This window comes from Ureibacillus xyleni, from assembly GCF_900217795.1.
GTDB lineage: Bacteria > Bacillota > Bacilli > Bacillales_A > Planococcaceae > Ureibacillus > Ureibacillus xyleni.
Window position 1 is genome coordinate 115,344 of record NZ_OBMQ01000001.1, and the last position, 57,671, is coordinate 173,014.

Here is a 57,671-nt window from a genome sequence, read left to right on the forward strand (position 1 = left end):
ATTCCTGGTCGTATTTTTGAAGAGTTAGTGAATAACGATCGAATTGTTGGTGGGATTAACAAAAAGTCTGCTGAATTAACAAAAGAGCTTTATGAAACATTTGTAAAAGGGAACATTCATTTAACGGATGCGACGACTGCTGAATTGGTTAAAGTCATGGAGAACACATATCGTGACGTAAATATTGCTTTTGCGAATGAGTTAGCGAAAATGGCAGAAGTGTTAGATGTGAACATTTGGGAAGCGATTAAATTTGCGAACTTCCACCCACGGGTAAATGTTCATTTCCCTGGACCTGGTGTTGGTGGGCACTGTATCGCGGTTGATCCATGGTTCTTAGTGGAGCTTGGGGCAGAGAAGGCGCAAATTATTCATATGTCTCGTAACACGAATGATAGTATGCCAGCATTTACTGCACAAAAAACGCAAAGTATCTTAAATCGTAACAAAATTGCAGGGGGCAAAGTGGCTGTACTTGGGCTTGCATTTAAAGGAAACGTAGATGATATGCGTGAAAGTCCGTCTATTGAAGTGGTTGAGCAACTGCAACATCTTGGTTTAGAAGTTGTTTCTTATGATCCACATATTAAAGAAAACAAGCATGAAACTCAGACACAAAGTTTAGAAGAAGCGACTAAGGAAGCTAATATTATTGTGGTGCTGACGGATCACAATGAATTTAAAACACTAAATCCGTTAACAATTAGCGCGGAAAATAAAATTGTGTTTGACACTAAAAACTGCTTAAACCGTGATGCATGGCAAGAGGCAGGATTCCAGTTCCATCTGTTAGGGGACGCGAAAAATAAATAAGATGAAGAAGCATGATTATTCATAATGAAATAATCGTGCTTTTTTTGTCTAGATTTATTAGAGGAGAAACAATGCATTAATAGGTGAAGAAGATACTATGAGAAATGAACGATATGAAGTGCATCCTAATAACATGGATATTGTTCAGAGGTTGATGGCAGAGAAGATGATTGGTCAATTTCCGTTAAAGGCTCTAGATCTTCAAACTGCCAGAGTTAAAAATGTGTTATCTACCGATTAACCAGATGTAAAAAAACAAAAGGATGATAAAGCTGATACCTTGTACTTATTGGAGGATGATACTCTTCTACATGTGGAGTATCAAACACGTGTGAAAAAGCATGATTCATTCCGTTTTGCTAGGTACGTACTGGATTTGTATAATAAATATAAGGATAATAAAGAAATCTCAAAGTTTTTATTTCAAAGTGTTGTTATCTATGCACCACATATAAAACGATCTGTAGTCAACGCTGTTTTTGATATCGGAGCGATCCGTTATAACTTTTTTCCACTATTTTTAAATGAGGTTAAGAAAGAAGATGACTATGAACAGATTGTTGATAAGATTCGCCAAAACCCAAACTTTGATTTAACTGAAGAAGAAAAGATGGTAATTTTGTATCGTCCTCTATTTAACAGTACAAAAGAGGAAATTGAAAATAAAGCGTTAAATGTTGTAAGAGATATTCAGGAGATGGCGGATTCGTCAGAAAATGCAAAGTTAACAGGGACACTTTTTGTACTTGTGAAAAAATATCTAAGCCTTGAAGGTCAAGAAAAAATATGGGAGGTGTTGGAAGGGATGGATATAGTACAAGAAAGATTTGAACAGAAACATCAAGAGTTGACAAAGGAATTATTTAAAGAGCTTCTTATTGAAGCTATTAAAGAGGGAGATTCTTCCCAATCAATTAATCGAATAATTAAAAAAGGTAAATTCAGTGAAGAGGAAGTAGAAACAATTTATCGCGAAATTGATGAGAATTAGTATATGAGGTACTGAATCAAAACTGATTTCGTACCTTTAACTTTTTACCAAGTAGACTTCGTCCCGGTTTGCACTTAATTAAAGTTAAGTCGAATGACAACTCAGGCTATTTTCTTATTTTCTAGTTGGGGCAAGCACTCCTTCATAATTTCTGATATGATGGAAGAAAAACATAACAAAATGGACGGTTGAATTAAATGAAAGAGACAGTATTAGGCATCAAAGTGAATACGGAGAATTACGATGAATTAATTAAAGAGATTTTCCAACGAATTGAGAAGAAAGAAAAGTCACTGATTGTTGCGATTAATCCTGAAAAGATTATTAAAGCGAAAGAAGACCCAGCTTTAAAAAAACTACTCAACGAAGCGGAATTTCAAATTCCGGATGGCATTGGGGTAATCCTAGCATCTAAAATACAAAAAGGGCAGATTACAGAACGGGTAACTGGTGTGGATATGATGATGCGACTATGCGCGGAATCAGCAAAACATCAAAAGCCCATTTTCCTATATGGTGGTAAGCCGGGAGTTGCAGATAAAGCTGCTGCAAAATTAAAAGAGCTATATCCAACTATTCAAATCGCTGGGACTCAGGATGGATACGAAAAGGATAACGAAAAAGTCCTAGCTAAGATTAATGAAGCAAAACCAGATATCCTTTTTGTGGCAATGGGTAGTCCTAAACAAGAAAACTGGATAAATGCAAACCGCGATAAACTTCACCCAACGATTTATCAAGGAGTGGGTGGGTCCTTTGATGTATTAGCAGGAAATGTGAAACGTGCACCAGAAGCATTCCAGAAAGTGGGGATGGAGTGGTTTTACCGTTTAATGAAGGAACCAAAACGGATTAAAAGACAAATTGCTTTACCATTATTCTTATTAGAAGTAGCTCGAGGATCAAAACGAAAATAGGCTTCAACACAGGCAAAGCTTACATACAGCTTTGCTTTATTACTTTTATTCAATAAATTATTCTGTAATGTTTGTAATATTAGATTGTTAAAATGTAATGAAGGTGTTACAATATAAAAAGTAGTAAAGATTTCCTCTACGATATAATTTTCCCTGCAAGGAAAACAAATGGTTGGTAGCCCGAAAAGAAGGCCTAAGCAGCATAATGCTTGGGTCTTCTTTTTTGGATGATAACGATCAATCACAATTTAGACAAATATTCTTTTCAACTCCTAGGAATATTTCTAACCCCCCCTCATATACTTATTCGGGTGATTAAATCTATCACAGTTTCAAAAGACGACTAGTTAAATTAGAAGATAAATAAATAGAATACGGACAAAAACTAATAATATTTCAAATTTCAACAATTGTAACAAGAATTTTAATTATTTTATAAAAATAATTAAAAAGTAATATAAGAGTTGCTAAATAGCAATATAGCAACATTTCTCAAGGGAATTAAGGGGAATTAGTAATAATAATGTCAAAAAGTAATATTTTTCAAAAATTACTTCCAAGTATTGTTAAAGAAAATGTTGGTACTACTAGTCGTTTTGTGTCATAATGAGAGAAATTTGAAGTTATCCCAATTGCAAATCTATGACTCAATTAAGAGCATGATATAGGCGAAATATGCCAGAAATGCTAAAAAATGATTGACATACCATTTGTATACTACTAAACTTTTATGTGTAGTTATTATTCTACTACTCTAGTAAGTTATGGATAACTAAAATTATTAATTGGACTATGAGGAGGAAATTTTTCTATGGCTAACCAACCAAAGAAATACAAAAAATTCGTAGCAACTGCTGCAACAGCTACTTTAGTAGCATCTGCAATCGTACCAGTAGCATCTGCTGCAGGATTTAAAGATGTAGCAAACAGTGATCACGCAACAGCAATCAACGCTTTAGCTGATAAAGGTGTTATCAACGGGTATCCAGATGGTACTTTCAAACCAAATAAAGAATTAACACGTTCTGACGTTGTTAAATTATTAGGTAAATATTTAGTATCTGAAGGATATGAAGTTCCTGCTGATTATTCAACAGTACAACGTTTCAACGATGTTCCTGTTGATTATAAAGACCAAGAATTAGTGAAATACGCTGCTTTAGTAAAAGAAACTGGCGTATTCAAAGGTTCTAACAACAACTTAAACGCTGCGAACAAAATTACTCGTGGTCAAATGGCTCTTGTAGTTGTTCGTGCATTAGATACATTAAACGATACAGATTTAGTTAGCTTTGTAGAAGGTCAAGATTTCGATAAAGAAGTTATTGATTTAAACTCTGCTTCTAAAGAACAACAAGCTGCAATTAACGTTCTAGATTACTTCGAAATTACTAAATCAGCTAAATTCAATCCAAACAATACAACTACTCGTGGTCAATTTGCATCATTCTTATACCGCGCGATTAACACTAACTTCTCTGATGTAACTGATGTTGCAGTTAAATCAGTAGTTGCATTAAACAATACAACTGTGGCAGTAACTTTCAATGAGAAAGTTGAAAACCTAAGTTCACTTGACTTCTCTATCGAAGGTTTAGAAGTTAAAAACGCTGCATTAAGCCAATCTGACAGTTCTGTAGTAATCTTAACAACTGCTGCACAAGAAGCTGGTAAAGAATACACAGTTAAATTAGGCGACAGCAAAATCGGCAAATTTAAAGGTATCTCTGCTGTAGTTCCAACTGCTGTTAAAGTAGTAGAATTCACTAACCCTGTTGTTGAAGGTAAAGATACAACTCAAGTAAACTCACACAACTCACAACAAGCACCACTTGGTACTCAAGTAACTTTAAGAGCACAAGTAACTGTTGCTGAAGGTCAATCTAAAGCAGGAATTCCTGTAACATTCAACATTATTGATGTATCAAATAAAGAAGGCGCATATGCTTCTTTAAATCAACCAATCATTTATGAAGCTGTTACTAATGAAGATGGTGTAGCTACTTATACTTACACTCGTTATGCTTCTACTCAATATCAACTAGTTACCCAAGATGAAGTTCAAGTATATGCTACTGGTAATCCAACAGCACGCGACTTCAGTAAAGTATACTGGGCAAATATTCAACCGTTAACTATTTCTGAAGTTACTCAAGGTAACGACCTAAACAATGGTGCTAAGAAAGTTTATAAAGTTAAACTTGCTAATGGTGCAGGTAAAACTCTTAACGTTGGTTTCTTAGACAATGTTAACGTTGATCCAAACAAAGCAAATAAAAATGTAACTATTACAGATGATACTGGTAGAGATTTAGGTTACCCAGGTCAATATACAACATCTACTGCTGGTGAATTAAACACTAAACGTGTATTCATCACTTTAGATTCTAAAGGTGAAGCAACATTTACTTTAACTGGAAGTAACGAAACTGTAACTCCATTTGTTTGGGTGGATCAAACAGCTATCAACAATACTGATCCAACAATTGGACGTTTCGACAAAACTGAATTAGTAGCATTTGCTGCACCTGTAACATTTGCTAAGAAACAAAACTTAGGTTTAACAAATGATGCACAAGGTGTTCAAAAATCTGCAGCATATAGCTCTCGTTCTAATGTTGTATTAACAAACTATAATACTCTATATGCAAACCGCGATGTATTATCAACAAAAGAATTTGAAGCTGCGTTAAAAAATGTAGGTGGACGTAACTATACTGCTGTATTAACAGACGATAAAGGTGCTAAAGCACCAGCTGGTACTGTAGTAAAAGTTAAAGTAGATATCGGTACTGCTTTAAGTAAAAATGATAACGATGCAGTTGTTTACTTAGCTGACAACAATGCTAAACGTGTTTACAAAGTATCTGATAAAGAAACAATCAACTTATACACTGATGGTAATGGTCAAGTATCATATCGCTTATTTGGTGCTAAAGACAGCTATGCAACACCAACTGTATTTGTTGAATCTGGTGATAAAGTAGATCTAGATGATAACGATTTACAAAAAGCTGGTGAAATGGTTCACTTCAGTGATGCAGTAATTAACACTGCAAAATTAACTGTTGTTGACTCTGAAACTGCTGCTGCAGTTGTTGCTGATTCAGCTACTGTAAAATACCAAACTGTAGATCAAAACGGATTCCAATACTTTGATGGTAATGAATTTGTTACTACATTCCAATTAACTACTACATTCTCTAGTGCAACAGTAAAATATACTGATTCTACTGGTAATAAAGTAGTAACTGTTAACCCAGGTTCTTCTTATTCAAATACAATTGCTGTTCCTTCAGTAGATGGCGTATCAACTATTACAGTTGAAGCGATTCGTGGAACTCGTGTGGATATTGTAGCTTCAGCTTCACGTGCTACATTACCAATCCTAACTGGTACTGCTACATTCTCTAAAGTGACAAACGAAGGTATTGGTGCAGGCCAATCTGTTACTGGTAAAGTTGTTGCAATTGATACAGTTGCTAACCGAATTTTATTAACTAATGCAGCTGGAACAAAAACTTATGAGTTAAACTATAAAAATGCTAATTTATTAACTCGTAATAGTCCTAACTCAATTGATACTTTTGAGAAGTATTTAACAGTTGGTGATGAGCTTAAATTTACTCAAGCTACTGATAACACAGTTGCTCAATTCCACAACTACGACTATGATGCATCAGCTATTAAAGTTGATGACAAATCAGTAACAGTTGTAATTGCTGATGATTTAGCTAAATATGATGATGTAACAGAAGAAGCAACAAAAGGTTATGACTTCAATAACATTACAATCGGTGCAGCATCTAAACCAGCTAAATTTGAAATCCTTGGTAACAACGTAATTCTTAAAAATGTTACAATCAATGGTGACATTTATGTAGATGAAAAAGTTGCTAACGACTTCACTCTTGATAACGTTACTGTAAACGGAAATGTTTACATTAATGGTGGAGACGGTAATACTCAAGTATTCAAAAACTCTACAATCAACGGTAAAGTATATGTAAATATTGGGGAACACGTAGAATTAACAAATACTACTATTGATGAATTAGTAGTAAAAGCAAACTATGTTTCTGTAACAGGTACAGGTACAATCAACAAAGTAACAGTAGCAAATGGTGTAAACATTTTACCAAATATCGACAAAACAATTGCTGATTTAACTGATACTACTGAAGAAGCAAAAGCAGCAGCAAAAGCAGCTTTAACAACTGCAGTAGCTAAAGCAAAAGCTGTTGATACAACTGGTAAAACTGAAGCTTCTAAGAAAGCATTGACAGATGCAATTACAGCTGCAGAAGCTGTATTAGCAAAAGCTGATGCGACAACTCTTGAGTACACTAACGCTAAAACTTCTGTAGAAGCAGCTGTAGCTGGTCTAAAAGACGAAACTACTACAAATCCTGCAGTAGTGATTACAAATGCTGAATCTAAAGCTAATAACCCATTATTACCATTCCTATTAGACTACACTATCACTGGTACTGTAGCTGAAGGAACTACTTTAGATAAATTAGAATTAACTCTAGTTAATACTGATGGTACAGAAGTTGCATACACAGCTACTAACGTTACAGTAACTGGAACTACTTTCACAGTTACATTTGGAGATCTTCAATTACCAGACAGCGTTGATGAAGTTAAAGCTGTTAAACTTGCTGGTCAAGCTGCAGTAAACGTAATTAAAAAATAATACAGTAAAATAATCAAATATAGACCTAGATTAATAGTCTAGGTCTATATTCTAAATATTAGTCTTCTAAAATATCAGGAGGTTTTAAAATGAAAAAAGGATTTAAGCTAACATCAGCAGCAGTTATCGCACTCTCAGCCGTAACTCCTGTAGCAGTATCTGCAAACACAGCAGCATCTGTACAAGATGGTTACTATATTGGAGATAAATTTTATACTGGTGAACAAATTAGTAAACTTTCAACAGCTGAAATTAAACAATTAATTAAAGCTGGTTTTAAAGCTGGTAAATTTGTTGTTGTAAGAGATGGTAAAGTTTATGACTTTGAAAGAGAAGAAGTTTATAGAGCTACAAAAGATACAGACTTAGATTCACTTGGTCAATCTTATGAGGATTTCACTAAAACTGGTAAAACTTTAAGTGAAAACGGTGTTGGAACTACAACTCCAGGTGAAACATTAAAAGTTGAATCGGTAAGTGCGATTACTGAAACTGGTAAAGATGCAACTATCTATACTAATGTTGATGATGATAAAACTGTAAAAGTTGTAGCATCTTCAGAAAATGCTGAAGGTAACGCTGTAGAAGGTGTAACATACAGCTTCGAATCAAGCAATACTAATGTAGCTACTGTTGCAGAAGATGGAACAGTTACTGCTGTTGCTGATGGTGTTGCTCGTATTACAGTAAAAACAACAAATGCTACTGAAGTAAAATCTGCATTTGTTGATGTAACTGTTGATACTGTATTAAAAGTTACTAAAGTAGAAGCAGTTGCAAATAATGTTCTTAAAGTAGATTTCAGTACTCCACTTGCAAACAATGCTGAATTAAATACAAACTATACTGTTTATAAACAAGATTTTAGTACTATTGGTATTTCTAAAGCTGAGTTTGTATCAGGATCAAATAAGAAAAGCGTTTATTTAACATTAGATAGTAATGTAGCGTTAAATACAGATTATACGCTTCGTCTTGCTAACGTACAAGATGCTGACAATCAAGTAATTGCTACAGCAAACCAAAATAATCCATTCAAAACTGGAGCTGCTTTTGATACTACTAAACCAGCTTTAACTGGCAATCCTGAAGCAACTAGCAGTCAAACAGTAGTATTAAATTTAACTAAACCTGTAAAAGATACTGGTGTTGCTAAAAACACAGCTGCATATACACTTAAAAAGAAATCTGATGGATCTGTTGTTAATGTAAGTAAAGTTGAATTCGTTAATAATCAACAAGTTAAACTTACTCTTGCAAGTAAGTTAGTTAATAATATTGACTATACATTAGACATTGCTGCTGATACTTTAGAAGATTATGTTGGAAATAAAAATGCTGCTACTGCTACTACATTTGTAGGATTCAGCGATACTGTAGCACCTTCATTATCTGCTGTTAAAGTTACTGGTACACAATCAGTAGAATTCGAATTTAATAAAGATGTTGATGAAGATGTTCGTAACTATACAACAGCTCCTAAAGTTGCAGTATTTGATGTAACTAATGGAGAAACATACTTAGGTACTGTTACTGATGGCGGTGGAGCAACGGTTGGTACTAATATTGCCCAATCTGATGAAACTGGTCATACAACGGATAAGAAATTCTTAGAAGCAGATTTATCAACTGCTTCACCTGCTGTAACACTTGCTGCTGGAAAATCTTATAAATTTGTTGTTTCTGGAATTCAAAATTTAGATGGTAAAGCTGCTGGTGAATTAACAAAGACAATTGAAATTCCTGCTGTTAACCTACAAGGTGCTGAAAAAGAAGCGGGTCAAAATAAAAAGGCAATACTTACATTTGATAAAGATGTAAATGTCAATACTGGTGATTATGTAGTAACAGTATACACTATTGAAAATGGTGAAATTAAATCTACTGAAGTGTTAACTAATACGGGCTTAGATGCTGCTGGATTAAACGCAAAACAGTTACGTGTAACATCTGCTAATAATTTTGATGCAGGTAAAACATATCGTGTAACTATTAATAAAGTTGAGAATGGTCAAAATTTAGATTATGTAAAACTACAATCAGCAGAGTTTACAGTTGCGGATACTTCAACTAAACCAGTTCTTGAAAGTGCAACGCAAGTTGTAAATTCTGGAAATAAACTTGAATTAGCTTTCAATACTGAAATTGCTGCAAGCCAAACATTTGACTATGATTTATTCAAAGCTGGTTCTTCTATCCCAGTTGATACTGGTAGAGGTGAAACAAGTGATTTAGTTAAGAGTGCAGTTGATGGTAAAAAAGCTACTTTAGAATTAAATGCAGGTGTGACTTTAGAAGATGGAGTAAACTATACACTTAAACTTAAAGGTATTGTTGCTCAAGGACAAGCTTCTTCTGTTGAAGGATTCCAAACAGTTACTTTCACTGGTAAAGACTATGTAGATCCTACTGTATCTGCTATTGAATTAGTTGATGCTAATACTGTAACATTAAAATTTGATGAAAAAGTTGATATCTCTGGAGTAACTTCATTTGAAGTTCTTGCTCCAAAAGATACTTGGGATGATGCATGGGTAGCTGCAACTCCAACTTTAGGTGTAGACGGTAAAACAGTAACACTAAAAACAGCTAAACCAATTGCAACTGGATTCGCAGCAAGTAATGCAAACGTAAGAATTTCAGGTGTAATCAAAGATAAATCAGCACAAGCAAACGAACTTACAGCTAGCGAATTTGCTACTGATTTAGGATCAGCAACTGCTACTGATAATGCTAAGCCTGTTGCTATTAAGTCTTATATCGACAACGGCGATAAAGATGTTATCAATGTTCTATTCTCTGAAGAGCTTAATGCAGCTCCAGCAAATGCAGGTTGGACATTGAATGGATTTACAGGTTATGCTTTTGATGCTGCTGCATCTCTAGCTTCTGATGAATCAATTGTACAATTAGATTTAGATGGAGATATCAATACAATTGCCCTTGATCAATCAGCGTTATCTTTACAATTCACTGGTACAGATGCAGTAGATAAAGCTCAAAATCTTGCAGCTGATGCTTTCTATAACTTAAAAGTAACTGAAAATGTTAAACCAGGTGCTGGTACTGTGACTGCTGTTGCAACTACTGGTAAAGCAGATGGAGATGTGCAAACTGGTGATACTATCACATTAACATTAGATGAGCAAATTTTAACATCTACATTAACTGCTAGTGATATCACAATTACTTTAGATGATGATAGTACTTCTAATGGAGATGCAACTGTATTAACAGGTAGTGATTTAACTCTAAGTTGGACAAATGATAACACAGTAGTAATTACTATTGCTAAAACTGGTGTAAATGTTGCTTTAGATGGTACAAATGATTCTGCAACTTTAGATATTGCTGCTGGTACTTTTGAAGATAAGAATAATAACACTAATGCTGGAATCACTGGTAAAGCTATAAGTGGTTTCCAAACTCCTGCTGGACCTTAATACGAAACGTTACTTTATAAACTAGTTTACTAGTGAAATAAGTGGAATTAGACCTCATGGACAATACTTTAATTAGTAACCCTCCATGAGGTCCTTTTCTAACTATCGTGGTTGGATTCATCAGGGAAGTTCTGATGTGTGAGTAACAGTTCCAAAAGCTCACAAGCCTAATCCTCCTGTATCCAGTGAGAGTCTATCTACTCTAAGGGGTGAAGTCAGGTGAAGTCGTACTTAGGTGAAATTCCTGAGGCGGGGCTCCTTAAAAAATGACTATGGCTAGGACGACGAATCCATGTAGGCTGTATGTGTCAATTACATGTGCGAATATGCTAGGAGTTCACATGTATTTCTATCATCTTTAATGGTGATACGAGCATCCGAACAATTAGGAACTGTTAAACGGATGATGTGCATACTGTATAGTGGGAGCCTAAGGTCATTAAAAGAAGGGAACAACACGATGGAACGTTTGAAGTCTAGTAGGTGGAGGTTGGATAGAACCAGTGATGCCTAGTAGATGGCAGCGGGTTCGTAGTAGTGTCGATCGCTAGCCGTTTGGACTTGCATGGTAACATGTAAGAAGGATAAAACTAGCAGGAGCGAAGGAACCCAGTCAGTAGTAGATTCTTTATATAAGCTTATTTCCCTATATAAGTTTAAAACAAAGGTAGGCGACTCAGACAAGACACTATGTTTTGTTAGGTTGTCTACCTTTTTTCTTTAGTTTCTACTGTTGACGGATCGCCGTGTGCGGTGAAAGCCGCCTGCACGGTGAAGGCTCGTTCGAAAGCCGTAAGGTATAAGACGGGAATAGCACACCAGCACCAATTATTGATACGCCACCCACTGCAACATCAGTAATTATTACAGGTACTCCTACTGTGGATACAATATTAACTGGAACTTATGTATATAGTGATATCAATGGTGATGTGGAAGGCACTTCAACATTCCGATGGTATGCTGATGGAGTAGCAATTTCTGGAGCAACAGCAAATACGTATACATTAACAGTTGCTGAAGTAGGAAAAACAATTGAATTTGGCGTAACTCCTGTAAACGCAAAGGCAAGTGGTATTGAAGTGAAGAGTGCAGCAACTGCTGTTGTAGTTGCACCACCAATTGTAATACCATCAATAATTAATCCTATGTTCCAAAATTTAACCTATAATGGAACTGTCGCTAAAACGTCTGGTGGTTTAGGTCCAGTAACATACCAAGTAACAACAGGAATACTTCCAAATGGATTAACTTTAAATCCATTTACAGGAGCGATTACTGGCAAACCAACTGTAACAGGAGCTTATAACTTCACAATAACAGCAACAGATTCTTCACCCGTACCTTTAACTAAAGTACAACAATACGTAGGTACAATTACAAACCCCTTGGTATTACATCTAACATTCGATGGTACGACAAATGATTCTTCAGGATATGGCAATCATGGAACAATTATTCATCAGGAGAATGTTGTTTATGATGGAGGTGTAATTGGAAATGCCATTAAATTTGGAGGCGTTCGAGCCACTGGAAGTGTGAAAGTGGAACAAAATAGTTCACTTGCATTGAATAATGAAGTTACTTTAGCTTATTGGCTGAGAATGGATAGTCATTATGGTGAGTATAACTCGGACGGAAACTATATTGCAAAAGGGAATCATGCTGTTTTTGTTAAAGGTAATGAAGGTCGATTAAGTAGTTATATTTATACTGGCGCACATAAAGCTGACCTATGGTATCAACGAAGTCCTGGTAACAAAACAATAATGGTAACTAATCCCTTTACAGTAGGTGACTGGGTTCATGTAGCGTTTACAATTTCACCAACCCAACAAAAAGGCTATATTAATGGAGTGGAGGTTTCGACTGGAAATCTTATAGTTCCAGCAGATTTAACCACATCCAATAATCCCGCTGAACCAATTTATATCGGATGGCTGAATGAACAATATTACGCACTAAATGGGGCAGTGGATGATTTAAGAATGTATAACAAAGCGTTATCAGCTAGTGATATTAGTGTACTTTATCAATTACGTAATTAAAAGTCAGAGGAATAGAATCTACTAGGTATTTTAGTTAAATTGCTAAACTTTTAGCATAAGGAAAATCGATGCTATTGTTAGATGTCCTGTGTGAAGGGAATAATTCCTGAAATATTTATTAAGTGTTCCATACTTCACCAGTAATACCTTGAAAAGTGTAAATCATTTGTATTTTACAGCAAATAGTATTACAAGATAGGATTATTATCTAACAAAAAACAGAAGGGAAAGTGAGAATGTCAGTTAAATGACTATTCTCGCTTTTTTGTTTAATATTTACTATTATCTGTGTTAATTTTAAAATGTTTTCCTTTTCTCTGTTCAATAGGATATTTAGCTAATGTCTCTGCTAACATCTTGGAATAGCTAATTATATGATAGGCTCGTTCTTGTTCTCGCTTTTCTTGGAATGCTATAATTTCAGGACCTGTATTACCCTCAAAAAACCAAATCATCTCGTTTTGGTCAATTCCAAAATCTATTGCTAGTTCATTTAAGGAATAAGGATAGAAACTATCAATATGTTTGGTTAGTTGGAAAGCTAAGTTTTCTAGCTTACTATATAATTTGGTAGCCGTATCTTTACCATAGTTTTCAATGAGAAATTTCTCTCCTTCTAACGTTACTACGCCTTTATAATTGCTGATATCAATACCATGCTCTGCAATATCTGCAATCATTTTTAGAATAATCCACTGTGCTTTGGCATTTCGAGCTAAATGTACCCGTATATGAAACGTTTTTCCATCGCTCGTATTTGAATAAATAAATGGTTGGATGATGTAATTTCCTTTTCGAATAACATTAAGAATAATTTTATTAGTTGCTTTTAAATCATGACGGGTAGTGATCGTTTGTTCTTGGAAAATATATTGGCTTTTTTGCTTTTGAGTGACAACAATAATACCATTACCTTTTGATTCATTAGCAGGTTTTAGAATTACCTTTTTATAGTTGTTTATCATCTCGTTAAAATCACTTAATCGTGTTAATTGTATTGTTGGAATAAGTAGGTATTCAAATTGATTAGCTTCCTGTATCTTTTTATAGATGGTTAACTTATCATCGATTAGATGGGAAGTAGTATGTATTTCTTGTTTTAATTTCATTTCTTTCTTGGGTTCTCTTAACTTATCTAAAGAACGATTAGATTCGTTAATCATTAAAAGAGGAAATGGTAACTTCTTCTTAATCCATCGCCCCTCTTCGTGTATATCCCCCATAATAGTTTTACTGTCAAAATCTACATCATCTATTCCAAAAAAACAAAGTTCTACATTCTGCTCTGCTGCTTCTTTGACATAAAAATTTATTCTATATTGATTTAACACCTTAAATGGATGCTCATGATTATAAACCCCGATTAACATTCTTTCACCTTTTCTGTCAGTATGTAATTTATTGTCTGTCTTTAATATTGTAACTATTTTTATTTAATGGGTGTACTAAAAGTTGATTTGTTGGAAAATTTATTATGTAAAAACCGAATCAACCAACAATTCAACCATATATTATATTCCTAGAATAGCTAATCTAGCTCATTAAGCCTTACTTCCAAATTACGGAGGTAAGGCTATTTCAATTTTAGGAGGAACTCATATGGAAAGAGAAAAGCAGCAAACAGCAAAACGTGTTGACATTGTGCAAGTGAAATTAGTAAGGGAGAAAACGATGTTTTACAAAAAATTCCGCATTCGTTCCCCACATGATGCTTATGAATTAATGAAGGAATTTTAATCCACGGTAACGGTTTTCGTGACTCAAAGAAAAAGTCAAGATTAAATCCAATTTATATTAAAGAGGATATTGTAAAATAGTAGTAGGTGAAAACGTAGAGATATCATATTAGGAGAAAAGAAAACGATGAAAAGGTGGAAAAATGGTGCCTGATACTACTTTAAAAGAAAATTATATAGTTTATAAAATTGAGGGGCTAAATAATTGCAAATTACAAAATGTGGTTAAATTGAATTTTGATGATAGTATTTTTGAGCAGGTGGAGATTAGTAGTAACCTTAAAGAAATAAAACTTTATTTTGATAGTGAAGAGGATACAAATAATATCATTGAAAAAGCGAACACAGTTCTGTTTGAAATTTTTAAGAGGTTGATATTAAACAAAGAAATTGATATTTCTATACCTGAATACAATGTAGATGTGGTTCGTATAGGAAATGAAGATATTACACAATTGCAAATTAATGAGAGAATTGCTATAAGAGACGAGTTTCGAATGCAAAGATCTTTTGATGCAAAGGTATTTTTAGAAGAAGTGCTAAGTGGTAATAACCTAGTAACAGACGCTAATAAGTTATTGTATCGTAAACTGTTAAGTATTATGAGAAACCCAGAAGAGTAGTGAAATTTATGGTGCTATATGATTTCCTAATGGAGATTGTTTCTAAAAATAAGCCACGAAAGGAGCAAAAAAATGTTTCTGACTTTATAAGGGAAAATGGGTTTAATGTTGGGATAAATCATGTTGTGTTTCGAACTACACGGAGAGAAAATAGTGATTTTTTAGAAGATGATTTTACATATTATCGAAATGAAATAGCACACGCAGAATTTCAAAATGACTTCGCTAAATATGAGACATTATCTTCAGCAGTCACAAATGTATTAATTAATAAATTGTTAGAAGTAATTCATTTCGGGATACAAAATTTAGAGTAAATAAACTGCACTGAACCACGGGAAGGGTTTTCATGACTAATTGGGGAATTTTCTTGATTGTTTGATGATATTTGAAACCCTTTGTATAGGGTATATTGAACTAGAAAATTCTGCTTGAGAGAAATCACTTGCAGGGTTTTTCTTTATCTAAAATGAGTTGGCATTGATGGTATATATTTGTAAATAGTTAATGAGTATAATAGAAGTATAAAAAACGTAAGGGGGATTTAAATGACAAAAATAATATCACTCTTTAATCACAAGGGAGGAGTAAGTAAGACCACAACAACATTTCATTTAGGTTGGATTTTAGCAGAACAGGGAAAGAAGGTTTTAATAGTCGACACAGACCCACAATGTAATCTTACTGGCGTTAGTTTAAGTTTATCAGGAAATAACAATTTTGAACAATTTTATACTGACTCTAATATTGATAATATTAGGGATGCCTTAAATCCAGTATTTGAGGGAAGACCTATACCACTAAAACCAGCAAGGTGTTATGAATTCCCAAATAGAAAAGGATTGTTTTTGTTACCAGGTCATATTGGATTTGCAGAATACGATGTTTCAATAGGAATCGCTCAAGAGTTGACTGGCAGCCTTAAAATGACTCAGAATATTCCGGGTGCTATTAGTCATTTATTTAGAATTACAGCAGAGGAATATATGTTTGATTACATACTAATTGATATGAGTCCTAGTGTAAGTGCTACGAATGCAAACTTATTAATGCAAAGTGACTATTTTATTGTTCCATGTAGCCCTGATTATTTTTGTAATATGGCGATTAATTCTCTAAGTAAAGTAATACCAAATTGGAATAAGACTTATGATAATTTGAAAAAACATCCGGTCTTTAGTGAGGCAATATATAAATTACCAAATACAAGACCTAAATTTATAGGTACAATCCAGCAAAGGTATAGACCGAGAAATGGTGGTCCAGCAAGGGCATTTAAGCAGTGGATTGATAGAATAAATGAAAATGTTAATACCAGTCTTGTCCCTATATTAAAGGAAAATGAAATGATTATTAAAGATAATTTGTTTAAGGAAGTTGGTACACCTGAAGAACCTTATAATATAATTAATTTGGCGGATTTTAATGGATTGATCGCTCAATCACAAAAGTATAATGTTCCTATATTTGCGTTAACACCTGAGCAAATAGAACAAGTTGGAAGAGTACTTGAGAATTCAGAGAACTCAAGGGATGAATTTCATAAGACTTTTACAAGGCTAGCTCAGATAGTAATAGGTTTAACTTCATAAAATGATGCCTGGCTAATTAATAATATTGAGGGACCATTGTGAATTACATTTATAAAATCAGTTATAAATAGAGGTGAAAGAACCATGCCGATTTTTGTAAATCCAAACAACCCAGAACAGCCGGCAAAAGGAGTATATAGATGGTATTTTCATAAAGAAGATGATAAACAAGAAACTGTAACTACACTGTATATAGGACAAGCTGGGAAAAATAAAACGAATTTATTACCACGTGGGACTCTCTATAGAGGGGTAGGTCAAGTACAAAGGAATCCCTTTTATTCTGGTAAAGGATATACGCTTGATACAAACTTTATTGTGGGGACTATAATTCATCTACTTGAGAATAAAGGATATAGGTGTTACTGGGAACATATAGATAATGACCCTTCGAAAGAACAAATGTTTGTGCAAAAGTATAAACCAATTATTCAAGACCAAAATGGAAGATTATTAACAGGATACAATATGAAATTACAAAATAAATGGAAGAAATCTATGGTACAAAGTGCAATCGAAAAAGTAGAAAATAAATTTACCGAAGATTTTGTTTGACTTTTTGTACCAGGTATAAAATAATTCTGGCAATTCAATAGAGTTTCAGAATAAATCAAATGCCTTGCGGAGAGAAATCTCCGAAGGGCTTTTCCTTTTTATTTCCCGATTGTCTCTCAGTGATAGTAGCAAACTTTTCCTCGTTACTTTCTCATGAAAATCCTTATGGAGAAATACTCCCAAGTGCATTCCCATTCTTTCAAAGTTTATTATCATTATTCATTTTTCAAAGTTACCCAGTTGATATTTCATGACTATAGACACTTCCTTAATATTTTTCTGATTTAATTTTTGCAATCAAGAGAATTCTATTTGGCTTCAAAATTAACTTTCTGTATTCTTTGCTATTAGTATGTAGAACCCCCCTTTTTCATCATTAAAGAAGTAGGTTTATAAAGGAAGGTAGTTTGCGGGTATGTATTGGAAAAGGGATCAAATTTATCATTTCATGCATATTTATTATTATTAGTTGGGTTTATTTATATGGCGGAAGAAATGGTCAATTTTTGTCTGAATTTGCTAAGCGATGATGTCATACTATATAGCCTGCTTGGTATGTCAATAAAACGAATGCAGACCTAAGGAGAATCATCAGCAAATAAAAAAAGAGAAGAAAAACGATTCTTCTCAGTGGTACTATCCTATTTAACTTTGTTATCCTCTTTTGTCATTTCCAATAATTTCGGAATAAGGAATTCATGGTTTTCACGAATATCACCCAACGTATCTAAAAGCTGATAAAGTTCATTTATTTTTTTTGAATCTCCTTTTCCTAGTGAAAGTATTTCTTCTGCAATAGAATTTAAAGATAAAGGTGGGGCAAAACGAACATTAAATCCTTCGTTATCTAGTTCCCATTCTTTGTTGTTGGAAGATATTATAGCCATCTCATATTTAATCTCATTATTTCCTAAATTAAATCTAAAGATTTTAACCCAAATATCTAAATTGCTATCGAAATAATCTTCTACGATTTCTGCGTAACTAATTTTTATTTCATTCATTTTCTAGTCCCCCTAATAGTTTGAATTGTCCGGCTCTATAAAAACGGAGATATCCTTTTTAAATTTTGTTTTATAAATCTACTTTACACCGTCTATTCTAATTTTTAGTTATTTAAGAAAAGTCCTTTTTGCAAAATGAAAAATTTAAATTGGTGTTCTAATTGCGATGTCTAATGCAAGGTGTGATATCTTCCAAGTTGGATGGTTCTGTGGAGTGGAGAAATCTCTAAACATCATCGTTCTGAACTTTACTAATCTAATGTATGTCACCGTATATTTCCAATGTATTTTGATATCTATTTCCCATTCACTGGATTAATCACTTTCTTCTCGTTTCGTAACTCGTTAAATGAATATATTTATGGCACTTTGTTTCCTTCTGGTAGTAGTGGCAAGGAGAAGTGTAAAAATCACTTCTCCAAGTTAACTTAATATGTATGTGTTCAAAATTTCGCATTATGTATCGTTGATTAATTAATGGTGCAAGATGTAGAACATGAAAAATTCCATGTGTTCTAACTAAAATGGAAGATACCCATCATCAAAAATTTCATCAATCCATTGATATTTCATGTTGATTTTATATTTGTTGCGATTTTCTTGACGGTAAGGAATGTAGAAAGAATTACAGCTCATATATTCCAATTCCTTTACTTCTTGTTCTTCTTTTGCGATTAATTCTGATAGTTCGCTTTGATACATTTCCCAATTACATTCATCGCAGCAGCCGGAAGCTACTATTTCCATTATTTCACCACAATAATTGCATTTTCTAATTGTTTGTTTAGTCATTGTTATTTCCTCCAAGTTATTATTTATATAAGTCCACTTTAATTTTCCGACATAGCCATTGAACCAATCAAGCTGAGGATCGTTCCCGGGAATTCATGGATGTACTCTAAGAATGATAGAATGGAGTTCCTAATTTCCTTACATGTGGCATGGAATCGATTCGCAATCACACTCTTTTTCAAATAACCCCATACGCGCTCTACCGCATTTAAATGAGGCGAATAGGGTGGTAAGAATACGAGTGCTAACTGGTCTTTATGTGCGTTTAAAAATGGCTGAATCCATTTCGCATGGTGAATTTTAGCGTTATCGAGGATCATCACCACTTTCTGGTGTTCATATTTCGCTAAGACATGATGAAGAAAAGCTAGAAACGTCTGTGCGTTACAGCGATCGGCTTCCATACACAGAAATTCACCGTTTCGACTATCGACGCAGCCAAATAAACTGACCGTCGCATGATGCCCATACGTAGGGATTTTTCTTTGTTTTCCTTTGACACTCCAAGTTGCTTGAAGTGCTTGGTAGTCACGAATATGGCTTTCATCTTCATAGAGAAAAACTACTTCGTCTGTGGCGTTTTTTTTAGCGTGTTGAGTTGTTGGATAAAGGCTTCTTGTTTCGCTTTGTTCGCACGTTTTAATGTATACGTTGGTCGTGTATAACTGAATCCCCAACGTTTGAGCATATGACCCACACCACCTCTCGACATGATGACAGAAAAACGGTCTTCAATAACATCTCTGAGAATGCGGGTATCCCAGCACGTTTGGCAGCCATACCCTTCTTCAGCGGGTGTACTTGATTCGAGCATACGACGGACTTCTTGTGCTTCTTCTGGTAATAAATACGGGCGTCTACCGGGTGCATACTTACGATGGAGTAGTTTCTCCATGCCACCCTCGTTAAACTTTTTCGCATACTCTGAAACCGTTTCACGATGTAGATGAAGAAGTTCCGCTACTTGGGTCGCATAGTACCCTTGCATGAGCAAACGAATTGTCATCACTCGTTTCGCCATTGATGCTTTTTCAATTGCTTTCTCTTGAGCCTGAAGAAATTCCACCGTCCACCCATGTATATTCGTAATTTGAAGTCCTTTTCCCATGATTCTCGCTCCTGTCCGAATTAGTTTGAGACTAGTATAGACAGGGAAAGACTGGAAATATACGACATGTCGGAAGTTTTATATCGATTTATATATATAATCATCCGAGATACGATCATAATTTGTCGTATGTCTTTTTCAGAGAGTTCCAGAGAAATGCTCCTTCTGAAACAATTGCGATGTCAGCAAATGCGGGTGTACATTTGGATGTACTACTTACCATTATTGCTTTTTTCATCAAATCCTTTACATCTCTAATGCTTGCAACCTTAAATCCATTTTCCCTTTCTTCCTTCAATGTAGGTCTTTCTGGAAAGCGATAAATCGTATTGTTAGCATCTGTGTATATAAAGTAGGTTTCTTTAACTTTATTGTTTCGGATAGGAATATACATTTCTTTCAGTTCATTCCACCAATATGCTCCTTCATTCGTAATAACCATTTCATAAGGAGGAACTAATTTGCCATTATTATTTGATCTTAAAGAGCGTTCTTCTAAATTAAGAAATATGAGAATACTATTAAAGTCTGCAAGTTCCGCATCCCTATAATCTTTATTTAATCGAATATCATAGGGACTAAAGATAATGCTATTCGTGTTTTCTGGGTTAAGAAAAACCCAGGATACATGCTGATTAAATGCCTTTGAATTCATTTTATTCATTGTGAAAACCCCCATAAGATTATGTAGTTGTTTGCTTCTGAAAGAATAATAGCAAAATAAAATTTGCTTATGTAAAAATTGGCGGAAAACTTTTATTTAAGACATAACAATTTTTGAAACAGACATTTTTCTTAACATTCACCCAAAGAGAGACACTCTTCTGTTAAAATAGACTGCTTGTTTAAGAAGGAAGAGAATTATTTTTTAAAGAAAGGAAATCCATACTCTTTCGCATTGTTAACCACGACCCATTCTTCATCATGTAGCCAGTCAACATTCTGAATGGATTCAAAATAATCATCAATACTGTCGTATATCACCAAGGCTTCAGAAGGATAGTTATCTTGAATATTTTCAAATAGGACTACTGAATTATCTTTCAATAACCAACTTATGTGAAAGTATCCTTCCTCGGGGCATTCCACCAAAATAAAGCAATTTTTTCTAGTATTTAATATTGGTAAGTTTATAGTTTTCATAGTATACATTTCTAATCGCTCCAAACATAATTTATTGAAATTTACTTAAGAGCTTTCTTGTTATTAGATAGAGCCCAGGAAGCTCTCGATGTCTGACATATCGTATTCTCTAGATTTTTTATCTGTAATATGAATAGTAGAAGCGGACGAATTTCCATTGTTTTCATCAGCGACATCATTGCCATCAGTATTGCCTTGGTCAATACCTTCATCAATAATTTCCCATTCAGCTTCACCAATATATTCTTGTAGAACTTTACTATTTTCGCATTCAACGTAACCTTGGAAGTTTCCATAGGGTTCTACAAATGATAAATAAAAGTTCACATCGTTATACATCTGGCACAACTGAAAAACAAATTGACGGCAAGGCGAATATATCGTATCAAAAACGATTCTGCCTTCGTTTTTAAAGATTTCAGTTTCATGTAGAATACCAAAATCGCAATCTACCTCATAATATTTTTCACACCATTCTGATTTAGAAAGCCCTAATTCTTCTAATTCTTTAGTAGAAGGAATTTCTATTACGTTGCTGAACCTTATGTATTTGTTATCCTCATTCAGCTTTGAAATGATTTCCTCTACAATCTCTTGATTACCTTTAATATAAAGTGTTTGGTGACAATTATTCGCCATTTTTAATGACCTCCTAGTAAGAATTGTCCTTATCTTATCAGAAGCAAAATCTCTTTTTAGCGATTTTTAAATTTTTTTAACCTAGAAAAAAATAAAGTTTTGAATGGGGAAAATAAATGGTTTTTTCCCGCATTGAGCCATCTTTTTTTGCTAAAATAGATAATTTATTTATTTTGATGTGGTCTACAAGGAGTTTACAATCCTGTAAAGATTACATATTTAGGGCGATGTAATGGTTCTTTCAAAATATTTGTTCAAGCGAAAAAGGAATTCTTAATTTCCCTTACAAACATTAGATACCTGCTTAGGCAGAGTCGAATTTGTAAGGGGGATAGACCTTGCTTTTATTTATGTGAGCAAGGGATCAACATGACAAAACAATCATTAGCAAAACCATTTATTAAGTGGGCTGGGGGAAAACAGAAAGTATTATCACAGTTGGAACAATACTTACCGAATGAATTAAAAGAGGGAAAATGTCATACATACATAGAACCATTTGTTGGAGGCGGCGCTATGCTATTTTATGTGCTACAACGCTATTCAATAGATAGAGCCATTATCAGCGATACAAACTCTGATTTGATTACTACCTTTTTGGCAGTAAAACAAAATGTAGATGAATTGATTAGCAGATTAAAAGAGCTTCAAGAACATTACTATTCTTTAGAAGAGGCGGAAAAAAGCATCTTTTATTATCAAATGAGAGCCAAGTTTAACCAGAAAAAAGACGCATCTATTGAACTTGCGGCTCAATTTATCTTTCTTAATAAAACTTGCTTTAATGGACTATATCGTGTGAATAAAAATGGGGAATTTAATGTTCCGATTGGTCGGTACACAAAGCCAGTTATTTGTGATGAAGAAAACCTACGATTGTGTTCAGTAGTGTTGCGAAATGTAGAGATTTACAATCAAAGCTATGAGAAAAATAGCGAATGGTTCGCATCGGATGTATTTTGCTTTTTTGACCCACCATATCGACCATTAAATGCATCAAAGAGTTTTACAAAGTATCAAGCATATGGATTTAGTGAAGATGACCAAATAGCGTTAGCTGCTTTTTATTCAGAAATGAATCGTCAGGGTTCAAAACTGATGTTATGTAATTCAGACCCAACTAGCATGCATCCAGAAGATGATTTCTTCGATAAGAATTATCAAGGATGTAATATTCATCGGATACAAGCTAATCGAAGTATTAATTCCAATCCATCGCGTAGAGGAAAGGTTAGCGAGTTAGTCATAACGAATTATTAATTAGCTTTGATATTGGTAAAGGCTGCTAGGAGTGTCCTGGCAGCCTTTTAATATCCACTGTTTTATATATTCCACTATTGCACAACGTATTGCAGACAGGTACTGAGGTATGTAAGAGGGTGTACAAATGTCAATTTACTCATGTACAAAAACGCTCGTTTAACCATGTACATTTTTGATCCCCAGTGTATATTACAACTTTACTTGGAGGGGCGAGCATGATAGCCTTGTTTGGTCAGCCAGCCCTTGTAATAGCTGGCTTTTGGCTGACGAATCATGCGAGTAGAGGTCTCCATGTCAAGTTGTAATTATTCATAGACATGTATAGAGAAACGCATTTTGAACGAAAGTGTACATGCTTAGACAATCAAAAATGTACACTTTGATGCGGACATTTATAAGGGTGTGAAATAGTTTATGCCATCATTGTGCCTTGGGTAGTCATGGATAATAAGATGAACATCTATAACTGTGTTGATGTCGACCGCCAAAACGCTTTGTTTTATGGCAAGATGTAAGCTACTGCTATACAGCATGTGACAGTAGCTGACGTTATTTACAAATGAAAATAGTGTAAATCTACATGATTGATTTATGATTACTTATCATGTTCAAACATAGGGAGTAATAGGATAGTTTTTAAATAATTAAAGTGACTCATTCTTTTGCTAGTTCATGTACGCAAATGAAAATCAATGTATTAAATACGAACAGAAATGGCGTATATTCGAACGATCCATTCCTATTTGTATAAATGTTTAATACTGAGTTCAACATGAAAGAAATCGGTAATTGCGGAGTCATTTGAAACAAAAAAAGCAGCCCCCTTAAGGAACTGCTTGAAACTATGGTTATTCTTCTTCAATATGACTAAATACAACTTTAAGCCCATAATAGTTGAGAATAATGTCGGTGTCCTCTTCATTCCTAGTAAATCCTAGTTCTTCAAGTATTGTTAATTGTTCTTCACTAAGTTCATCAAAGGTATCTGAGTGGACCCATAATTGAAATTCATAAGTGTATTCGTCGCATCCCTCTTGGAACATAATAAAGAAATCTGAATCTTCATCATTTGGGAAAAGAGGTAATTGTTCGATATATTCTCTTATTTCAATTGCCATCACATTTTCCATAATTAAATTATCCTCTTTCCAAACGGTATAACGTAAAACTTCCTCTGCATTAAGATAGTCAATTTTCATAGTGAATTCCTCCATATTTTGTTTTTAATAAATGCTTTGCTCGATTACTAAGCCTATATTATCAATTTGAAAAAAACTTTTGGGTGATTTTGCGAAAAACTTTTTTTGAGTTAAGGAATTTTTATTTGATTTAGAAATATAATCATTACCATGAAAAAAATTACCTTTCTCCTTAACATTTTCAAATTAAATGGTATAAAAGAAGAACGAGTTCGTGGCTCGTTTGATGGTGGGTTATAAATAAAGGATAGCGCGATTAATTTCAAATAAATAAAAGAAAATCCTTCAAAGGAAGAAATATAAAATAATCCATCCAATCTTTACACTTATGTATTCTTGGAGGGTTCAATGACAATACGAAATAAAAGTTCAAAAGATATAGAAATAACTACTATTTTGCAACCTGGGGATGCCATAACTAGAAAAAATTCTTCGGAAGCATTCAAGAACAAAATGATAAAAGAGCAGGGCAGAGGAGTAGATGAGAGAGGTCCATTTGTTATGGCTAAAAGTGAGAATTTGATGGAATTAGAAAAGTTAAGGGACAATCAAAAGCTAACCGTTACAGACAGGCGATATTTGATGATATTGCTGTTATTAGCTGATTTTAATCATTTCGATAAAGAAAAAACACCACTGATTAGTAAAGGAAAGAAACTGTCAAAAGAAATGGCAGCAGACATTTGGGGTGTAGCGGAGGAAACAGCCAAGAAGAAGTTAAATCGGTTAGTCAAAGCTGATATTCTTTTAACAGAAGTAGATGAAACTGATAAAAGACGGAAATTTTATTACTTGAATAAACAATACTTCATTAAAGGAATTCACAAAAATAGAGATGAAAAATTTGTAAAGGTGTTTCAAAATAAACTAAAAGAAATCATTCAAAATGTGTCAATGCTAAAACATAAGCGGTTAAAGAATAAAAGCATTAAAAAGCATATTAATTACGATGATGTCATCGGCTTGCTTCAAGCGGTTATTCCGTATTTTCATTTTGAAACGTATTACTTGGTGAAAAATCCAGACGAAAAAATTACATTAGAAGGAGAACCAGTTCTAGAAGCGCTGGAAAGGAATAAAAAAGCACTTAAACATTTGTCTTTAGCCCATTTGTGCAGAATTTCAGGATTAGGTGACAATGAAACAGTAAAAAGTTATTTTGAGTTTTTACAGGAAGTTGGAGCGGTCATGATAACGAAAACAAAAGGCAAAATTCGATACCGTATTCACCCTGATTTGCTATTCAGATTAGATGGCAATGGCATGGATGACTACACAAAACATGTACGGAGTGATTTTAGCCAACATGATGAATAAGGTGCTACGGCATCTTATTTTTTTGCAAATTGGATAATTGCTTTATGTATTATTGAGTGGAGTAGGTTTTAAAAAATGATGTCAAAATAAAGCCCTTTTCTAATAGTTGGATTATAATGTTTTCAACTAAATGAGTAGAATGGATGGGGATTTTTAGTGAACGGCTTATCATTTAAATTAAAACATATTAAAGAGAATGAACCAAAACTGTGGGAAAAACATAAACTGGTTCTTGCCTTTGTGGAAGAATATGATGAAATCCATATTGAAGAATTGATGAAAATAGTCGGTCATGAACCAGCGATGAAGTTTGCAAGTGATGTTATCAAAAATGAAGGGAGAGAATATATATTTGTGATGGAACATTAAGAGAAGAAAAAAATAAACTAAAATAATGATGAAAATGAATTAGTTAAGTCCCTGCTATCGTGGGGATTTTTTCATTCCTAAGTATCGTTCCAAAATAGTTGGTGATAGATTTAAGTATTATAAAATTTGAAACCTCCGAATAGTGTACCCGTTTCTGTATTAAAAACCTCCGAATAGCATACCCATAACTCACTAAAACCTCTGATTGACATACCCTTATTTTTCATCATGCAAGAATCTCTTGGTATTCATAGCCCGAAGTGTAATTTTAAAATAAATTTAGGTGCTCTGAACCCGCATTCTTACGTTTACTTTCTCCTCTTATATCTTCATTTCTATTTCTTCAATTAATTCAAAAGATTACTATGAAGAAATAGAAACATGCTTGGAAGGTGCATATGCTTAATGCCAAGTAATTGTCCTATTGGCTAAGAATTATTAGGATGCAAAAAGCGAATTAATGGGCTTTTTTTCGCTTAAGCTTGAAGTTCCTAAAGAATGTCTTAGTTTTTAATAAAAGTAGTAAATACCAAGCATTTTGGATAAATAGGGTTCATTATTTATTTTTATAAAAACAAAAACTGTGTGTCCTTTGGCGGCGCTCCGCTTGCTCTTTAGCCTAAGTCACATTGCAGTATGTGAAGGGGTGGCTAATCCACTTGTTAATACTTAAAAAAGGGCTACTTCGGTTATCGTTTTAATTAACGGAATTAAAAAAATACTACCAACTTCAGCTGGTAGCATTCATAGGCAATCATGGTTGCAAGCATTAAATTGCATCTAATAAAGAAAAGAGCTCTTCCATTGTTTGAACATTACTGGACAGATTTTTTATGTATCGATAGTCATGCAACCGCTCATTACGCAATATATATTTGGTCCAGAGTTTTTGTTGCTCGGATTGTTTCATATTCAATGAGGATTTTAAATCTTTCTTTAAATCGTCATATGTATATTTATTTACTCTAGAAGCCGTTATTTTTTGTTGTAATTCTAATTTTTCCATTTCTTCTTTAGCTTTTCTTTTTAATATTTTCTCAAGTGCTTCCTGTTGTAGTTGTTTCTCTAAATTTTGTTTGCGCTGTTGTTTTACAGCTAAAGTTCGAACGTCCTCTATAAAATTATTTCTTGCCACTTCTTCTTGAGTTGGATCGCATAGCTGCAACTTATTGTCTTTGATAGTAAAGAAACTTGCTAACGATGCTGAATAATTTGTTGGCAGTGCAAATGATTGATAAGGGGAGGTTGTTTTATCAACAACAAACCGTTGAACAGAACACATAACACCTTCGTCAGTTTGTTGAATATAATATAGACTCTTCACTGGCTTATTTTTTAACTCAGGAAACATATCGCGACATAGTTTGTAGTCATACAATTTTGTTACTTTGTATGTTGATGATAATTGCTGAAATAAGTGCTCCCATTTTTTATCTTGAGAAGTAGGTAAAGCTGTTATTGCTTCTGCTTCCCATAGATACAATGAGTGGGTGCGTTCATCTATTGAGCGTTCATTGTTTTCATAAAACCAAATATCTGTTATCCCTTGATATGCAAAATAATTTTGGCGTTTTTTAATTTTATTTGCCATTTCACTGTCTTTTGTATTTGTAATATTAGAAATAATAGAAATCCCGATTTCTCGGTTTCCTAACGTTACTAATAAGTCAGGATAATAACGCCAATTTTCGTGTCCTTTAGCCTCAAATCCCCATTGGACATTTAATCCAGGTACTAATTTACTTTGTAATTGAAGCTCGTTAAAAATTATTTCTTTAGAAATGGTATGTATTTTAGTTTCTCTTTGGATTTGTCGTTCGTATGTATCGGCTGCTTTTGAGAGTTGACATGTTTCTCCATGTAGATGGTAGAAATGTGGTTTTCTACTACCGATTTTAATTCGAAGACTTTTGCCACAATAAGGGCAAGAAAAACCGCCTTTTTCTGCAATTTTCATATAGCTTTTCAGTTCAGATAAAGTAAATCCTTGATTAATTAGAAATGGTTGATGTTGATAAATAGAGTGGTACATTTTATTTTCCTCCAGTATCTTTTTAGGTATATAAATAATATGACTACTCCTATATTTTATTAGAAATTGAATTTGATTTGGGTGTTTTGACGTATTTTTTATTTTTTGGGCTTATTTTTTCCTACTTTTTTGTTTTTTTGAACCATCCTAAAAGCCATTAAAAAAGCAGCACCATCATCTAGCGCTGCTTACTTTTCCTTATTCATCAATCTTCTAGCTTTGGCAATAGGTGTTCATTTTCCTTAAAGTGCTTTTCGATTTCATTTATCATTTCATCAGGATAATCATCAACAAATTCATAGTCATCCTGATCCTCATCATAAAGTTCCACTTCGTCTTCTAAAACATGGAATTCCGCTTCGTCCTCATCCCATTCATCCCTACGTACTTTAATGCAATATTGTGCGCCTTCAAAAACTAGTGTACACGTGTAATCTCCTTCATCATCAATACTAATGCCTAGCTAACCCATCAACTATTTTAATCATGTTAAAATCCTCCTTGTTTGTCGGGTGAAACAAATAAATATAACACTATTTTGCTCATTTTTTTCAAGAAATTTAGAAAAGTTATGGTCATGGTAATTAAACTTAAAATTTGCCCATTTATTTTTTGATATTTAGTAACATAACTATACATTTTCTAAAGGAATTTAGGAGAAGGTTCGCAATTGTTAACTGTTGTGAAAATGAAAGGTAGGATATATATGATGCAAAATAGAGTAACCATAAAGACCATCAAAAATAATAGTTATGTGTATGAGTGGGAATACATACCGAAGGATGAGCGCCTTCATGAAAATAAAAAGTATCAATGGACTTATAAAGGACCAGTGAGCGGGAAAGGCGGCGATTATATAAAAATCTTGACCGCACAAGATGAAAAAGAAGCTGCGGAGTATGTATATGGAAAAGCTTATTTGACACTATTAAGAATGAGAATGAAGGAACTGGAAAAAGAAAAGCCATTTTTCGATAGATTGAAAGAAATTGATGCGATGAGCAAAGCTGAAAAGAAGTTTGCTCAAAAAGAATTAAGAGATGACATGGAAATCGAAGCGGATAAATTTGTAAATGAAGTTTTGATTGCATTTTCTCCAGAGAGTCTTTGGGATTATTTAAGAGATGGTGGCACATTAGAAGAATTAATCAAGAAAATAAAAAGAAGCCAGCGCTAAGCTGACTCAGGGGCATTTATTATTCCAAGAGCGATTAATAATGCCTCTTTTAATTTATTATCGGTTTTTTCTGAAATGGTACCAATCCTTCTAATCACCATCTCTCTGTCAATAACAGTAAGTTGTTCACACATTATAGTACTTTCTTTTAATAGAGTTCCTTCTTGTAATGATTGGTTGGTAATAGAAATATGAGTTGGTAGCACCCTATCTAGGGGAAGTTTCTTTGTACTCAATGGTACAACTAAAAGAATTGTAGAATGTCTGTTTGCACGGTTATTACTTACCACTAGCATTGGACGTGTGCCTGCTTGGATAGAACCGATTTTATTTTCTCCTAAAGAAACTAGGATTATATCTCCTCGTCTAATTATGGCTTTTTTATTATTACTCATTTTGATTTCTCCTTTTATGTATTTTTAAATTTATAACACAAATTTAAAAATAGTGGAGAAATTGTTTAATTTGTTAATGCTGCAAATTCCTCTCGTTCTTGTCTGTACGTTTTCTCAGTGTAATGACGATGTTCATAGATAATTATCCCTGCTTGCCAAATAAAATGCTCCCGACAATATCCATCGTATTCTTTTAGTAGTAATGACATTTCAAGTGTTGGGAATATTTCGCTCAAGAATTCAAAAAAAGCTAAACAGTTATACTCTTGTATCGTAATATGAGCAATCAGTTCTTTTGGTGATGAGGAAATATAATGAAATCGTTGAATAATAGGCTGTTTTTTTGAATTTATCAAGGAAGCTTCATATTCTTTTAAGATTGTTTTTAAAAACCTCATAAATTCATCGTTTCCACTTACTCGTAATACGCCGTAATACATAATAATCTAGCACCTCCATTTGGTTGTTGCTTAGAATAAGCGATTTAGTTGAATTTATCAAGAAGATGCGAATGTGGGACGGAGTGGCACTTGGTATGTACTGAGTATATACAGAGTAAAGAATTAAATCGAAAAAGGATTATTAAAAAAAGCAAACAAATGTATACAAAGATGCAAACCTTTGTTTGCAAAACTGAAAATGTGGTGAAGCACCTGATAGGGAAATTGGTAGGCAATATCTCTAAAGAAAAAATGACGTTAACAAAGTCCGTTGGGAGTCCCGTCTGCCCCGGTTCCGATTAACCATCGGAATTTCTCCCGTTAGATGGGCATTATTTTATCCCAGATTATGTACCGTCCCAGTAGCTTAGGCTAGGCAATATACAAGATGGATTCAGTGGTGAATGTTTCGTAAAGCTGGACCTGGGGAAATTGACGTTATCGTCACTATCTTGTAAATGCGCTATACTCCAAACGCGCTTTTTTGTCCTTTTTGCAAAGGGCAAAACTGTCTACCTCCTAAAACATGTGGAATTAAAGAAATTAAATAATAAAGGCATTTTCATATTAGATAGACTCATTAGAAATTCTATAAAATATGAATTTATTAAACAATCAGCTTAGTTGTTGAAGATTTAGAATTCAGCAGAAGTAAAATCCCAACCTTTCTATGTTTTAAACTTCTGAATAAATAAGATTAGTCGGATTACAGATGGAAAATAGGTAATATAAATAAAATTAATTTCAACAAACGTATGTTCATTTAGTGGAAAGAGTCCAAAGGTAAATGTTCAAGATTATGAGATAGTTATAATGTAAGTTAAGCATGAAATTCAAATGTTCCTTAAAGTTGGGTATTTGCATAATAATATTGGATGTATACGAATAAATTCTCCTTTTAAAAATAACCACTGTAATAAATTTAATTTGACGGAACTTCTTGTAGGTCTTTAATATCGATTTAGATTATTCAATAATTCTATTGTAAGGAAGTGAAAGTATGGGAGAGCTATATGTCATTGAAGACTATCTGTTTAACAAACTGGAACAACTGAAAAAAGAAGAACAGTTGCTGTATAGCTTTATAGAAAAAGGAAATGACGAACTGATTGGAGAGCTACTTAGTGTAGTTGAAGAAATTGTGAGCATAAGTTGTCAATTGGATCATATAGGAACCGAAAGTAATACAATAGGTGTTCGGGGAGAAATGAGTAGATAAACTAACATGATTCTAAGAAATTGATACATGGGTGAAACTTTAGAGAGTTAACCATTATAAAATTTGGTTTGATGAGTTGAAAAAATCAAAAAGTGAACAAAGAAAAAGCTGCACATGGCAGCTGATAGTAATTTTATTTAAGCATCTGAGAAAATATAAAATTCTTGCTCACCGAACTAACGGCTTTAGCATTATCAGTAGTATTGATGCGTTCTATGTGTTGCTCACTTAGAGCAGTATAGGGAATATCAACATTTTTATTAAAGGCTTGCACGATAAATTTTATAAGTATTTCAATATTCTGAGGATGATTGAGCCAATCACATTCATCTTGTGTAAGTGTTGATGGTATAGGTAATGTAATTACCTTACGCTCCCTTTGTGTTAATCCATCTTCAAGACTTTTAAGGAGGTTTGCAGCAAGTACAGATGAGAAATTTCTACCTTGCTCTTGCTTTAATGTATTTAGATAATTAAGTAGCTTTTCATCCGTATGTTTAGGAATACGGAATGAAACTGTGCTTCCTTTTTTAAGCATTACAATGTTGCCTCCTCATTTAATGTTGGTTACTAAGCGCAACATCTAAAATTTTATCGTAGGAATATACATTTGACCAAATGCTATTATGAGTGTCAAGAAACTTTAATGGCATTTCTTTTCGTTCAGATTGAAGAACTTTTTCTATGTATTCCCTCAAAATAGAGGCACCACCACCTACTAAGTAAGCTGACTGCACTGTTGGATATTCTAACCATTTTTCTTCAACCCATTGTACTTGCTTTTTGGCAAGCTTCAACAATTCAGTTTCAATAACTGGTTGGATACAAATCTTGTTGCCCATTTTGTAAATATAGTGACGGTCGCTTTTATCAGGGTGTGTAATTACTTTAATCAAATCTCTGCGGTTCTTGAATTTATATTGATATTGTCTTTCTACTTCCTTCATAATTTTGTCCAAGTATACAGAGACACCTTCCAAATAACTCTCAGATAATCCATTTTTAATGACTGATTTTTCGATAATGGCAGCATCACTTGTTAAACCGCCAATATCATAAATTAGAATAGGATTTTCGCCAGTTTCATTCTGATGTTCGTTTAAGAATATAAAGGATGAAATACCTTCAACATTTACGAATACTTTTGAAAAGTGAATACGGACTTTTTTTCCTGAAAGTAAAGGTGTTTGAAGAAATTCGACCTCATGAATACAACTTTCCAATTTTTGCTTAAATAATAAACGGTCTTGTTGAGTGCCTTCTCCAATAGGTAAACCAGTTGAAAGTGCATAATGTGCTTGATAACACCCATTAATTTCACTAAAAGCATTACTCGTAACTGCATCTACGGCTAATGTGGTTAAAAGAAGAATTAGAGATTGGTCATTATCACTTTTTATGGAATTTGCTCGAAGCTCACTTGGAGTATCACTAGAACGAGCCAACTCTCCAATTGTATAAATACCTTTTCCCTGTTTTAGACAATTAGAAGAAATGCATACATGAAGCCCATCTAAGACATCCCTCTCTATTTCTGTCACGATACGTTCTTGTGCGGCAGGTGAGATTATATTCGGAATGGTCATTTGTGTTTTGCTTGGACCAAGTATTGCTTTTACACTGTCATTTCCTACATCTATTGCTGCTGTTCTCATCAATTTAATATTCCCCTTTCAGAAGTTTGCGATTGTAAACGTTTTGCAGACTTTTGCCTACATCTGATATTTCAAGAGGAAAAAGAAAATTCCTTATTATTTATCAAAAAATATACGGCTAGTTTGTATGTGGCTGATTATCCTATTTGGATCATTTCAACAGATAAAGGGCACAGCACTCTAAAAGAATGTTTAACGTTTCAAAAAAATCGTAAAATCCACCATTTTCATTTTGATTTTTTGTATGATGAAACGACCCAATAATGAGCCTGATTAAAATGGAAAATTGAGAGTTAATAAATTAGAACTCGCTTATATTGGAAAACTAAATGAAAAGGTGAAATTTACATGTTTTTTGATAATATTGAAATTAAACAGAAATGGTTTGTTGGTCAACGTTTAGAGAGCAAGGTGTATGCAGGAGTTAACAGCTACATTGGTAGTTTTGTTACAGAAAGAATTTTGCAAGATGGTTTTGATAGCTTGGGAGATATCCCAGAAGAATTGCTACAAAATTCTATTTTGTTTCAAGGATATACACTGGAGTTAGATAATCAGCCGATATTCATAACGAAAACGACAGACATTCATCCAGTAAAGCCGATAAAGAACCATTGCTTTTTAACCAAACGGGATGCACAGAGATTTATTGAGAAATTGAAAGTAGAAATTGCGGATTATTATTGGGGTGATGAGGAAGAAGTATTAAATCTTCTTGAATTAGGTTTTGACGTGGATGAAGATTTTTCAGAGATATCAATGAGTTTAGATAGAAGATGGAATAGCTTTTTAGAAATGTGGCATTACCGAAATTTTGATGGATTAGGTTTTACTATTTTCTATGATGATGAAATGCATGAGTTTTAGTAGAAAAAGCTTGGAATAACCAAGCTTTTTTGCATGTTTTCAACTGTTTTTATATAACTGATTTCATTTCCTTTTCTAGTTCCTTTAAGAGTTTATTTCTTCGGTGACGATTAGCAATTTTCATTATTTCATTAAATCTGGAATTGTACGGTTCCTCTTTTTTCAGTTTTGATAGTTCTTCTTGTTGTTTTTCATATTCCTCCTGTTTTAATCTTATCTCCAATTCGATTAAACGCTGGCTCTCAATTGGTAATTTTGAGATGTAGTTCTGCGTTTTTTTGCTACTGATTGGACCACGATATTTCCATTCATAACGCTGCTTTTTCCTAGCAGTTCTTAAGTGTTTTCTACGATAATTCCAACTATAAAGATAAAGATTGCCATTAATATTTTTAATGCACACATTGGTATGTTTCGAACTCACCATTTTCACTCCTTATGGATTTTAAATATTGTAAATCAATTATTAAAAAAGGGTGAAAATAAGTTGGGAAATTCCATTGAATTGTAAAAGTGAATTTAGGAGCATTTATTTTAGGTAATAACATTTTTTATTAATTTATAGGGAGAAAAGTGTCAATTAGCTATATTTTTTGTTTGTTTTCATAGTTGAATTGTTCGTTTTCAATAATTAATTCTAAAATTTTATTATTGGTGAAGGTTAAAGTAGAAGTCTGTAATAACAGTTATAAGGATTGGTAAGTGAGAAATTTATTTTTATTTTTGAAAGGGAATTATCAGTTGAAGCTACTGTAACCGCGCCTTTTTATTTTTTAAAATTTTTTTCGTGTAATAGTTGACGATTGAAAACAACTTTTGACGTTGTAAACGAAGATTCCATAAACTTGATTTAGTAATCCATTTTTATTATTTCATTTTTAGGAGGTCTTTTTTGTGTACAAAAATCATATTAAATTTATCACGAACGACGAACTACCAAATACGAGCGGAATTTATCTGCTTTACGATGAAAAAAGCGACCTTGCCTACATTGGTTCAGCATCTAATTTAAGAAACCGTATTGCGAACCATCGCTCTAATCTTATTCACCAGAAACATCCGAATGATATGCTCCAGGCAATGTTTAATATGGGATGTTTATGTGTTCGTATTTTAGTGACATTTCCGTTTCTGGATAAAAAACGATTAAAAGAAGCTGAAAATTTATTTATCGAGGCATCTCCAGCCATATTTAAGAACCCTTTAGTTAATCGTTATAAATCAGTTCCTTTCCATCAATCTTTTGTGAAATTAATGGACGAGGATGAGTGGAATGACAACAACCACATCGCAGGATAACTTAGAAAGAGTTGCAGCGGTCCTTAGGCTTTTCAAAGAAGGAAAGAAAGCGGAAGAAGTTGCAGTGGAATTGGGATACAAGCATGTCCAAAGTTTATCTCGTTTTATGCAAAGGGAAAATTACAAATGGGATAAGCAAGTGAAGAATTATATGTATTCGGTTGAAGATGAACGGTCATCTCAAATACCACAAGAGAAATCTATTAATATAGAAGAAACTCGGAATGAAGAAGATGTTTTTGAACTACTTGAGCGTAATGATGTTATGACTTTACTTAAAAATGCTCGTAAAGTATTAAAGGCTGTAAAACAACAAAATGAGCAATCTAAATCCAATTCCCAAGAAGTGGATTTGTGGAGAGCTGCTCAGAAATATGTGAGTGGTCATTCTCCTAGTATCACAAAATCATTTCGGCTACCAATTGAGATGGAACATAGATTAACACATTTTTGTACAAGTACGGGGCTACTTCAAAAACAGGTTTTCTGTTTAGCGGTAGAACAGTTTTTAGCACAATATGAGGCAGTATACACGGACCCAGCAGCTGAGCAGACATAATATCAATTATGCCTGCTTGTCGTCCATATACGGTTGGGGAATTCTAGGTTAAGGAGACATAATTATGTTTCTAGCACGCTTATTTTGAGTAGACATAATTTTTTTGAGAAGGTGAGCGTTATGAATGAATTATTATCTTCATTTGAGAACTATTTAAAACAGGAGGAAAAATCTATCCATACGATTTCATCCTATCTGACTTCTGTTCAAAAATATTTCGGATGGTTTGAAGGAGTCTTTGGTCGACCACCTCAAATCTTGCATTCAGAAAATATTTTGTCGTATAAAGAAGAACTGAAAAAAGAACGTAATCCAAAAGGAGAATATATTAGTGCAAAGACAATAAATGTTCGGCTAAATGCCTTACGTACATTCAATAAGTTCCTTGTTGAAGAAGGAATTATGAGTGACATTATAATAGGAAAGAATTCATATATTAAGGTCCAAAATCTGATTGTTTCCCCAGCTAAGTTTACTAAACAAGATGTAAACCATTTTTTTCAATCTATACTCGAAAGCAATGAGGAGAACCAAAAGGATTGTTATCGGAATTACACACTGGCAAAACTATTGGCTCTTACTGGATGCCGTATTACGGAAGCTCTTTCTATTCAAATAGAAGATATTCATCTTCAGGCAAAGGAAATTTTAATTCGGAACGGAAAGGGAGCAAAGTCTAGGACAATCTTGGTTAATAGTCAGTTACATCGGATCTTAACCAAATATTTGAACGATATACGACCTGAATATCGATTAAGCCAAGTGAGTCCTTATCTTTTTCTAAGTAATCGTAGTCACTCACTGTCACGCAAAACAGTTAACAAGATGTTCGCAAAGTATAGCAAGAGTGCCGGATTAAATGAAGTTTTGTCTCCACATGATTTTCGGCATTATTTTTGTAGTCAATCGTTACAAAATGGTCTTGGCATTCATGAGACTGCTGCCTTAGCGGGTCACTCTAGTATCGCCACTACCTCATTGTATACAAATGTTGACAGACAAACGATGCTCGATAAATTGGAGAATTTATAGAAAGCTCATACTAGTAAATTCTTTTATTCTAGTGAAAAATAAATTGGATATTCCCCCTATTTGTTATTTATTTTTGCTATCCTACTTACACACAAGTTAATCATGAAAAAAACTTTGAGGGTAATTTTAAAAAAATCGCAAAATCGCCCAAATCTATTTTTAAAAAATGTATGATGAGTTCAGTAAAACAAACCTTCCAGCTGGAAAGCTTATTTATCCCGGGATGCATAAATAAAACTATTAGGAAGGAAGATGATTATGTTAGTTACAGATGCAGTAAAAGCATTTTTAAAATATCTTGAAGCTCAAAACAAAAGTGGAGAAACGGTTGCAGGTTATGGAAAGGATTTGCGTATCTTCAATCAATATCTTGAAGAGCAATATAATGGATTAGTTTATATTGATGAGATTACGGAAAATGATTTGGAAGATTACATTTGCTTCCTAAAAGAAGTGCGCAAATTAAAACCATCTAGTCAAAACCGTTACTTCTCAAGTATCCGTTCCTTTTTTAACTATGCTACAAGAAAGAAATTATTGAAGCAAAATATCGCTCAAAATGTGGAAAATGTTCGATACCAGCGAAAAGAGCGAGAGTATTTATCTAAAGAAGAGCTAGAGGACCTTTTTGACGTCATCGAACATCCAATTATAAAAGTTGCTATCATTACGATGGCTTACACAGGAATTCGTGTTGGGGAATTAACAAAGTTAACCCCTGATCGAGTAGATTTAGAAAAGCAACTGATAAAGGTACTTGGAAAAGGAAATAAAGAAAGAACTATTCCTATTTCAGAAAAGCTGCTTCCTATATTGATTGATTATGCAGAAAATATCCGATTTGAAGAAGCACGACACTTTTTTGGGACAAAGAAAACTGGTCGTTTATCTGCCCAGTATATTAATAATTCCCTACGCTTAGCATCCAAAAAGATTGGATTGAAGCAAAGTATTTCCGCGCATATTTTACGTCATAGTTTTGCGACGGTTTTGGTTCATAATGATGTGAATATCGTGGATTTGCAACGATTACTTGGACACAACTCTATCCGAACAACGAGCATTTATCTTCATACTAATCATGAAAGGTTAAAAGAAGCCGTAAACTCGTGGTAAGGATATTTAGGATAGCAACAGGGGGAAATAATCATGAAAAAGCTATATGATGAACACTTTATTTTAGAACAGTTGGCAAGTGGCAAAACACGTGAAGAACTCGCGTTGGAATTAGGACATAAGGATTATCGTTCTCTGGATATGTATATGCGTCGACGTGATTATACATGGGATAGTGAATATCAGACTTACATAGCAGGAGTTCGTGTTTTAAGCAAAGAGGACCTTCAAGAAAAAGACCCAAGAGGAAAAGCTGCTGATATTATTAAATATTTTCAATTTGAAAAAGACCCAAAAGTAGTGGCTGAAATGGCGGATTTTCAAAACCATCGTGCGTTATCAATCTTTATGAAGGATAAGGGATATGAATGGGATAGTCAATTAGGGAACTACAAGGTGATTAAGCAAGAACAGCATCCTTTTCAAAAAGCTGATAAACCAGCAATTAACAAACCAATTAGTAAAAGCAAGACTGCGAAAATTTCGGAAGAGTATGAGGAATTGCTTAGCTATCTTATCACTCGCAAAAAGGAACTGGCAGATATATTAGAAACCAGTTATCACAATACTTTTCCGCAATACCGAGTACCAGGTGAAACTCATTCCAAATCGGTACAAATGGCAAGCAGCCTTGATAAACTGGTTAGGGTTTATTGCAAAGAGCATAATGTCCAACAGAAAGACATATTCCAAGTAGCTCTAATCGAGTTTTTCCGGAAATACGGCTATGCTGGAGAGGTAAAAGCGCTAATCGGGTAGAATATTTATTCTATCCGGTTATTTACTTTACAGAAGTATTTAACAGGAATGCTCCTTTTTAAAACTATGTCGAAAGTATAGTTTTTTATGCTATTGTATAAGAAATGAATGAATAAATAAGAAGTTGAAGGGGTATAGTGTTGTTAAATGACTATTTGTTTTGTTATCATGGAACAATTAAACGTTATGGTGAATATATTGAAAGTAACGGAATAAATTTAGATAAGAGTCGTTTTGCTACAGATTTTGGTAAAGGATTTTATGTAACCAATAATAAATACCAAGCTGAAAAATGGGCAAAAATTAAATATCAAGATAACATTGATAAGTTTTCATCGGAAGATATCAAGCCGGTTGTAGTTTACTTTGCTCTAGATATTAATAAAATAACAGGGCTGAGTGGTTGCATATTTGAAGAACCCAATTTAGATTGGGGGAACTTTATTCTTGACTGCCGTAAAGAGGGAATGCGTGATGGTATATTCCACAGTTATGACTTTGTTTTAGGTCATTTGGCAGATGGTAAAATTGTGGCTTTGTTAAGACGTGCAATTAGTGGTAGAATAGATAGTAATGAATTTTTAGTTGGTATAAGCCCGCTATCATCAACAAATACACAACTATCGCTACATACTGAAAAATCTTTAGAGTGTATAAAATGTTTGGGGGTGAAGGAAATTGAATTTTGATAAATATTCATTTGATGAATTAGATATCGAACTGATTTTTTATATTCGTGATGAACTAGAAAAAAGGATTGGAAGCCAGTCAATAGAAGCAATTATTGTCTCTGGATTTTTAAATCGCCTTCAAGACGACCCAGTGTATGTGCATCACTATGATGAAAAATATTGGGCTGATTATATCTTATCACGTTACCAAAAAAAAGAACTTTTGACTATTTAGAATAAATTAGAAGTAACCTACAATGAATAGATTGTAGGTTTTTATTTTTAGATTTATTAAGCCTATTTTGAGGATTTTCCTACTCAATATCTTCGAAACGGAAGAGGTCCTCCCGAAGTAAAAGAATCTATATGAGGCTATTAGCTTGAGCAGTAGTAGAATTCATTATTTATTTGACGGAAAAATTAAATGAACATCCTTTTTATGCAAATAAATGAAGGTTCCGTCAATACTCCGTCATTTATTTAATTATGAAATTAAATAAATGGCATTTTGCATACAAATAAATGACGATTCCGTCAATTATCCGTCATTTATTTTAATCATGAAATTAAATAAATGACATTTTGCCACTACCGTCGCATAAATAAATTCTGAATTTTCAGTTTTTTATTTCCTGGTTTTTAGAGAAAAAACGAAAACACCAAAGCTAAGGTAGTAGACATCCATTTTTTTACTATAGCCTGTGACTTGTACAACAACGACTGTCAATCCTTTATGGGACGCTCTTTCCTTGGATTTTGCGCAACCAAATGTGAGCGGATTTCCATAATGCAGCTTTTAAATAGCGGCTTATTTGTAAATAACTTTGGGCACTATTTGTGTTCAGCTGTGCCAATACGTTCAAGCAATACACAATCATCGCAATGTATACTTGGTTGTGCACCGCCTGTTCGCTATAACCATAGAACTTTTTGATGTTCAAGTGTTGTTTCATCCATTTGAAAAACAACTCGATTGCCCAGCGCGATTTGTAAATCTCTGCAATTTCATCGGCACTTAAATCAAATCGATTGGTTAATAAAGAGAGTTCATTGCCCTTTGTATCCATGATTTTCAGGCGTCGGAACACGTTTTCTGAACGATTTTGTGTGGAACCAATGACCACCATTTCATCTGATAAAACCGTAGACTGTGCTGGCAATGTAAACGTTTCAAGTATACGTATGACGGCGTTTTTTCGAAGACGTGTGACAAAGAAATAGCCATCATCCGTCATGCGATCATAGCGCTCGTAATCCAAATAGCCACGGTCGAACACGTATAGGCATTCTTTATCGTCCATCAAGACTTCCAACTGCAATTTATCATGTTCAATGGCGTTTGTAAGCACAGCTTGATCCGGATACGAGCGACCTTTTTCCATAAAAACGAGTCGAAGGTGAAGCTTTACACCTGATTTTGTCTTTCGAAATTCTGCCCACTTATGATTGGTTAAATTAAGCGGTAAAGTACTTGAATCAATGTTTTTTAAAGGTGTTGTGATTTTTCTTCGTGTTTGAAAATTTGTTTTTAGATGAATTTGTGAAACTAAATCGAGAAAAATCGTTTGAAAGAAATCGGTTGGGATCGTATTGATTCGCCTGCCCAATTGGGAGAAGCTAATGGATTCTAACCCTGTTGCACGTTGTAGATCCTCTGAAAATACGGCGTCGCTCAATGCCCGTAAACTCTCCGTTTCATGAAGTTGGGCATACAAAAGCAATTTCATAAATGAAGCCATGTAAAGCTTCTTTGTATAGTAATTTAATTGATGTGTTTCCACTAGTTCTTCAAAAAATGTCTGATTAACAGGGGAAAACCATTGTTCAAATGATGTTTTTCGTGTAAACTTATCCATGCTTATGTCCTTTATTTTGGATTTGGATAGGTTACTACCACCAACCATTATAAAGGATTTTTTTATGCGGAAATAAGATTACAGAAAATTCAGATTTACTAACAATGTTAAATTATTTTAATGCGACACTAGTGACATTTTGCATACAAATAAATGACGATTCCATCAATTCCCGGCGTTTATTATTCACTTAAATATTACGTGTTTAGTTTATTTAATCTGTGTGGTATCGTCTTGTTCTATAAAAAACATAATGTATAACAGAAAGAAATATTATACGTGACTTTTTTCGAGTTCTTCCAGCTATAAGCTATCTTGAGAGGTAAAGCCTTAATGCGGTAAAGTAATTATTTTTATACGATTATTTATTAATATGCTTGACTTTTTCAAAAATCGGGTGTTTTTATGATAAAGTAAAGTTAACGGATATTAAAGTGTTGAGGTAAAATGAATGGATATCTAATTATTGTACTAAATCAAAACATCATCGACTTTGAAGGTATCCGATAATACGTATATTTATGTTTGCAAAAAGAAAGAGATGCAATCAATCCATTGTATTTTAGTTAGGAGAGATAGTAATGGGAAAAAGTAGAACTGAAGTTGCTGTTAGACTTGGAATAAAGGTAAAGACTAATTCAGAAGCACCAGGCATATATATTAATAATGGAAATGGAATAAGAAAAGTAGAAATTGAAGAACTTTTCCCAGAATTTAAAGTGTTGAATCACTCTAGTTTTCCAATGGAACGTGAATTATTGAATAACGGAGCTATTATAAGAAAATTAGAGATGGAGAATTAAAAACAACATTTCCATGAAAAGGATTTGTTGTTTTTTCTATTATGAAAATATTGCTATACAACAAAGGTAAAAGCAATACTCTGATAGAATATGTACTTTATTTATAATAATTTTGGAATGAAGGGAGATGAGATATTTGTTTGAAATTCCGGATATAAAAAACTTGACCATTGAGGAAATTCTTTCTGCAAAGGAAGGGCAATTTTTTGATAGGAAATCAGCGGAAATAAAAGCGAAGAAAATTGCAGAAGTATTAATAGCCTTTGCCAATGCAGATGGTGGTTTAATTGCAATCGGTGTTTGTGATGGAAAAGTAGAAGGAATTAGTGCTCAAGGACCTATTAAGATAAATGATTTTGTTCAATGCAAAATAGACCACTGTAAACCTGCTGTCCGTGCACAAGAACGTTATTTAGAAGTTGTTAATGAAAGAGGTCAAAAAGACCATGTTTTACTTATTCAAGTAGAACCATCAAGAAACTCTGTTCATAAGACAATGAGTGATAAAGTCTTTTTAAGGGTTGGTGATGAGAGTAAGGAACTGACTCACGACCAACGTTTAGAACTGGAATATGATAAAGGTGAGCGATTATTTGAAGAACAAGTTATTAGCAATTGTAAAATAGATGATTTAGATGAGGAAATACTTAAGATATATAAAGCATCATTAAATTTTGAAGGTGATGACTTATTACAACCTCTTTATGCAAGAGGATTTATTAATGATACTAAAAATGGACCAGAGATTAATGCAGCCGGTGTTCTACTTTTCACTAAAAACCCAGCTCGTTTTTTTCCTGCTGCCCGTATACGCTTTTTAAGATATGAAGGTAGTAGTGAAGAGGTCGGAGTAGAAATGAATATCGTGAAGCAAGAATATATTGAAGGTCCTCTTCCAATACTGATTGAAAAGGCAAAAACTGTAGTAAAAGCACAACTTAGAGAGTTCACGGGACTTAATCCTATGAATGGAAAATTTACCTCTGTACCGGAATACCCTGAATTTGCCTGGCTTGAAGGTATTGTAAATGCTGTTACTCACCGTGCATATAACATTCAAGGAGACGATATTAAGATAAAAATGTTTGATGATCGGCTGGAGATTAGTAGCCCTGGTAAATTTCCTAATATCGTTAATAGGCACAATATTAAGGAGGTGCGTTATTCCCGCAATCCTCGTATCGCAAGGGCGCTCACTGAAATGGGATGGGTTCGTGAGTTAGGAGAGGGAGTAAAACGTATGTTTAAGGAGATGAATTCCTTTTTCTTAGATGACCCTGAATATCATGAGGGTCAAAATTCGGTACATCTTATTCTGAAAAATAATATTCTGATGCGAAGAGTTAGAAAACAAGAACGAATAAATACTTTAATTTCAAAGGAATGGAAATCCTTATCAAAAGAAGAGCAAGTTGCACTTGATTATATTTATAGTAGGGGTCAAATTACCACAAAACAGTTAGCTACACTCATAAACAGAGGGACTAATTATTCGAAAAAGATTCTAGAAGGGCTATATCAAAAGGGAATACTTAATCTAATTAGAACTTCTCGTAATGACCCAAATCAGCATTATACATTTAAATCAAATGATTAATTTTTGATGGTTCACAAGATATAAACATGCTTGTGGACCTTTTTAAATTGAGCGAAAAACTACTCTTGTGTGTTTGTTTAGCTTAAATATAAATTTTTCAAAGGAGAGTTAGATTTTTTCTAGGAATCGTATTGTTGACTACTTAATATTAATGTTCAAGGTTCTTTCAAAAGCGGAAGAGGTTCTCTCAAAGTTAGCGGAGCTTCTCACAAAAAAGTAGATATATTATCTAAAGAATTCTTAATTTTGGTAAATATTGCGCGGTTTTAATATCGAGGTTCTCATGAGAAGGAAAAAGGTTCTCACGAAGTAAAAAGAATTTCAAGGATATTCAGAATTGTAGCAAAGAACTTAAATTTCCACTGAATTTCAACTTCTAACTAATAAAGTTGTTTAAATTTTACTTAAGATAGAAATCTCATACAAATGGTAAGCATTCAGATAAACTGAATAGTGTCTACTGCAAAAAATATAATGTCCAATAGAAAGAGATATCCCGAAAATGTGGCTATGGTGGAGATGGATAAGCGTTAATTAAGAATAATATTTATCCTATCCGGTTATTTATTTGACGGATAATTTAAATAAATATCAATTTTATGCAAATGAATGACGGCTCCGTCAAATACCCCGTCGTTTATTTGTTAATTAAACATTATTTTCTCGGTTTATTTAACTAATAATAGGAATACCCGTTGTGTTTTTTGATTTTTTAGCGTCTTCTTCTAATACATGAAGGTCTAAAGTTATTCCTAAGGGAACAGTATATAAAGTAAAAGAAGAGACTGTTATTCCTAGGGAACAGCAGGAAAAGTACAAGGGAATACCGTTATTCCTAGGGAACAGCAGGAAAAGTACAAGAGAATACCGTTATTCCTAGGGAACAGCAGGAAAAGTACAAGAGAATACCGTTATTCCTAGGGAACGGTAGGGAAAATACAAGGGAATACCGTTATTCCTAGGGAACAGCAGGAAAAATACAAGAGAATACCATTATTCCTAGAGAATAGTAAAAAAGAGTCCTGGAGAATATAATTATATAGACATCACGGTATCAACTGTGATTAAGAAAATCAAGATATTATTAATCTACTCTTATTGAGTTTGCTTATAAAGAACAAAAAAGGCTTCTGTCAAAGTGTTATGAGAAAAGGAAGGGTTCTCCCGCAATTAGAAGAGCTTCTCACAGAAAAGTGAATATATTATTTAAAGAACTCTCAATTTGGTGAATATTGCGCGGTTTTAATATTTGAGGTTCTCACGAAATAAAATGAGCTTCTCATGCGAATTCAGAAGTAAGTAAAGAACACAATACTTTATTACATTTGATTTTCTAACTAAAAAAGGTTATTTAAATTCTATTTAACATAGAAATTAGTTAGAAATAGTTAGAAGTTCAACAGATATGGCAAAAAAGGACCATTTTATCTGATTTACGGGGTATTATTATGCCACTTTTCTAACTTAAAGATATGTACTTATTACAGCTTAAGTTAGAAAAATCATTTTGGAAGGGCTGGCTTTTTCAACTCAAGGTTCTCACGAAAAGGAAAAAGGTTCTCATGAAGTAAAAAGAACTTCTCATGGAAATTCGGAATTGAAGCAAAGAGCACAATACATTATTACATTTGATTTACTCACTAAAAAGGTTATTTAAATTCTATTTAAGATAGAAATTAGTTAGAAATAGTTTGAAGTTCAACAGATATGGCAAAAAAGGGACCATATTATCTGATTTACGGGGTATTATCATGGCTCTTTTCTAACTTAAAGATATGTACTTCTTATAGTTTAAGTTAGAACAATCGTTTTTGGAAAGGCTGGTTTTTTCAACTCAAAGGTATCACGGTGGTAAAAGAGGTTCTCATGAAGTAAAAGGAACTTCTCATGGAAATTCAAAATTGAGCAAAGAACTCAAGTTTTTATTACATATTAAGACCCAAGGATTATGAAGTATTAATATTTGGTCCAAGATTGTCTGAAGAAAAGTTATTACGTTAATCCCCACTTTATCACTAATTTGCAAATTATGTCTCAAACCAAAATACAAAAAGGTCCTAAATAGCAGGTGTTTTTGTAGCCTATTGAAAAATAAGAAACCCTTGAAAATATAGAGTTCCTTTCGCTTTGATGAGTCATAATTAACAAATTATGTCTAGTGGTAATATCCATTAATACCTATGATAATTTAATTAATTATGCCTCCTTAAAGTAGGGTAAAAAGATGATTTGTATACTGGCAAAACATGATTGAATACAGGCTAGTAATAACAGTTAGCTTTAATCGACGTTACATCAAGCTTTGGTGCGTCTATATTTATTAAATATTCCTTTGGGGCAAGTGCGATTAACTCTAATCAGTTACTTGTAACATTCAACCAAGAAGTTGATAAAACAACAGCTGAGAGACTTTCTAACTATGATGTAAAAGATAGTTCATTAGCTGACTTATTAACAGGTGCTGCTGTAGATGGTAAAGCAGAACTTCAAGCAGATGGAAAAACTGTAGTATTAACTCTTGAACAAGATTACGCTTTAGAATTAAATCAAGAAGAAGTTACAGTAACTGTTAAAGATGTGAAAGCTAAAGAATTAGATAATGTTCTTGCTGAATCTAAATTCGAAAAAGTTAAGATTGTAGATACTACTATTCCAGCAGTAGACAAAATTGTACAAGTATCACCATCTGTATTTGATGTTGTATTCTCTGAGCCTATTACTGCAGCTAGCGCAGGAGCAGTTGATGCTGCATTCTCTATTAACAAAGGTTCATATAGCTTTACAGCTGATACAAGAATCGATGTAAATACATTAGGAACAAATGTTGTTCGTATCACTACTAATGGTAAATTACCTGAAGGTGATTATACGTTAAATATTGGTACTGGTTTAGTTGACTATGCTGGATTCAAAGTTCTAACTCAAGATGTACCATTTAAAGCAGGTAAAGATACTTCTGCTATATCTGCTGAAGTTACTAAAGTAGTAGGTAACCAAGTATTTGTAAAATTCAATAAACCAGTTGTCAATTTCGATGCTGACACAAATACTAATTTAAAATATTTCCTAGACTTCCCAAGTAACAACTCATTTGCATCAACTTCTGTTGACACAGATCCAGATACACAAAATGGAATTATTGTAACATTCAATCAACCTGTAACTCCAGGTGCACATAAGTTAGTAATTTCATATGTGAAAGCTGATGGAACTGTAATCGAAGATGGTTTTGAAAATAAATTTGCTGCTACAACACTAAACTTTAATGTATCAGCTGATAATGTTGCACCAACTGCAACAGCTTCATTTAACAAAGAAACTGGTAGAATTGAAGTTAAATTTAGTGAAAAAGTAGATGGAGCAGATAGTACAGCTTCTTATGAATTAACAGATGCTTCTGGTGCTAAAGTTGAGCTTAACAGTGCTACAGTTAAAGCAAATTCTTCTGAATTAGTATATGAATTAACTCCTGCTAAAACTTTAGAAGGTACTTATTCATTAAAAATTAAAGCAGATAAAATTACTGATAGAAGCGTAGAACAAAACAAATTAGCAGAAACAACGTTATCACTTGGTGTTGCTGATGGTTCTGCACCACAAGTATTAGGTGCAGTTTATGGTGGAGCTAGCAATCAAAAAATTCTAGTTCAATTCTCAGAAGCAATGCGTACTTCTGGTGAAGGCTCAATTTTAGATAAGAGCTTATACGAAATTACGGGTGCGGGCAATCTTTCTAAAATTAAAGGTGCTTCAGTAGCTTTAGGTAAAGATAATAAGTCTGTTGTTATTACATTACCAAGCGATTACACTTCAGCACCGTTTAATACAGGTAATATTGTTGTAGGTAAAGTAGCGGATGCTAGTGGAAACTTTGCAGCACTTGCAAACTTAGATGCAGTTGCAACATCTGATGCAACACCTTCAGTACTTGCTGGTGGATCTTCTTCATCAGATATCCATACAGATGTATTAGCTAATGGAGCTTCAGTTGTATTAACAAGTGCAGATACAATTGAGTTCTACATTGAAGGACATCAAGCAAATGTTGATGGCACAAAACTTACTTATAATGATGTTACACCACAAAGCATTAGTACTTCACATGTTGTTGTCGATAATGGTGATAAATCAGGTAAACTTGCAGCTACAAAAGTTGTTGCTAAGTTTGCTAAAGGTACATTTGGTACAGCAGCAGTAGATGGTGATTTAGAATTTACTGCAACAGGAGCAGTTACTACTCAATTAGGTACTGCAGGTCAACCAGGAGATGCTGATTCATTAACAGTTGTTGGTGGAGGAATTGTTGATAAAACAGCTCCAGTTATAGTTAAAGACCTAGAAAACAATACATTATTTAATGTAGTTGCTATGGATTTATTTGATAATACTGACTTTGCAGATGGTTTTGCATTTACTGATATTGCTTCTGAAACTAATGATGGAATTGTTGATACTATTCGTATTAAAGTTTCTGAAGATGTTGATGCAGCATCTATTTCTACAACAACATTTACTGTTGAAGGATTCAAAGTAATTGCTGCTTATTCAGATGATTCTAAACGTGTTATTGGTGATACAACTGCAGCAGATGGAGAATACATTAACTTAATCGTTGTACCTACTACAGCTAAAGGTACAGGTGTAGAACCAACTGTTACTCTAAAATCTGCTATTAAAGATGTAGCTGGTAATGAGTTAACTTCATTCACAACAAAAGCTATTGACTGGGCTGATGCTCAGGTTGTAAAAGAAGAGTTTAGTGCTGACGAAAAAACAGTTACTTTAACACTTAGTGAAGAAGTTAAAGTTGCTAGTGGTAAAACATTATTAGATGAAGTATCAGTAAGTGGCGGTGTACTTAACATTGTAAGTGCAACATTAGTAGATGGTAATAAATTAGTAATTACTGCTGACGCTGCATTTGGTACTGAAGTTATTTCAGTTTCTGCTGATACTCTTATTGAAACAGGATCATCATCTAATAATTCAGCTGCTCTTTCATTTACATTAACTAATAGTTAATGTAAGCTAAAATTAAATGGGGACAAAGGGATAAGTACATCATCCCAGTCAAGAGGAAAAGTTCTATGGAGAGCAATCTCTATAGAGCTTTCCTTTTTTTTATATAAATTTTATTAAATATTTCATGCCTGATTTACAACTAATAATATAGTAGAATATGTATTTATCGTTGATAAGATTTTATAATAATTATTACCGAAAGTTTTTGGAGGTAAGCAAAATGAAAAAGAAGATAATAGCAGGTGTATTTTCAGCCCTTTTAATAGTTGCAGGTTGTTCTAATAATGAAGATCCAAAGCCAAAAGAAACCGAAAACCAAGAACAAAATGAACAATCACAAGAGATCAAACAAAACGAGGAACTAACGAAAAAAGTAAGAGATGAAGATGGCGTAATTGATGGACAGGTCTATGAGCAAGACGGAATGGCTATTGGAACACTAGTATTAGATAAAAAAGTCAGTGACAATGACGCAAAGAAACTAGCTGAGAAATATGCGGAAGAATTAGAAGAAGAATACAAGGATATGAAAATAAACGTACAAGCAGTCCGTGATGGAGAAAATGTAGCGAACATTACTAAGGAATAGCGTTAAGTACCTAAATAACATTTGCTTTTAATGTTTCCGTACTAAATAAAAAAATAATCATATATTATAACCTTGAATATTAATATGAAGCCCTAATTCCCATTTGAACTGCACCCCGTCAAGTAGACAGAGGAAATAATAAAAATACTTTAGGCGGCTTGAACCCTGTATTCTAAGGGACTCAAGCCGTTTAATTTTTCTTGGTACCGTTCGTTATTATAGAACGTAATATATGTATTAATTGCTGCTTCTAACGCTTCATACGATTCGTATTTATGTAAGTAATACTTCTCTACTTTTAATGTCCCCCAAAAAGCCTCGATTGGTCCGTTATCAATGCAACGTCCCACTCTAGACATACTATGTACCATCTCGGCATCGTCTATCATTCGTTTAAAAAACTTTGAGGTGTATTGATAGCCTCGATCACTATGAATTAGTGGATGCTCCTCTTCTTTTAAACTTTGAATAGCTGGTTCGATTGTTTGAAAAACCAATTCATTATTATTTGAATGCCTCAATACATAGCTCACAATCGACTTATCATACAAATCAATAATTGCACTTAAATAGGCTTTCTTCCCGTTGCCATATTTAAATTCCGTCACGTCTGTGCACCACTTTTGATTCGGTTTCTCCGCTGTAAACTCACGTGCTAAAATGTTTTCTGCCACGTAATCTGGTTTTACTTTACGGTATCGCTTTGGCTTACGTCGAATAACCGCTTCAAGACCACAAATCTGCATCAGGCGGTAAATGCGCTTCTTATTAACTTTCGTTAAACCTTCTTTTTCCCGTTGGCGGTTGATTGTCATCGTGATACGGCGGTAACCATAAATTCCATCAACTTGTGTATATAAGTGTTGAATCGAGGCAACTAACTGTTGATTTTCCACTTCTCGTTCAGCTGGTTGACGATTCATCCATTTATAATAAGCGGCACGTGAAACCTTAGCGATCTGACACAATAAAACGATGGATAAATTTTCGCTCTCCGCTAATTCCTGAATTGCAATATAGCGGCTCTGAATACGAATCTTACTTAACGATGCCTCCTTTCGATTTCCTCTAACTTTTTTAGTAATAAATTTTCTGCACGTAATCGTTCATTTTCACGCTCTATCTGTTGGATTTTTAAGCGTAATTTATCTTCTGGTGTACGTTCTTCTTCAGGTTTCGTACGGCCACGACGATCCTCTAATGCTTGTTCACCATTCTCTTCAAATTTACGCACCCATTGATATACTTGTTGATAGGACACCCCATATTTCGCTGCTATCTCTTGATAATCCTTACCCTTCGCTAGGCACGCTTTTGCGATTTCAATGCGTTCTTCTACAGTCGTTTTTCTTCCTTTAGTCATAGTTTTGCTCAATCCTTTACTCGAATCTTTTAATTCACTATGACTAGTATAGATTTTTAACCACTTTTTGAATACTGACAAACTACTAATCCCGTATTTGGCAAGTATGTCAAACATCGAATACTTTCCTGATAAATAATCTTCAACCGCACTTTGTTTCAATTCTTTCGAGTAAACCTTATTCTTCTTAGGACGAATTAATGCTTCAATTCCTCCATACTTATAAAGAGCACGCCATACTTGTAGCGTTTTTACATCGACCGAAAACATAGTAGTGATTTCGTGAAAGGTATGACGCCCTTCTTCTAAATATTGAAGTGCTAATATTTTTACATCTGTTGAAAATGATTTTTTTGGCATAAAAAAACTCCCCATTTGTTAAACAGATTTTATTTTTTAATCTGTCTACCTAATGGGGAGCATATCAATTTGTGGAGTTAGGGCTATTTCTATTTCAAGGAGGAATTCATAATGGAAGAAAATGGATACATCTGAAAAATAATGGTTCAAAATCCATGAAAAATTAGAACAAGTCTCCTTCGAAAGTCGATGAAAAACTCGATTTTTGAGGGAGATTTTCTTTTATGACCAGACTTCAATATTTCGATAATTCAAAAGGGCAAACGTCACCTATAGCTAAAATAGATAATTTTTTGCGTTATCAAGGAACAGGTAAGTTATTGAAATTTCTATTCGAGTTTTAAGTGTTTTTTTAATTGCTCGTAGGTCACTTTTTCTTCAAGTAATGTATAGACGAATCGCTTCAACTTTTTAGCTGGCTCATGTTCGAATGACTCTAATACCTGAATAAAGTAATATGTATGTTTATTGCAAAGCTTGTCATGTAACAAACGCAAATGTTTTGGCAGTTGCCGATATTCATGAGAATTAATAAATCCCGGTGCTTTCGCTTAAATCTTGTTGAGCATATGCCAAATGCGGTAATGGCGTTTTCTTTTATTTCCGTCTTTACAATACTTGGCGATAATGTTGCCCTCCTTGTTTTTAATATAAATTGTCGTTTTACTGAAACTTACTTCAACGGTCTGACCACTATATTGCTCAGGAATGCTGTATGTATTTGTTTGGAAGCGTATTGTACCGTTTTTGTATACCTTACATTGTTTGGATTCATAGTAGACAAACGGCTTTTTCGGAATTGGCAGTAAGGTCGTTTTTTCATGTTGGTGTAGATTTATAATGATGTCGTTCTTTTCATGATGTGGTTGTTGGTTCAAGGCTTCGTTCCATTGTTTGATGTACTTCATTAGTTGTTTTTCTGTTTTGTATGTCCCTACAGTCTTTAAATGTTCTTTAATAGTACGAACTGCATTTTCTACATTTCCTTTTTGATTTGGACGATGTGGTGTACAGGGCTTTATTTTCATACCGTAATGCTGTTCAAGCTGTTGAAACAATGTCGTTAACCTTCGTTTACCTTCTGAGTATTGAATGGCTATTCTCATATTATCAATGATCAACACTGGTGGAACCGAGCCAATATGTGTGATAAATGCTTGAAACGCTTCTAAAAAGGATTCATTACTCATCGAAGCTGTTGCATAGTAAAAGCGATAATTACTGTAGGGAAAGCTAAAGACAGCGAGGCAAATGCGCTTTTTTGTGTTGCCAATCATCAGTTGAATCGTTCCCCAATCAAACTGTGCTGCTTCACCGGGCTTGTAGCAAAGGTCTAGGTGTTTTACGTATAATCGCATTTTTTCTTCATTGATAATTTCTTTGATTTGCCGTTTTTTTAACGATAATTTTAGTTCTTGCTTTAAAAAATGTTCAAATTCCTCAATTGTTAAATGTGAATTTTGAGCGAGCAGACAACGGCAGTAGTAGTGACTAAGACGTATGTTATCTTCAGCATAATAACGCATTAACTTACTATACTTGTTTACAGTAGCAACAGTATGCTCAATCATAGCGGCAACCGCTCGTTGGCTAAGTCCATGAAATGTTAGTTGTTGGATTTGTGTAATGGTATGTAGGGGTAGTGTCATTAAAAAGCTCCTTTATCTAGTTCTAAATAATAAAATGGTTAAAATTGTTAAATGTGTAATATAAATCGAAGTATAAACTATAATTTTAGAAAATCAATGAAGGATTTTAGAAATCTCTACAGGGATTTTCTTTTCCCGTTAAGTTGGTTTACCGGATGCAGAAACAAATCTGATAACTCAGTACAATTTATGAAAATACATTGGGTGGGTAACTGTTGTCTGAGAGTACTTTCTTTCATTTTAATGAAACTTAATGTGCATTGACTCGTATTTGTATTAACCATATAGAGAATAGGCGGTGATTCTAATGAATTCAGAAGAGTTATTGGTAACAATTATAGAAAAAATGAATACTGAGGGTATAGAAAAAACAATGGAATGGGTAGCGGAACAACTTGATATGGATAAATCAAGTTATGAGAAGCTTTTTCAGTTGTATGCACAAAATCCGACAATGAGTGATCAAGATTTGTTTTTACTAAAAAACTTACTTGAAGGAAAATAAAAAGAGCCACTGACGGTCCATGCCGATAGTTCTCATGGCTCATCAAGAAAATGCTCTGTAGAGAGAAATCTCTGCAGGGTGACTTTTTCTTTTCTGCTATTAGTTATTCTAACGGAATAATGTTAGTAGCTTGATGTTTTCGTTATAATTGAACAAAAAAGAAAAGAGAGGAACGAAAATGAGGGAACATGCTCGTATTCAACGTATTCTATCATTGCTTGAAACCATCTGGCAGCAACAACCCGATGTTCGATTTAACCAGCTCATTTCAAATTTACAACATATGTATTCAGCACAAAACGAAGGATACGGAAAAAGAAAAATGAAGGAGCAGGACTTTTTGGGCAAGGAAGTCGATTCCAGTTATCTTGATTTTTTCTATCTCGAAGATGTGAAATGGGAAGCATTTTTAGACTCGATAGTTGAAAAGGCGAAAGCGGATCCAGAAGCAACGGAGGAAAGTACAAACGAAAACCGCCGAAATGAGATGAAAGATAACATCATAGCGGTAAGTAAATTAGTTCTTTCAAATAAAACGGTTGATGAAATTGCTGAAGCACTAGCAGTATCACCTACATACGTTGAGAACATCAAAGCAGAATTGTTGGAAGGAACTTCTTTAGAAAAGTTGCAGAAGGAATTAGCAGAGTACAAAAAGATTCGTGCTGACGATCATGAATAGATTGATTGAAAATGTTTTAGGTTTTCCAAAAATGTAGCCCTTTGTTCCGATTTTGAAGATGGAGCTAGGGCTTTTATTGATCTTTCTTGAACCATTTATTCCATAATTCGTGAAACAAGACATTTCGTTTAATCATCACTGTATAACCAAAGGCCAAGCCGACAATTGTGTAGGGATATATGGGGAGTCCAGCAATGAGATTGGCAATTACCATATATGTTAAGGCTACTGGTAGGCAGATACCTAGAATATTGGCGTATAGCATTAGTTTGTTGAAGTCACTTACTTTACCTCATCTTCCTTCACAAAGGTTGCACATTCTTTTGGAATGACAAAGGCGGTGAATGGCTCTCCTAAACCGTTTGTAGGCTGATTTTGGATGGCTTTAATGAGTGATGTATTGGTAAAGCCTAAAGGAATGGCATGTTTACCCGAATAGGTTGCATTTAATTGGTCGATATATTTGCCTCTTGTTAATCCGCATCCACAGGTCTTTTCTTCTAGGGAAAGGTTAAAGATATCGTGACATTGCAAACACATTAAAAGTTTCATACGTTACGCTCCTTTTTATCCACTCAATAATATTTAAAGGATTTTTTATCCCTGCATGTTAAATTGTAATACAGCCGCTCCAATCATTACACCATAATTTGAACAATCCTGAATCAAATAGCATACAAAACTAGATGTGTCAAATAGAAGTTTGAAGACCTCTCTTTCCAAACTCTCATTTGTGCAAATGCATGTTCGATTATAGACTAAAAGTAGCTTCAATATTGCTTTATGCAAAATTTATAGGAAATGGGGAATTTGAAGTGTACCAATATTATATTATCCGATCAACAGATGAGCAGGATGAAAAAGTAGGAGTGATTGATTCGTTTTCATTAGAAGAAGCACATGCAGTTGCAAAAGTGCGTTTTCAAGATTCTATGAATGCTGGAGAGACGCTACATACGTTTCAAGCAAATGAAACACTCTCATTTGATGAAAACCATCGATTAAACTTTCCAAAAGGAGAAATGCGGAGTTTAAGTAAGTGGGCTTAGCTAGGTGGCATAGTTTTTAAAAATTGAATAACAGGTTTCTTTGTGAAGCTAAGAGAAATCTACTAAATAGCCTTGATGTGATTCGTTTCATCAGGGCTTTCATATTTATGAAAAGCAGGTATTCCCCATATCCCTCTCCCCCACTGTCATGAAGCACTTCTCTCATACATATTCTATTAATATAGAAAAGCTAGGAGGGATTGTCATGGAGAGCGTGGTAGTGGCTTTAGTAGTTAAACCGAATGAAAAGCCGATATTGCAAGATATTTTTAATAGTAGAGCTGAGATTGCACGAGTTGTTGGAATTGATGTGGAAAATTTAGGAGAACGAAACCATAATTATTATCAAATTTTTTACCCTAAGTATTTAAATATTAACTTTTGCATGAGTAGTGGTTTGTTTCCATCTACTGTTGTGATAGTCAATCATCGTACCTTTGCCGACTTTGAATTATTTGATATGGGACTTAATTATACAAATATTACGGTAGATGTGGCATTCTCTGTTTTACAAGAAATGAATGTGAAGGTAGATGGATTGTTGGATGGGAGAATGTATTTTCCAAACAACATGGATGTAATGAATTTTATCGTCAATAATGCCCTACATAATAAAGAAGTAAGCCTTGTTGCTAAGGCGCTACTTGTATTTATTCAAACGTACAACTTTGATATCACAATGTCGCGCATTGTGGAGCATTTTTATGAAGACATTAGTGTAATTGAACAAGGGCTGCAAGAGTTAATGAACCGAAATTTACTTGTTGAAACTAGAGTAAATGATCCACATGACAGATACTTTTCAATTGCTGCTAGTTGTGTGAATGAGGCAAAAACCTTGTTAGAAGAGTTTACTGCTACCTCACAAGAACCTGCTTTTATCCCTAACGAAAATACTCCCAGCAATGAAATGAAAGTCACTTCTGAAAAGGAAAACGTAATCAATGGGACAAGCCGATTAGATGAAACGGATTATTTATTAGAAGATGCAATAGATTTGGTAATCGACGTACAAAGAGCTTCAGTTTCGATGTTACAGAGGAAATTTAAAATTGGCTATTCACGAGCTGCTAGAATAGTGGATACGCTTGAAGATTTAGGGGTAGTTGGACCACATATAGGAAGTAAGGCCAGAGAAGTATTGGTAGCCAGTGTTGAAGAATTCAGAGATAGAGTAGAGTTATTACGTACTGAAAACTAAATAAATGATTTCGTACTAGACAGAGGAATGGACCTTTGTCTTTTTATTTTGTTTATTTTCAGCAAGATTTGGAAAAAATGAGAAGTGACTTCTTTGAGATGGACATAACAAAATACACTTTTTTAAAAGTGAGAAAAATAAGTAGGGAATTTGTGGAAGGATATATTGTTTCAATCCTAGTATTACCGCATCGGTAGAAATTATACTCAATAAAAAAATTTTTCTACACATTTTCTACTAAACACGTAAGGAGGTAGCTCATATGACTTTATTTGATACGAAATTGAAAACCTATATTAGCTATTGTCGAAAGTCTATTACGGTTAGCAGGATGTCTGCGAGTGAAAGTGTTCAATATCAGAAAGCAGCTAATCAACGCTACGCAGAGTTGCATCAATTAGAACTAGTAAAGGAATACAGTGATGTTGGGTATTCTGGGAAAGATACGAACCGACCAGAAATTCAAGAAATGTTATGGGACTTGAAATCAGGCGCTGTTGAAGCAGACATTTTAGTGATTTATTCGGTTGACCGGTTTGGTAGGGACTTAAAACATAATATAGAAACCATGCTCGAAATCTTAAATTATGTAAAACAAGTAGTCTTTGTGGCAGAGCGAATGGCAAGTGATTCCGAACACTTTAAAATATTATTTCTCATGCTGACAGGTATGGCTCAAGAAAATCGTGAACGGATTCTTCAAAGAATGGCTGATGGGAGAAAAGCAAAAGTTCTAACCCGCAAAAGTTTTGACGGTAATTATCCAGCACTTGGTTACGTTAAAAATGAGGAAAAGCTAGTTCCCGCAACATTTGAACATACAAATGATCTTCAATTATCACAAGGATTGTTCATATTACAAGCCATATTTCATTCTTATCTATACGGAATGAGCCTAAGACAAATTGCAAAAATGTTAAATCAGCGCGTTGGTTTTACTAGAAGAGGAAAAGAATGGACGTATAAATCAGTCCAGTATATCTTATCAAATGAAATTTACTGTGGAGTTTTAAAAGGGACGTTAGAGAATGTTGAAAGTTATCTAGTAGAAAATGCAAATGTTGAAGCGGTTGTGGACCCATTAGTGTTTGAGTTAGTTCAGCAAAAACTTCGATTTGAGAAAAGTGGACGGAAAAGAAAAACATCATTCCGCTCCCCTCATTTTACTTTATGTTTAGCGTGTTCTGAACCATTAGTAGAAGAAACCAATAGTTTACGCTGTTATAAGTGTTGGGAAGAGGTTGAACTTGTAAAAATTGAACAAGTACTTCTATCGGAAGTATCAAAGTTGATACAGGGTGCGTTGACTCATTTTAATTTGGAGAGCGAGCGTAAAAGACTATTAGATCAGTATCTGATGAAAAGAAAATTGTTAGTACAAAAGATAAAGGAATTAGATGAAAGAAGAAAAAGAATTGAGTTGTTGCCGGACCACCATGCATCAAAAAAGAAAATGTTATCAGTAAATACAGAAGCCATAACAGCACAGCAACAGGAACTACTAGTTACGAATCATTTAATCG

At 33.9% G+C, this 57,671-nt stretch carries 54 protein-coding genes (2 of these 54 cut by a window edge); 34 read left to right on the plus strand and 20 right to left on the minus strand.

Annotated features, from left to right (window positions below):
* The 7 genes from CRO00_RS00610 to CRO00_RS00635 all read left to right on the plus strand — a co-directional run.
* Positions 1-813, plus strand: partial view of a nucleotide sugar dehydrogenase gene (locus CRO00_RS00610; RefSeq protein ID WP_097071714.1) — the 3' portion only. 459 nt of this gene lie to the left of the window's left edge; 813 of the gene's 1,272 nt are visible here — the last part of the coding sequence; the start codon falls outside the window, past its left edge; it ends in the stop codon at positions 811-813.
* Positions 814-910: 97 nt separating this feature from the next.
* The gene (locus tag CRO00_RS20040) at positions 911-1,054 is read left to right on the plus strand and encodes a hypothetical protein (RefSeq protein WP_161946574.1); all 144 of its coding nucleotides are present in this window, start codon (positions 911-913) and stop codon (positions 1,052-1,054) included.
* Positions 1,055-1,126: 72 nt separating this feature from the next.
* Positions 1,127-1,804: an RpnC/YadD family protein gene (locus CRO00_RS00615; protein ID WP_097071715.1), complete on the plus strand. Its 678-nt coding sequence runs from the start codon at positions 1,127-1,129 to the stop codon at positions 1,802-1,804.
* 197 nt (positions 1,805-2,001) lie between these two features.
* The gene (locus CRO00_RS00620) at positions 2,002-2,721 is read left to right on the plus strand and encodes a WecB/TagA/CpsF family glycosyltransferase (RefSeq protein WP_097071716.1); all 720 of its coding nucleotides are present in this window, start codon (positions 2,002-2,004) and stop codon (positions 2,719-2,721) included.
* Positions 2,722-3,532: 811 nt separating this feature from the next.
* Positions 3,533-7,420, plus strand: coding sequence for an S-layer homology domain-containing protein (locus CRO00_RS00625; RefSeq protein WP_097071717.1), 3,888 nt, complete (start codon positions 3,533-3,535; stop codon positions 7,418-7,420).
* An 89-nt stretch (positions 7,421-7,509) separates the two neighbouring features.
* The gene (locus tag CRO00_RS00630; RefSeq protein ID WP_097071718.1) at positions 7,510-10,863 is read left to right on the plus strand and encodes a hypothetical protein; all 3,354 of its coding nucleotides are present in this window, start codon (positions 7,510-7,512) and stop codon (positions 10,861-10,863) included.
* An 863-nt stretch (positions 10,864-11,726) separates the two neighbouring features.
* Complete coding sequence (locus CRO00_RS00635) at positions 11,727-12,911, plus strand: LamG-like jellyroll fold domain-containing protein (RefSeq protein WP_419865851.1); 1,185 nt, start codon at positions 11,727-11,729, stop codon at positions 12,909-12,911.
* 269 nt (positions 12,912-13,180) lie between these two features.
* Here CRO00_RS00635 and CRO00_RS00640 read toward each other — a convergent pair whose 3' ends face one another.
* Complete coding sequence (locus CRO00_RS00640; RefSeq protein WP_097071720.1) at positions 13,181-14,281, minus strand: YheC/YheD family protein; 1,101 nt, start codon at positions 14,279-14,281, stop codon at positions 13,181-13,183.
* 229 nt (positions 14,282-14,510) lie between these two features.
* Here CRO00_RS00640 and CRO00_RS20045 point away from each other — a divergent pair, with 229 nt between their 5' ends.
* From CRO00_RS20045 to CRO00_RS00660, 5 genes are all read left to right on the plus strand, one after another.
* Complete coding sequence (locus tag CRO00_RS20045) at positions 14,511-14,648, plus strand: hypothetical protein (RefSeq protein ID WP_161946575.1); 138 nt, start codon at positions 14,511-14,513, stop codon at positions 14,646-14,648.
* Positions 14,649-14,793: 145 nt separating this feature from the next.
* Positions 14,794-15,270 carry a hypothetical protein gene (locus CRO00_RS00645; protein WP_097071721.1) on the plus strand — a complete coding sequence of 159 codons (477 nt, stop codon included), beginning with the start codon at positions 14,794-14,796 and terminating at the stop codon, positions 15,268-15,270.
* Between the two features lie 8 nt (positions 15,271-15,278).
* Positions 15,279-15,587: a hypothetical protein gene (locus CRO00_RS00650; protein WP_097071722.1), complete on the plus strand. Its 309-nt coding sequence runs from the start codon at positions 15,279-15,281 to the stop codon at positions 15,585-15,587.
* A gap of 231 nt (positions 15,588-15,818) precedes the next feature.
* On the plus strand, positions 15,819-16,862 hold the full coding sequence (locus CRO00_RS00655) for a ParA family protein (RefSeq protein ID WP_097071723.1): 1,044 nt from the start codon (positions 15,819-15,821) through the stop codon (positions 16,860-16,862).
* Positions 16,863-16,946: 84 nt separating this feature from the next.
* Entirely contained in the window at positions 16,947-17,417 is a 471-nt protein-coding gene (locus tag CRO00_RS00660; protein ID WP_097071724.1) for a hypothetical protein, read from the plus strand.
* A 641-nt stretch (positions 17,418-18,058) separates the two neighbouring features.
* On the opposite strand, the gene CRO00_RS00665 is transcribed toward CRO00_RS00660, so the two are convergent.
* The 7 genes from CRO00_RS00665 to CRO00_RS00695 form a co-directional block, all read right to left on the minus strand.
* Entirely contained in the window at positions 18,059-18,421 is a 363-nt protein-coding gene (locus tag CRO00_RS00665) for a hypothetical protein (RefSeq protein WP_097071725.1), read from the minus strand.
* Positions 18,422-18,940: 519 nt separating this feature from the next.
* Complete coding sequence (locus CRO00_RS00670; RefSeq protein ID WP_097071726.1) at positions 18,941-19,213, minus strand: hypothetical protein; 273 nt, start codon at positions 19,211-19,213, stop codon at positions 18,941-18,943.
* A 38-nt stretch (positions 19,214-19,251) separates the two neighbouring features.
* Positions 19,252-19,890 (minus strand): IS630 family transposase, encoded by a 639-nt coding sequence (locus CRO00_RS00675; protein WP_097071727.1) that lies wholly within the window; start codon positions 19,888-19,890, stop codon positions 19,252-19,254.
* Positions 19,776-20,321: a helix-turn-helix domain-containing protein gene (locus tag CRO00_RS00680; protein ID WP_141396932.1), complete on the minus strand. Its 546-nt coding sequence runs from the start codon at positions 20,319-20,321 to the stop codon at positions 19,776-19,778. The genes CRO00_RS00675 and CRO00_RS00680 overlap by 115 nt, the downstream gene beginning before the upstream one ends.
* 115 nt (positions 20,322-20,436) lie before the next feature.
* Complete coding sequence (locus CRO00_RS00685; RefSeq protein WP_097071729.1) at positions 20,437-20,985, minus strand: hypothetical protein; 549 nt, start codon at positions 20,983-20,985, stop codon at positions 20,437-20,439.
* Positions 20,986-21,182: 197 nt separating this feature from the next.
* Positions 21,183-21,488: a hypothetical protein gene (locus tag CRO00_RS00690; protein ID WP_161946576.1), complete on the minus strand. Its 306-nt coding sequence runs from the start codon at positions 21,486-21,488 to the stop codon at positions 21,183-21,185.
* Between the two features lie 39 nt (positions 21,489-21,527).
* Positions 21,528-22,103 carry a DUF1281 family ferredoxin-like fold protein gene (locus CRO00_RS00695; protein ID WP_097071731.1) on the minus strand — a complete coding sequence of 192 codons (576 nt, stop codon included), beginning with the start codon at positions 22,101-22,103 and terminating at the stop codon, positions 21,528-21,530.
* Positions 22,104-22,472: 369 nt separating this feature from the next.
* Here CRO00_RS00695 and CRO00_RS00700 point away from each other — a divergent pair, with 369 nt between their 5' ends.
* On the plus strand, positions 22,473-23,363 hold the full coding sequence (locus CRO00_RS00700; RefSeq protein WP_097071732.1) for a DNA adenine methylase: 891 nt from the start codon (positions 22,473-22,475) through the stop codon (positions 23,361-23,363).
* Positions 23,364-24,214: 851 nt separating this feature from the next.
* Here CRO00_RS00700 and CRO00_RS00705 read toward each other — a convergent pair.
* Positions 24,215-24,565, minus strand: a complete 351-nt coding sequence (locus CRO00_RS00705; RefSeq protein WP_097071733.1) for a hypothetical protein — start codon at positions 24,563-24,565, stop codon at positions 24,215-24,217.
* Between the two features lie 348 nt (positions 24,566-24,913).
* Between CRO00_RS00705 and CRO00_RS00710 the strand changes: the two genes are divergently transcribed.
* Positions 24,914-25,882: a hypothetical protein gene (locus tag CRO00_RS00710; RefSeq protein WP_097071734.1), complete on the plus strand. Its 969-nt coding sequence runs from the start codon at positions 24,914-24,916 to the stop codon at positions 25,880-25,882.
* A 156-nt stretch (positions 25,883-26,038) separates the two neighbouring features.
* The gene (locus CRO00_RS00715) at positions 26,039-26,251 is read left to right on the plus strand and encodes a hypothetical protein (protein ID WP_097071735.1); all 213 of its coding nucleotides are present in this window, start codon (positions 26,039-26,041) and stop codon (positions 26,249-26,251) included.
* 769 nt (positions 26,252-27,020) lie between these two features.
* Here the strand turns inward: CRO00_RS00715 and CRO00_RS00720 are convergent.
* Together CRO00_RS00720 and CRO00_RS20505 are read right to left on the minus strand one after the other, a co-directional pair.
* On the minus strand, positions 27,021-28,283 hold the full coding sequence (locus CRO00_RS00720; RefSeq protein ID WP_097071736.1) for a competence protein CoiA family protein: 1,263 nt from the start codon (positions 28,281-28,283) through the stop codon (positions 27,021-27,023).
* Between the two features lie 205 nt (positions 28,284-28,488).
* Positions 28,489-28,614 (minus strand): hypothetical protein, encoded by a 126-nt coding sequence (locus CRO00_RS20505; RefSeq protein ID WP_272914296.1) that lies wholly within the window; start codon positions 28,612-28,614, stop codon positions 28,489-28,491.
* A gap of 339 nt (positions 28,615-28,953) precedes the next feature.
* Between CRO00_RS20505 and CRO00_RS00725 the strand changes: the two genes are divergently transcribed.
* Positions 28,954-29,460 (plus strand): hypothetical protein, encoded by a 507-nt coding sequence (locus CRO00_RS00725; protein ID WP_097071737.1) that lies wholly within the window; start codon positions 28,954-28,956, stop codon positions 29,458-29,460.
* On the opposite strand, the gene CRO00_RS00730 is transcribed toward CRO00_RS00725, so the two are convergent.
* Positions 29,457-29,855 carry a type II toxin-antitoxin system PemK/MazF family toxin gene (locus CRO00_RS00730; protein WP_097071738.1) on the minus strand — a complete coding sequence of 133 codons (399 nt, stop codon included), beginning with the start codon at positions 29,853-29,855 and terminating at the stop codon, positions 29,457-29,459. The two genes, CRO00_RS00725 and CRO00_RS00730, sit on opposite strands and share 4 nt — an antisense overlap.
* 65 nt (positions 29,856-29,920) lie before the next feature.
* Positions 29,921-30,295, minus strand: a complete 375-nt coding sequence (locus tag CRO00_RS00735) for a hypothetical protein (protein ID WP_097071739.1) — start codon at positions 30,293-30,295, stop codon at positions 29,921-29,923.
* 1,000 nt (positions 30,296-31,295) lie between these two features.
* Here CRO00_RS00735 and CRO00_RS00745 point away from each other — a divergent pair.
* On the plus strand, positions 31,296-31,514 hold the full coding sequence (locus CRO00_RS00745) for a hypothetical protein (RefSeq protein WP_097071741.1): 219 nt from the start codon (positions 31,296-31,298) through the stop codon (positions 31,512-31,514).
* 133 nt (positions 31,515-31,647) lie between these two features.
* Here CRO00_RS00745 and CRO00_RS00750 read toward each other — a convergent pair whose 3' ends face one another.
* Positions 31,648-32,052, minus strand: a complete 405-nt coding sequence (locus CRO00_RS00750; RefSeq protein ID WP_097071742.1) for a hypothetical protein — start codon at positions 32,050-32,052, stop codon at positions 31,648-31,650.
* Positions 32,053-32,071: 19 nt separating this feature from the next.
* Complete coding sequence (locus CRO00_RS00755) at positions 32,072-33,169, minus strand: ParM/StbA family protein (RefSeq protein ID WP_237658309.1); 1,098 nt, start codon at positions 33,167-33,169, stop codon at positions 32,072-32,074.
* A 348-nt stretch (positions 33,170-33,517) separates the two neighbouring features.
* On the opposite strand from CRO00_RS00755, the gene CRO00_RS00760 reads away from it, so the two are divergent.
* On the plus strand, positions 33,518-34,036 hold the full coding sequence (locus tag CRO00_RS00760) for a hypothetical protein (protein ID WP_097071744.1): 519 nt from the start codon (positions 33,518-33,520) through the stop codon (positions 34,034-34,036).
* Positions 34,037-34,085: 49 nt separating this feature from the next.
* Here the strand turns inward: CRO00_RS00760 and CRO00_RS00765 are convergent, their stop codons facing one another.
* Positions 34,086-34,460, minus strand: coding sequence for a hypothetical protein (locus CRO00_RS00765; RefSeq protein ID WP_097071745.1), 375 nt, complete (start codon positions 34,458-34,460; stop codon positions 34,086-34,088).
* A gap of 470 nt (positions 34,461-34,930) precedes the next feature.
* Here CRO00_RS00765 and CRO00_RS00770 point away from each other — a divergent pair, with 470 nt between their 5' ends.
* The 7 genes from CRO00_RS00770 (at position 34,931) to CRO00_RS00800 (ending at position 39,707) form a co-directional block, all read left to right on the plus strand.
* Positions 34,931-35,335, plus strand: a complete 405-nt coding sequence (locus CRO00_RS00770; protein ID WP_097071746.1) for a GIY-YIG nuclease family protein — start codon at positions 34,931-34,933, stop codon at positions 35,333-35,335.
* Positions 35,310-35,894 carry a hypothetical protein gene (locus tag CRO00_RS00775; protein WP_097071747.1) on the plus strand — a complete coding sequence of 195 codons (585 nt, stop codon included), beginning with the start codon at positions 35,310-35,312 and terminating at the stop codon, positions 35,892-35,894. Before CRO00_RS00770 ends, CRO00_RS00775 begins: the two co-directional genes overlap by 26 nt.
* Before the next feature lie 120 nt (positions 35,895-36,014).
* A complete protein-coding gene (locus tag CRO00_RS00780; RefSeq protein WP_097071748.1) occupies positions 36,015-36,926 on the plus strand; it encodes a tyrosine-type recombinase/integrase in 912 nt (303 codons plus the stop codon).
* A gap of 258 nt (positions 36,927-37,184) precedes the next feature.
* Positions 37,185-38,042 (plus strand): tyrosine-type recombinase/integrase, encoded by an 858-nt coding sequence (locus CRO00_RS00785; protein WP_161946577.1) that lies wholly within the window; start codon positions 37,185-37,187, stop codon positions 38,040-38,042.
* 33 nt (positions 38,043-38,075) lie between these two features.
* On the plus strand, positions 38,076-38,801 hold the full coding sequence (locus tag CRO00_RS00790; RefSeq protein ID WP_097071750.1) for a hypothetical protein: 726 nt from the start codon (positions 38,076-38,078) through the stop codon (positions 38,799-38,801).
* A 140-nt stretch (positions 38,802-38,941) separates the two neighbouring features.
* Complete coding sequence (locus tag CRO00_RS00795) at positions 38,942-39,490, plus strand: DUF3990 domain-containing protein (protein ID WP_161946578.1); 549 nt, start codon at positions 38,942-38,944, stop codon at positions 39,488-39,490.
* Positions 39,480-39,707 (plus strand): hypothetical protein, encoded by a 228-nt coding sequence (locus CRO00_RS00800; protein ID WP_097071752.1) that lies wholly within the window; start codon positions 39,480-39,482, stop codon positions 39,705-39,707. Before CRO00_RS00795 ends, CRO00_RS00800 begins: the two co-directional genes overlap by 11 nt.
* Positions 39,708-40,203: 496 nt before the next feature.
* Here CRO00_RS00800 and CRO00_RS00805 read toward each other — a convergent pair whose 3' ends face one another.
* Entirely contained in the window at positions 40,204-41,328 is a 1,125-nt protein-coding gene (locus tag CRO00_RS00805; RefSeq protein WP_097071753.1) for an IS4 family transposase, read from the minus strand.
* A 581-nt stretch (positions 41,329-41,909) separates the two neighbouring features.
* Here CRO00_RS00805 and CRO00_RS00810 point away from each other — a divergent pair.
* The 4 genes from CRO00_RS00810 (at position 41,910) to CRO00_RS00825 (ending at position 49,339) form a co-directional block, all read left to right on the plus strand.
* Complete coding sequence (locus CRO00_RS00810) at positions 41,910-42,131, plus strand: hypothetical protein (protein ID WP_097071754.1); 222 nt, start codon at positions 41,910-41,912, stop codon at positions 42,129-42,131.
* Positions 42,132-42,267: 136 nt separating this feature from the next.
* On the plus strand, positions 42,268-43,728 hold the full coding sequence (locus CRO00_RS00815) for an ATP-binding protein (RefSeq protein WP_161946579.1): 1,461 nt from the start codon (positions 42,268-42,270) through the stop codon (positions 43,726-43,728).
* A gap of 2,577 nt (positions 43,729-46,305) precedes the next feature.
* Positions 46,306-48,750: an autotransporter outer membrane beta-barrel domain-containing protein gene (locus CRO00_RS00820; protein WP_097071756.1), complete on the plus strand. Its 2,445-nt coding sequence runs from the start codon at positions 46,306-46,308 to the stop codon at positions 48,748-48,750.
* A gap of 220 nt (positions 48,751-48,970) precedes the next feature.
* The gene (locus CRO00_RS00825) at positions 48,971-49,339 is read left to right on the plus strand and encodes a hypothetical protein (RefSeq protein WP_097071757.1); all 369 of its coding nucleotides are present in this window, start codon (positions 48,971-48,973) and stop codon (positions 49,337-49,339) included.
* A gap of 149 nt (positions 49,340-49,488) precedes the next feature.
* Here the strand turns inward: CRO00_RS00825 and CRO00_RS00830 are convergent.
* Positions 49,489-51,062, minus strand: a protein-coding gene (locus CRO00_RS00830) for an IS3 family transposase (protein ID WP_097071758.1) whose coding sequence is annotated in 2 segments (ribosomal slippage) — positions 49,489-50,420 and positions 50,420-51,062 — 1,575 coding nt in all. Because the reading frame shifts where the segments join, the coding sequence is not laid out codon by codon here.
* Between the two features lie 551 nt (positions 51,063-51,613).
* On the minus strand, positions 51,614-52,711 hold the full coding sequence (locus tag CRO00_RS00835; RefSeq protein WP_097071759.1) for a Mu transposase domain-containing protein: 1,098 nt from the start codon (positions 52,709-52,711) through the stop codon (positions 51,614-51,616).
* A gap of 307 nt (positions 52,712-53,018) precedes the next feature.
* Here CRO00_RS00835 and CRO00_RS00840 point away from each other — a divergent pair, with 307 nt between their 5' ends.
* Positions 53,019-53,216 (plus strand): hypothetical protein, encoded by a 198-nt coding sequence (locus CRO00_RS00840; RefSeq protein ID WP_097071760.1) that lies wholly within the window; start codon positions 53,019-53,021, stop codon positions 53,214-53,216.
* A gap of 178 nt (positions 53,217-53,394) precedes the next feature.
* Positions 53,395-53,898 carry a hypothetical protein gene (locus CRO00_RS20250; protein ID WP_202615596.1) on the plus strand — a complete coding sequence of 168 codons (504 nt, stop codon included), beginning with the start codon at positions 53,395-53,397 and terminating at the stop codon, positions 53,896-53,898.
* A 282-nt stretch (positions 53,899-54,180) separates the two neighbouring features.
* Here CRO00_RS20250 and CRO00_RS00855 read toward each other — a convergent pair whose 3' ends face one another.
* Positions 54,181-54,450, minus strand: a complete 270-nt coding sequence (locus tag CRO00_RS00855; protein ID WP_097071762.1) for a hypothetical protein — start codon at positions 54,448-54,450, stop codon at positions 54,181-54,183.
* Positions 54,451-54,641: 191 nt separating this feature from the next.
* On the opposite strand from CRO00_RS00855, the gene CRO00_RS00860 reads away from it, so the two are divergent.
* From CRO00_RS00860 to CRO00_RS00870, 3 genes are all read left to right on the plus strand, one after another.
* Entirely contained in the window at positions 54,642-54,947 is a 306-nt protein-coding gene (locus tag CRO00_RS00860; RefSeq protein ID WP_161946580.1) for a hypothetical protein, read from the plus strand.
* Positions 54,948-55,152: 205 nt separating this feature from the next.
* On the plus strand, positions 55,153-56,148 hold the full coding sequence (locus CRO00_RS00865) for a DNA translocase FtsK (protein WP_237658281.1): 996 nt from the start codon (positions 55,153-55,155) through the stop codon (positions 56,146-56,148).
* Between the two features lie 262 nt (positions 56,149-56,410).
* Positions 56,411-57,671, plus strand: partial view of a recombinase family protein gene (locus tag CRO00_RS00870; RefSeq protein WP_097071765.1) — the 5' portion only. The gene runs 164 nt beyond the window's last position; only the first 1,261 of its 1,425 coding nucleotides appear in the window; the start codon lies at positions 56,411-56,413; the stop codon falls past the right edge of the window.

Excerpts from the sequence above, each read along its gene's own strand:
- CRO00_RS20040 (WP_161946574.1), top strand. The coding sequence starts at position 911 with ATGAGAAATGAACGATATGAAGTGCATCCTAATAACATGGATATTGTT.
- CRO00_RS00620 (WP_097071716.1), top strand. The coding sequence starts at position 2,002 with ATGAAAGAGACAGTATTAGGCATCAAAGTGAATACGGAGAATTACGAT.
- CRO00_RS00625 (WP_097071717.1), top strand. The coding sequence starts at position 3,533 with ATGGCTAACCAACCAAAGAAATACAAAAAATTCGTAGCAACTGCTGCA.
- CRO00_RS00630 (WP_097071718.1), top strand. The coding sequence starts at position 7,510 with ATGAAAAAAGGATTTAAGCTAACATCAGCAGCAGTTATCGCACTCTCA.
- CRO00_RS00640 (WP_097071720.1), bottom strand. The coding sequence starts at position 14,281 with ATGTTAATCGGGGTTTATAATCATGAGCATCCATTTAAGGTGTTAAAT.
- CRO00_RS20045 (WP_161946575.1), top strand. The coding sequence starts at position 14,511 with ATGGAAAGAGAAAAGCAGCAAACAGCAAAACGTGTTGACATTGTGCAA.
- CRO00_RS00650 (WP_097071722.1), top strand. The coding sequence starts at position 15,279 with ATGGTGCTATATGATTTCCTAATGGAGATTGTTTCTAAAAATAAGCCA.
- CRO00_RS00655 (WP_097071723.1), top strand. The coding sequence starts at position 15,819 with ATGACAAAAATAATATCACTCTTTAATCACAAGGGAGGAGTAAGTAAG.
- CRO00_RS00660 (WP_097071724.1), top strand. The coding sequence starts at position 16,947 with ATGCCGATTTTTGTAAATCCAAACAACCCAGAACAGCCGGCAAAAGGA.
- CRO00_RS00665 (WP_097071725.1), bottom strand. The coding sequence starts at position 18,421 with ATGAATGAAATAAAAATTAGTTACGCAGAAATCGTAGAAGATTATTTC.
- CRO00_RS00670 (WP_097071726.1), bottom strand. The coding sequence starts at position 19,213 with ATGACTAAACAAACAATTAGAAAATGCAATTATTGTGGTGAAATAATG.
- CRO00_RS00680 (WP_141396932.1), bottom strand. The coding sequence starts at position 20,321 with ATGGGAAAAGGACTTCAAATTACGAATATACATGGGTGGACGGTGGAA.
- CRO00_RS00685 (WP_097071729.1), bottom strand. The coding sequence starts at position 20,985 with ATGAATAAAATGAATTCAAAGGCATTTAATCAGCATGTATCCTGGGTT.
- CRO00_RS00695 (WP_097071731.1), bottom strand. The coding sequence starts at position 22,103 with ATGGCGAATAATTGTCACCAAACACTTTATATTAAAGGTAATCAAGAG.
- CRO00_RS00700 (WP_097071732.1), top strand. The coding sequence starts at position 22,473 with ATGACAAAACAATCATTAGCAAAACCATTTATTAAGTGGGCTGGGGGA.
- CRO00_RS00705 (WP_097071733.1), bottom strand. The coding sequence starts at position 24,565 with ATGAAAATTGACTATCTTAATGCAGAGGAAGTTTTACGTTATACCGTT.
- CRO00_RS00710 (WP_097071734.1), top strand. The coding sequence starts at position 24,914 with ATGACAATACGAAATAAAAGTTCAAAAGATATAGAAATAACTACTATT.
- CRO00_RS00720 (WP_097071736.1), bottom strand. The coding sequence starts at position 28,283 with ATGTACCACTCTATTTATCAACATCAACCATTTCTAATTAATCAAGGA.
- CRO00_RS00730 (WP_097071738.1), bottom strand. The coding sequence starts at position 29,855 with ATGAGTAATAATAAAAAAGCCATAATTAGACGAGGAGATATAATCCTA.
- CRO00_RS00735 (WP_097071739.1), bottom strand. The coding sequence starts at position 30,295 with ATGTATTACGGCGTATTACGAGTAAGTGGAAACGATGAATTTATGAGG.
- CRO00_RS00745 (WP_097071741.1), top strand. The coding sequence starts at position 31,296 with ATGGGAGAGCTATATGTCATTGAAGACTATCTGTTTAACAAACTGGAA.
- CRO00_RS00750 (WP_097071742.1), bottom strand. The coding sequence starts at position 32,052 with ATGCTTAAAAAAGGAAGCACAGTTTCATTCCGTATTCCTAAACATACG.
- CRO00_RS00755 (WP_237658309.1), bottom strand. The coding sequence starts at position 33,169 with ATGAGAACAGCAGCAATAGATGTAGGAAATGACAGTGTAAAAGCAATA.
- CRO00_RS00760 (WP_097071744.1), top strand. The coding sequence starts at position 33,518 with ATGTTTTTTGATAATATTGAAATTAAACAGAAATGGTTTGTTGGTCAA.
- CRO00_RS00775 (WP_097071747.1), top strand. The coding sequence starts at position 35,310 with ATGACAACAACCACATCGCAGGATAACTTAGAAAGAGTTGCAGCGGTC.
- CRO00_RS00780 (WP_097071748.1), top strand. The coding sequence starts at position 36,015 with ATGAATGAATTATTATCTTCATTTGAGAACTATTTAAAACAGGAGGAA.
- CRO00_RS00785 (WP_161946577.1), top strand. The coding sequence starts at position 37,185 with ATGTTAGTTACAGATGCAGTAAAAGCATTTTTAAAATATCTTGAAGCT.
- CRO00_RS00790 (WP_097071750.1), top strand. The coding sequence starts at position 38,076 with ATGAAAAAGCTATATGATGAACACTTTATTTTAGAACAGTTGGCAAGT.
- CRO00_RS00805 (WP_097071753.1), bottom strand. The coding sequence starts at position 41,328 with ATGGATAAGTTTACACGAAAAACATCATTTGAACAATGGTTTTCCCCT.
- CRO00_RS00810 (WP_097071754.1), top strand. The coding sequence starts at position 41,910 with ATGGGAAAAAGTAGAACTGAAGTTGCTGTTAGACTTGGAATAAAGGTA.
- CRO00_RS00825 (WP_097071757.1), top strand. The coding sequence starts at position 48,971 with ATGAAAAAGAAGATAATAGCAGGTGTATTTTCAGCCCTTTTAATAGTT.
- CRO00_RS00835 (WP_097071759.1), bottom strand. The coding sequence starts at position 52,711 with ATGACACTACCCCTACATACCATTACACAAATCCAACAACTAACATTT.
- CRO00_RS00840 (WP_097071760.1), top strand. The coding sequence starts at position 53,019 with ATGAATTCAGAAGAGTTATTGGTAACAATTATAGAAAAAATGAATACT.
- CRO00_RS20250 (WP_202615596.1), top strand. The coding sequence starts at position 53,395 with ATGAGGGAACATGCTCGTATTCAACGTATTCTATCATTGCTTGAAACC.
- CRO00_RS00855 (WP_097071762.1), bottom strand. The coding sequence starts at position 54,450 with ATGAAACTTTTAATGTGTTTGCAATGTCACGATATCTTTAACCTTTCC.
- CRO00_RS00860 (WP_161946580.1), top strand. The coding sequence starts at position 54,642 with ATGTTCGATTATAGACTAAAAGTAGCTTCAATATTGCTTTATGCAAAA.
- CRO00_RS00865 (WP_237658281.1), top strand. The coding sequence starts at position 55,153 with ATGGAGAGCGTGGTAGTGGCTTTAGTAGTTAAACCGAATGAAAAGCCG.